Source organism: Kitasatospora sp. Ki12 (assembly GCF_054601375.1).
Genome location: NZ_BAAIHT010000001.1, coordinates 2,454,942 through 2,512,431, shown reverse-complemented (window position 1 = coordinate 2,512,431; position 57,490 = coordinate 2,454,942). Strand labels below are relative to the sequence as shown.

Below are 57,490 nucleotides of genomic sequence, written 5' to 3'. Positions count from 1 at the left end.
CGCCGGTTAACCGGATCGGCCTAATAATGCGACCGGAAAGCGCCCGACGCCGCGCCTCCCGGACTCTTTTCAAGAATCCCCGTAACCTTCCGTGCCGTCATTCTTTGATCTGGACGTCAGTGACTGCAGACCGGGTCTGAGCGTTCTACGCGTTGTACGCACGGAATCCAAGCATTTCAGAGAGGGATCTCCCCATGATCCAGAAGTCCTTCGCCGCTGCCGGCCTGGCCGTCGCCGCGCTGGCCGCCGCAGCCGCGCCCGCCTCGGCCATCGGTGACGCGGACGGCTCCGCCGCCTCCATCGAGGGCAACGGCGGTACCAACTTCACCGGCACGGTCGGGAACAACAGCCCGAACTTCCACTTCCTGGACAACGCGAACGTCTGCCTCCCCGAGATCCACAACATCGCCGTCGGTGTGCTCGGGGTGGCCGTTCCGGTCGAGGTCCCGATCGCCAACAGCGGCGGCAAGCAGTACTGCACCCAGGGCCAGGGCACCCAGAGCCACGGCGACGCGGGCGTGTCCCACCTGATCGGCTGACGCTCCGTTCAGCTCACCCTGCACCACCCTCTGATCCACCTTCGAATCGCTCCCCGATTCACCCTCGAGAGGAAAACCGGAAATGATCAAGAAGTCCCTCGCCGCCGCCGGCCTGGCCGCCGCCGCCATCGCGATGTCCGCCGGCTCGGCCTCCGCCATCGTCGACTCGGACGGCGCCGCCACCTCCGTCCAGGGCAACGGCGGCACCAACCAGACCGGCACCCACGGCAACGGCAGCCCGAACTTCCACACCCTGGACAACGCGAACATCTGCCTGCCGGAGGTCCACAACATCGCCGTCGCCGTGATCGGCGTCGCGGTTCCGGTCGAGGTTCCGGTCCTGAACAGCACCCCGAAGCAGATCTGCAACGTCGGCCAGAACACCCAGTCCTCGGGCGACGCGGGCGTCTCGCACCTGATCGGCTGATCAAGGGGCACGGCACGGACGGAGGGCCCGGGGAGGAAGGTCTCCCCGGGCCCTCCGGGCTTGTGACGGACGAGGTGTCCGGCCGGCCGCCACCGGGCGGACCGGCCGGGTGACCGGTCGTCCGGCCCGGCGCGTGGGGCGCCGGGCCGGACGGCCGGATGTGAACACGTGTCAGAGCGCCCGCGGGGGCGCTCCCAGAGAGAGGGCAGATCCATGAAGAGCACGCTGGCCAAGGCCGCACTGACCGTCACCGCCGCCCTGGCACTCGCGGGTGCCGCCACCCCGGCCTTCGCCCACGTCGGCCTCGCGGGCGGCGGCGGCATCGTCGCCTCGGCCGACGAGCCGTTCGTGGCCGGCGGGGGCTGGGGCATCGCCCACACCACCGACGTCGCCGCCGGCGGCTTCGGCGGCGGCGCGGCCACCTCCACCGACCTGATCGGCGGCGGCGAGGGCTTCGCGCACATCAAGGGCTGGCAGTAACAGCCGGAAGGCCGGGCCGCTCCCCGCGGGGGGAGCGGCCCGGCCTTCCGCTTTGCGGTGCTTGCTACTTGAGCATGGCCGCGGCCTCGACGGCCCAGTAGGTGAGGATCTGCTCGGCGCCGGCCCGGCGGATCGAGGTGAGCGTCTCCAGGATGGTGCGCTCCCGCTCGATCCAGCCGTTGGCGGCGGCCGCCTCCACCATCGAGTACTCGCCGGAGATCTGGTAGGCGGCCACCGGCACCGGGGAGGCGTCGGCGACCTGCCGCAGCACGTCCAGGTACAGCATGGCCGGCTTCACCATCACCAGGTCCGCGCCCTCGGCGAGGTCCAGCTCCAGCTCGCGCAGGGCCTCCCGGGCGTTGGCCGGGTCCTGCTGGTAGGTCTTGCGGTCGCCCTTGAGCGAGGAGTTGACGGCCTCGCGGAACGGGCCGTACAGCGCGGAGGCGTACTTGGCGGTGTAGGCGAGGACGCTGACGTCCTGGTGGCCGGCCTCGTCCAACGCCCGGCGGATCACCGCGATCTGACCGTCCATCATGCCGGACGGGCCGACCATGTGGACGCCCGCCTCGGCCTGGACCACGGCCATCTCGGCGTAGCGCGCCAGGGTCGCGTCGTTGTCCACGCTGCCGTCCTCGGCCAGCACGCCGCAGTGGCCGTGGTCGGTGAACTCGTCCAGGCAGAGGTCCGACATGACCACCAGCTGGTCGCCGACCTCGGCGACCACGTCGCGGATGGCCTGCTGCAGGATCCCGTCCGGGTTGGTCCCCTCGGAGCCGACGGCGTCCTTCACCTCGGGCAGGCCGAACAGCATGATGCCGCCCACGCCGGCCTCGGCCGCCTCCACCGCGGCCTTCCGCAGGGTGTCCCGGGTGTGCTGGACCACGCCGGGCATCGAGGCGATCGGCTTCGCCTCGGTGAGGCCCTCGCTCACGAACGCGGGCAGGATCAGCTCCGCCGGGTGCAGCCGGGTCTCGGCCACCAGTCGGCGCATCGCCGGGCTCTGGCGCAGCCGGCGGGGACGTACGTACGGGAATTCAGCGGACACGGCTTCTCTCTCCGAACGGTCGTGCAGTGCCGGGGGCGAGCAACCGCCGCCCCCGGCCTCATGGTTGAGGATCCTCAGCGGGCCTTGCGGCGCGAACCCGGACGGCGCTCGCTGGGCCGGTAGACCGGCTCACCGGCGGCCGTCGCGGTGTCGCGGCGCTTGGCCCCGAAGTCTGCCAGGGCCTGGGCCAGCGCGGCCGCCGACGGCGCCGGGGCCATCACGTCGACCCGCAGGCCGTGCTCCTCGGCGGTCTTGGCGGTGGCCGGGCCGATGCAGGCGATGACCGTGACGTTGTGCGGCTTGCCCGCGATGCCGACCAGGTTCCGGACGGTCGAGGACGAGGTGAACAGCACCGCGTCGAAACCGCCGCCCTTGATCGCCTCACGGGTCTCGGCGGGCGGCGGCGAGGCGCGCACCGTCCGGTACGCCGTCACGTCGTCGACCTCCCAGCCGAGCTCGACCAGACCGGCCACCAGGGTCTCGGTGGCGATGTCGGCGCGCGGCAGCAGCACCCGGTCGATCGGGTCGAAGACCGGGTCGTACGGCGGCCAGTCCTCCAGCAGGCCGGCGGCGGACTGCTCGCCGGAGGGCACCAGGTCGGGCTTCACGCCGAAGTCCACCAGGGCCTGCGCGGTGGTCTCGCCGACCGCCGCGACCTTGATCCCGGCGAACGCGCGGGCGTCCAGGCCGTACTCCTCGAACTTCTCCCGGACGGCGCGCACCGCGTTCACCGAGGTGAAGGCGATCCACTCGTAGCGGCCGGTGACCAGGCCCTTGATGGCCCGCTCCATCTGCTGCGGGGTGCGCGGCGGCTCGACCGCGATGGTCGGCACCTCCTGCGGCACCGCGCCGTACGAGCGCAGCTGCTCGGACAGGCCGGTGGCCTGCTCCTTGGTGCGCGGCACGAGGACGTTCCAGCCGAACAGCGGCTTGGTCTCGAACCACGAGTGCGAGGCCCGGTGGGCGACCTGCTCGCCCACCACGGCTATCACCGAGGTGGCCGGGTCCACCGGCGCGGAGACCGGCGAGGGCAGCACCCGGGCGGCCTTCAGGTCGGCCGCGATGGCGGACAGCGTGGAGGTGAAGGTCCGCTGCCGGGTGGTGGTGCCGGAGAGCGTCGCACTGAGCGCGGACTCCGGCTTGCGGCCGTTGGAGACCAGCGCGTTGGCGGTGGCCGGCAGCTGGCCCAGGGTGGTGCGGACGACCAGGGTGGTCTCCGGCGCGCCCAGGTCGACCGGCCCCCCGGCCAGCAGCTGGGCGCCGTCCACGAAGCGCACGTCGGTGCCGGCGCCGGCGCGCAGCGGGACGCCCGCGTACGCCGGGACGCCGACCGACTGGGCGACGCCCGGGATGACCTCGAAGGGGATCCCGTCGCCCGCGCAGCGGAGCATCTCCTCGGCGGCGCAGCCGTCCAGGCCCGGGTCGCCGTCGACGGTGCGGACCACGTGCTTGCCGGAGCGGACGGCCTCGGCGACGACCTTGGCCAGGTCGAAGTCGGTGCCCTCGGCGGCCGGGGCGTGCACCTGTACGGCGGCCGGACAGTGGCTGCGCACGGCGGCGGCGGTCAGCGGGTCGGCGACCAGCACGTCGGCCGTGGACAGCACCTCGACCGCGCGCAGGGTCAGCAGGCCCGGGTCCCCGGGGCCCGCGCCCAGGAAGGTGCACCGTCCGGTGGCGGGCTGCCCGGCGGGGAACAGGGCGTCGGTGGCGGCGGTGGGGCTCATCGGGCTCGCTCCCCCATCAGGGCGGCCGCGCCCCCGTCGAGCAGCCGGCCGGCCAGCGCGCGGCCGAGGGCCACCGCCTGCCGCTCGGCGGTCTCGTCGAGGACGATCGGACCATTGGCGGACATCTTCAGCAGGGCGGATCCGTCGGGGTTGCCGACCACACCGTCCAGCCGCAGTTCGTTCTCCCGGCCCCAGGTGGCCAGCGCGGCCACGGGCGCCGAGCAGCCGGCCTCCAGGGTGGCCAGCAGGGCGCGCTCGGCGGCCACGGCGACCCGGGTGGGGGCGTGGTCCAGGGCGGCGAGCGCGGCGGCCAGGTCCGGGTCGGCGGCGGTGCACTCGATCGCGAGCGCGCCCTGGCCGGGGGCCGGGACCATCAGCTCGGGGTCGAGGTGCTGGGAGATCTCGGCGGCGCGGCCGAGCCGGTTCAGGCCGGCCGTGGCCAGGACCACCGCGTCCAGCTCGCCGCCGGCCACGTAGCCGATCCGGGTGTCCACGTTGCCGCGGATCGCGACGGTCTCCAGCTGGGCGCCGCGGGCGGTGGCCCAGGCGTTCAGCTGCGCCATCCGGCGGGGCGAGCCGGTGCCGATCCGGGCCGGGCGGCCGGCTCCGGCCAGCTTCTCCACCAGCTCGTCCAGGTTCAGGCCCTCGGCCGCGACCAGGGCGTCCCGGACGTCCTCCCGCTCGGGGACGGCGGCCAGCACCAGGCCCTCGGGGGCGGCGGTGGGCAGGTCCTTGAGCGAGTGCACGGCGAAGTCAATCCGGCCCTCCAGCAGCGCGTCCCGCAGCGCGGAGACGAACACGCCGGTGCCGCCGATCTGCGCCAGCGCCTCGCGGGAGGTGTCGCCGTACGTGGTGATCTCGACCAGCTCGACGGGGCGCCCGGTGACCCTGGTCACCTCGCGGGCCACCATGCCCGACTGGGCCATGGCGAGGGCGCTGCGCCGGGTGCCGAGCCGCAGTGCCGCGGTGGCCGAGGGCTGCTCGGTGATCGGTTGACCATTCATGGGGTGATCGTCCCGGTGGTACTCGTGGGATGGCTGACGGTTCATCTGGTGCCCCCGGCGGAGGGCTGGGGCGCGCCGCCGACGGGCGTGCCGGACACCGCGTGCACGGCGGCCGGGTCGAGGTCGAACAGTTCGCGCAGGGCCTCCGCGTAGGAGGCGCCGCCGGGCTCGGCGGCCAGCTGCTTCACCCGGACGGTCGGGGCGTGCAGCAGCTTGTCGACGACGCGGCGGACGGTCTGGCCGATCTCCGCGCGGGACCGCTCGTCCAGGTCGGGCAGCCGGGACTCCAGCCGGCCCAGCTCGGCGGCGACCACGTCGGAGGCCATCGAGCGCAGCGCGACGACGGTCGGCGCGATCCGGGCGGCCCGCTGGGCGGCGCCGAAGGCGGTGACCTCGTCGGCGACGATCCGGGTGACCTGGTCGACGTCGCCGGCACCGGGGGTGGCGGCGTGCGCGTGGGAGAGGCTCTCCAGGTCGACCAGCAGGGCGCCGTCCAGCTCGTGCACGGCGTGGTCGACGTCGCGCGGCATGGCCAGGTCGAGCAGGGCGAGCGGGCCCCGGCCGGCCGGGCGCAGGGCGACGGCGGCGGCCACGTCCTCGGCCTTGACCACCACACCGGCCGCGCCGGTGCAGGAGATCACCAGGTCGACGTCGGCGAGCGCCTCCGGCACCTTGGCCAGGTCCAGGGTGCGGGCCACGTCCGGGCCGAGGATCTCCACCAGCCGCTCGGCGCGGGCCGCGGTGCGGTTGGCGATCAGCAGGTCGGTGACGCCGGAGCGGACCAGGGTGGCGGCGGCCAGCGAGCTCATCGAGCCGGCGCCGACCACCAGCGCGCGCTTGCCGGCGATCTCGCCCGCGCCCGCCGCGACCTGCTCCAGGCCGAAGGTGACCAGCGACTGGCCGGCCTTGTCGATGCCGGTCTCGCTGTGCGCCCGCTTGCCGACCCGCAGCGCCTGCTGGAACAGCTCGTTCAGGCCGCGTCCGGCGGTGTGCTCCTCCTGGGCCTTGGCCAGGGCGTCGCGCAGCTGGCCGAGGATCTGGCCCTCGCCGACCACCATCGAGTCCAGCCCGCAGGCCACCGAGAACAGGTGGTGGACGGCGCGGTCCTCGTAGTGGACGTACAGGTGGGAGGTCAGCTCCTCCAGGTCCACCCCGCTGTGGTGGGCCAGCAGCAGCGACAGCTCGGCGACGCCGGCGTGGAACTTGTCCACGTCGGCGTACAGCTCGATCCGGTTGCAGGTGTTCAGCAGCGCGGCCTCGGCGACCGTCGCGGTGGCGGCCGCGTCGTGCAGCAGCCGGGTCGGCACCCCGCCGGTCAGCGCGGCGCGCTCGAGCACCCCGACCGGGGCCGTGCGATGGCTCAGCCCTACGACGAGAAGGCTCATGCCCGCCCCCCACAGCTCTCGGTGTTCATGCGGGCATCACCGCGGAGAGATCCCCGTCGCCGCCCTTGGCGGACTTTCCCTTGGCCGGCTCGGCCTGGTCCTTGGGCGCCGGCTCGGCGGCGCCCCGGCCCTTGCCGCTGCCGCCGGCCGCGCGGCGCAGCTTGGCGGCGGCCGCGCGGACCGGGCCGGGGGCGCGGTCGAGCACGGACTCGGCGCGGTCGTCGGGCTCCTCGCCGGCCTTGCGCTGCTCGTGGAACGCCAGGATCTGGAGCTCGATGGAGAGGTCCACCTTGCGCACGTCCACGCCGTCCGGGACGGTCAGCACGGTCGGGGCGAAGTTCAGGATGCTGGTGACGCCGGCCTCGACCAGCCGGTCGCAGACCTGCTGGGCCGCGCCGGGCGGGGTGGTGATCACGCCGATGGAGACGTGCTGGCTCTCGACGATCGACTCCAGCTCGTCCATGTGGCGCACCGGCAGGCCGGCCGCGCTGGTGCCGACCACGTTCGCGTCGGCGTCGAGCAGGGCGGCCACCCGGAAACCGCGGGAGGCGAAGCCGCCGTAGTTGGCGAGGGCGTGGCCGAGGTTCCCGATGCCGACGATGACCACGGGCCAGTCCTGGGTCAGGCCGAGCTCGCGGGAGATCTGGTAGACGAGGTACTCGACGTCGTAGCCGACGCCGCGGGTGCCGTAGGAGCCGAGGTAGGAGAAGTCCTTGCGGAGCTTGGCCGAGTTCACGCCGGCCGCGGCGGCCAGCTCCTCGGAGGAGACGGTCGGCACCGAGCGCTCGGAGAGCGCGGTGAGGGCCCGCAGGTAGAGGGGAAGGCGGGCGACGGTCGCCTCCGGGATGCCCCGGGCACGCGAGGGTCGGCGCGCGGCGCCCTGGTCGGGCGTCTGCGAACTGCTCTGTGGTGATCGGCCGATTGCCACGGTGCTCCTGTGGGTGAAGCTGGGCTTTGGCAGCCAGGCTATGCGTTTGTGAACGTGTGCACAAAGATGGTGTCCGTTTTGTCCGGGCACAGTGATGCGCATCACGCCGTCGAACCCATAGCAGCGGCCTGGGTCAGCACGACCTCCGGGGCCTGGGAACCGGGCAGCCAGGGGCCGTACGGAGCCTCCCGCCGCAGCAGCGGGACGCCCCCTCCGGACGGGCGGGACCGCGCCCGGCCCAGCCGCGGCCAGGGCACCCCGGCCGCCTCGCGCAGCGGGCCCGCCCAGTCGTCCCGCGGGCAGGACGGGGCGCCCAGGCAGTGCCGCAGCAGGTCGGCCGTCACCCGGGCGTCGCCCAGCGCGGTGTGCGCCGGGTACCAGCCCAGGCCCGCCGCATCCGCGCAGGCCGCCAGGCCGTGACTCGGGGCCTCCGGCAGGTGGACCCGGGCCAGCTCCATCGTGCACAGCAGCGGGACGGGCGGCAGCGGCACCCCGATCCGGGCGAACTCGCGATCCAGGAAGGCCTGGTCACAGGTGACGTGGTGGCCGACCAGCACCCGCCCGGCCAGCAGCTCCAGCAGCAGCGGGGCGATCTCGCGGAAGCGCGGGGCGCCCTCGACGTCGCCCTGGTGTATCCGGTGCACATGGGTCGGGCCGACCGGGCCCAGCGGGTCCAGCAGGGTGGCGAACTCCCCCTCGGGGCACAGCCGCTCGTCGAGCAGCACCACGGCGACCTCGACCACCCGGTGCCGCCACGGGCTGCGGCCGGTCGCCTCCACGTCCACCACGGCGAAGCCCCGGGCCCCGGACGGGCCTTCGGGCGTGCCAGGTGTCGGACCGGGAAGCATGGCGACACTCCTCGTGTGCTCAGCCCCCCACGGGCGCAAACGCGTTCGATCGTAAGCCGACCAACCCGCCCCGCCCCAAGCCGAAACGGCGTGCGTTTGGCAACGATTCGGCGAAGCGCCCCCGCCGATCGGCGGGGGCGCGGACACCGGCGCGAGGGGCCGTTCAGCCGCCCAGGGCCGCGCGCAGCCGCCGCTCGTCGACCCGCCAGAAGTCGTGCTGCCGGCCGTCGATCAGGGTGACCGGGATCTGCTCCCAGTAGCGGCGGAACAGCTCCTCGTCCTGGGTGATGTCCTTCTCCTCGAAGGACGCCCCCAGCTCGCCCGCCACCCGGACGATCACCTCGCGGGCCTCGTCGCAGAGGTGGCAGCCGGGCTTGCCGACCAGGGTCACGGTACGGTCCGCGGGCTTGGGGGTCTTGCGTCGCAGCAGTGGGCTCACCAGCCCATTGTGGGCGCTGTCATTCGCCCGCACTGCCACTCGCCCGCACTGCCACTCGCCCGCTCGCCTCCGGGCCGCTCGGACCCGGTGCCGACGGTCGGCGCTCCCTCGCTCGTGCCTCGCTCCCTCGCTTCTCCCTTTCGGCACCGGCACGGCCCTTCGGCTCGGGGCGGGGCGCCCGGCCTGTCCTTGGCCCGCCCAGGGCGTGCCCGGGGCCCGCCCGGCGCGTCGGGTGTCCGCCCGGCGCCCGGTGGAGCTGTTCACCTCGTGGGCACGGCTCCGTCACGGCCTCCGCGTGCCCGGCTGGCTATGCTCGATGCCATGGCCGTGCTCCGAAGGCTCACCCAGTCGAGACGTTCCACCAGCGAGCGGAGCGCCCTGGCCGGCGAGGCCGCCGCCGAGGCCGCACTGGCCGCCGAGCCCGGGCCCGCGCCGACCGCCCCCGCGACGGACGCGCCGACCCCGCGGGAGGCCGACGGGGCTCCGGCCGCGGCCAGGCCCGGGAAGACCCCCAAGGCCCCGGCCGAGAACCACACCCCGGACCCGGACGACCCCCGCGCCGCGGCCTTCTTCGACTGCGACAACACCATCCTGCGCGGCGCCGCGATCTTCTACCTCGGCGTCGGCCTCTACCGCCGCGGCTTCCTCACCCGCCGCGACATCGCCCGCTTCGCCTGGCAGCAGGCCTGGTTCCGGCTGCACGGCGCCGAGGACCCGGACCACATCTCGGACGCCCGGAACACCGCCCTCGGCATCGTCGCCGGCAAGCCCACCGCCGACCTGGAGGCGATCTGCGAGGAGATCTTCGAGGAGGTCGTCGCCGACAAGATCTGGCCGGGCACCCGCGCCCTGGTCCAGATGCACCTGGACGCCGGCCAGCGGGTCTGGCTGGTGACCGCCGCCCCTCTGGAGGTGGCCCGGATCATCGCCCGGCGGCTCGGCATGACCGGCGCGCTCGGCACCGTCGCCGAGGCCCGGGACGGCCGGTACACCGGCGGTCTGGTCGGCGACCTGCTGCACGGCCCGGCCAAGGCCGCCGCCGTCCGCGCGCTGGCCCGCCGCGAGCGCCTCGACCTCGACCGCTGCGCCGCGTACAGCGACTCGGCCAACGACATCCCGATGCTCTCGCTGGTCGGCCACCCGTACGTGGTGAACCCGGACGGCGCGCTGCGCCGCCACGCCCGGGCCCAGGGGTGGCGGGTGCGGGACTTCCGGACCGGGCGGAAGGCGGCCCGGGTGGGTCTGCCGGCCGCGGCCGCGGTCGGCGTGCTGGCCGGCGGCGCGGCCGCCGCGGTGGCACTGCACCGCCGTCGCCGGCGCGCCTGATCCCACCCTCCCGCGGCCGTCACCGGCGCTCGCGCGGGCTCACCCGGCCCGTTCCCCCGGGCGGGTGAGCGGGCGTCAACCAGGGCCCTGAGCTGGCCGCTCTTACGGGCGAACTCCCTTGCACCACAGGCGAGTCCGGGGCGGTTGAGCGAACCTGTCAGCCGGTGACCGGTTCTGATCGTTCGCCAGACCGGGAAAGTCGGGGGTTGCCGAGCCTCAAGGCTGGGAAACCGCCCGTCAGACCGCCGAATTGGTCACCCTGGGCGCCCGTTCGATCACGTTGAGCCGGATGAACGATGACAGCTCCGGTCAGTGTCAGCCGAATATGCACAACAACTGGATCCCAAACGACCACTTCGACCACACGGTGTAGCTGTCATTGCACAAAGCGTTATTCTCTCCTGGATGCACGTCACCACGCGTCCCGCTCGAACGGACGCTTCGGGGAGTGCTCTCCGCGCAGGCGGAGGTGATCCGTCCACAGTTCTGCCTCTGGGAGTCCCGTGTACCCACCCGTCCGGAACGACGCGCCTGCACCCTCCCGCCCGTCGTCCGCGCCCCTGCGCCCCCGCTCCGGCCACCGCGTCCGCCCGGCCGCCGAGCGGCAGATCTCCACCGGCCTGGACCTGCTGCGCACGCTGCTCCGCAGCCAGCTCGCCGCCTCGCCCCAACTCGCGACCGCCGGCGGACCGTTCGGCCACCCGCACGGCACCGGCCTGGCGCTGCGCACCACCGCCGCCGGCTCGACCGGCACCGGGGCGCGCGGCCGCACCGGCACCACCGGCGTCGGCCGCGGCCGCGCCCGGACGACGACCGGCCCCGGGTACGAGACCGAGCACAACCCGATCATGGAGCTGGTCGAGCGGGCCCAGGCCGGCGAGAGCGACGCCTTCGGCCGGCTCTACGACCACTACGCGGACACCGTCTACCGGTACATCTACTACCGGGTCGGCAGCCGGGCCACGGCCGAGGACCTCACCAGCGAGACCTTCCTGCGCGCGCTGCGCCGGATCGGCACCTTCACCTGGCAGGGCCGGGACTTCGGCGCCTGGCTGGTCACCATCGCCCGCAACCTGGTCGCCGACCACTTCAAGTCCAGCCGCTTCCGGCTGGAGGTCACCACCGGCGAGATGCTCGACTCCAACGAGTGCGAGCGCAGCCCGGAGGAGTCGGTGCTGGAGTCGCTCTCCAACGCCGCCCTGCTGGACGCGGTGCGCCGGCTCAACCCGCAGCAGCAGGAGTGCGTCACCCTGCGGTTCCTGCAAGGGCTTTCGGTCGCCGAGACGGCCCGGATCATGGGCAAGAACGAGGGTGCCATCAAGACCCTGCAGTACCGCGCCGTGCGCACCCTGGCCCGGCTGCTCCCGCCCGACGCGCGGTGAGCCGGCCGTGACCGAGGGGGACATAGCCGGAGGGCCGCCCGGCCGGCCGTCACCGTCCGCGCCCGACCGACACGTCAGAGTGAACGGTCGATCCGATGATCAGCCGTGCGTAACCGACCGCCCGCACCGCTCGTTGGCCACGGTGCAAGCCTCCACCAGGCGTACGGTCAAGCCGAATTGCGACCCGTCACCCGATGGAGTGGCTTTGGCCAGCCGGGGCAACCGTCCGGCGGGCCGGGGTGTCGACAACGACGAAGGGAGGTGTGGCCCGTGACGGCAAACGTGCTGGAGCACCGGCGGGCGAAGGCCTTCGCCGAGGCGCTGGAGGCCCACCGGACGGAGCAACGCGGCACGGCCGACGCGGAGTCGGCCGACGCCGCCGGCACCGGCGCCGGTTCGGCCGCGATGGTCGAACTGGTCGGCCTGACCGACGCGCTGGGAGCGCTACCCGGACCGGTGCTGGACCAGGAGGTCCGGACGGTCCAACGCGCCCAGCTGATGGCCGCGTTCGAGCAGGCCTTCGCCGGCGGACCGGGGGCCGCGGTGCCCCGCCAGCGCCGCCACCGGGCGATCCGGACGGCGCCACGCGGCCGCTGGAGCCGCCGGTTCGCAATCGGCGGACTCGTCGCCGGGCTCGCCGTCGGCAGCCTGGCCGGTGCCGCCGCCGCGAGCACCGGCGCCGTCCCCGGGGACACGCTGTACGGGCTGAAGCGCGGACTCGAAGGCCTGCGGCTCGACTTCGCCGGCTCCGATTCCGAGCGCGGCGAACTGCTGCTGGACAACGCCGCCAACCGGCTCGGCGAGGCCAAGACCCTGGTCGGCCGCACCGGTCCGGCCGGCGGGCTCAGCCCGGGCACGGTCGAGCAGGTCCGGCGGGCCCTGGACGACATGCACGCCGACGCGCTCAAGGGCCGCGAGCTGCTGCGCTCGGTCTACCGCAGCAACGGCTCGCTCGACCCGATGCGCGCGCTGGCCGGCTTCGCCCACGACGAGGACGGCCGCTGGAGCGAGCTCCAGGGCAAGCTGCCCGTCCAGCTCACCCAGCAGGCCGACCTGGTGAACCAGCTCTTCGACGACATAAGCGAGGACGTCGCGCCCCTGCGGCTGGCCCAGCCCCCCGCCAGGAGCGGTGGCACGGGCGGCTCCGGGGCGGGCGACGGCTCGGCCGAGTCGACCGGCGGATCCCCCGCGGGTACCCCGGCCGACGGCTCCGGAGCGGGCCGGGGCAGCGGACCGGCCCCGGGCAGCGGCGCCACCGGCGGCAACCGCCCCGGTGCCACCGACCACGCCCCGGTCCTCCCCGGCACCGGCGCGACCGGCGGCAGCGGCGGCAAGGGCGGCGGCCTGCCGAGCACCCTGCCCACCAGCGCGCCGGACGCCGTCAACGGGCTGGTCGGCGACCTCACCAGCGGGCTCACCGGCACCAAGCCCTCGCCCAGCGCCGACGCGGCCCCGTCGCAGGCGCCGCAGCCGTCCGGCACGCCCGGCGTCCCGGAGGCGGACCGGCAGCAGGGCGTCGAGGTGCCCCCACTGGTCCCGGGCCTGCTGCCCGGGCTGCGGATCCTCGGCGGCTGACCGGGGTGTGCGCGGGGCCCGGCGGAGTGCGATATCCGCCGGGCCCTTCGCCTGCCCTGGGGCCCTGAGGCCCGAAGGCCCGAAGGTCAGAAGAACACCGAGCGCCGCTGCACCAGCAGCTGGTACAGCGAGTGCTGGATGGTCTCCCGCACCTCGTCGGCCAGGTCGAAGACCAGCATCGGGTCCTCCGCGGCCTCCGCCGGGTACGTGTCGGTGGCGATCGGCTCGCCGAAGCGGATCGTCCACTTGGTCGGCAGCGGCAGCATCCCGACCGGGCCCAGCCAGGGGAAGGTCGGCGTGATCGGCACGTACGGCAGGCCCAGCAGCCGGGCCAGCGTCTTCACGTTGCCGATCATCGGGTACGTCTCCTCCGCCCCGACGATCGAGCACGGCACGATCGGCACCCGCGCCCGCAGCGCCGAGGACACGAACCCGCCGCGGCCGAACCGCTGGAGCTTGTAGCGCTCGGAGAACGGCTTGCCGATGCCCTTGAAGCCCTCCGGCCAGACCCCGACCACCTCGCCGCGCTCCAGCAGCGCCTGCGCGTCCTCGTTGCAGGCCAGCGTGTGGCCGGCCTTGCGGGCCAGCTCGTTGATCCCGGGGAGCACGAAGACCAGGTCGGCGGCGAGCATCCGCAGGTGCCGCCGGTTCGGGTGGTGGTCGTGGATGACCACCTGGGTCATCAGCGCGTCCAGCGGGATCGTCCCGGAGTGGTTCGCGACGATCAGCGCACCGCCCTCGGCCGGGATGTTCTCCACGCCCTGCACGTCGATCCGGAAGTACTTCTCGGCCAGCGGGCGCAGCAGCGAGAGCAGCACCTCCTCGGTGAGCTCCCGGTCGAAGCCGAACTCGTCCACCTCGTAGTCACCGGTGACCCGGCGGCGCAGGAAGGCCAGTCCCTCGGCGGCGCGGCCCTCCCAGCCCTTGCCGAACAGCCGGGTCGCGGCCGGGCCGAGCGGTCCGGACAGCGCCCCGCCGACGGCCCCGGCGAGCCGGTCGGCCAGGCCGGCGCCCTCGGGCGAGGTCCAGCTGGGGGCGGACTCGATCGGGATGACCTTGGCCCGGCCCGGCGCGTTCTCGGCTGCGGCACTCATCGCGGGTTCAGCTCCTCGGTCGGCGGGGGCGGTTCGGTACGGCGGCGGACCCTTCCGGGCCGAGCAGCGCGGCCAGCCGGTCGGTGACGGCGGCCAGCCGCTCGGGCGGCAGCAGGCCCGGCCCGCGGGCGGCGGCGAAGTCGGCGAAGGCCCCGGGGGTGGTGAAGGCCGGACGGTAGCCGAAGGTCTCGCGCAGCCGCGTGGTGTCCACCACCCGGCCGTGGGTGAGCAGCCGCAGCTGCTCCGGCGAGACGTCGACCAGCCGGGTCTGCCGGGCCAGCACGGCCATCCAGCTGACCGCGGGCAGCAGCAGCGGCAGGGTGGGCCGGCCGAGCCGTCGGGCGCACTGGGACAGCAGCAGGACGCCCTCGCCCGCCACGTTGAAGGTGCCGGTGTTGACGGTGCCCGGCTCGGGCTCGCCGGAGGCCCGGCAGAGCACGGCGACGGCGTCGTCCTCGTGGACGAACTGCAGCCGCGGGTCGTAGCCGAGGACGGTCGGCAGCACGGGCAGCGCGAAGTACTCGCTGAGCGGGGTGTCCGCGTCCGGGCCGACGATGTTGGCGAAGCGCAGCACCGTCACCGCGACGTCCGGGCGGCGCCGGGCGAAGCCGCGGACGTACCCCTCGACCTCCGACGCGTCCTTGGCGAAGCCGCCGCCGGGCGGGTCCTTGGGCTGGATCCGCTCGCTGAACACGGCCGGGTCGCGGGGCGCGGAACCGTAGACGCCGGTGGTGGACTTCACCACCAGCCGGCTCACCCCGGGCGCCTTCTGGCAGGCGCCGAGCAGCTGCATGGTGCCGATCACGTTGGACTCCTTCACCGCGGAGCGGTTGGTGGAGCCCAGGCCGGTGGCGCTGACGCTGAGGTGCACCACGGTGTCCACCCGGTGCTCGGCGAGCACCCGGGACAGCGCCGGGCGGCGCAGGTCGAGCTGGTGGAAGCGGTACGGGGCGGCCGGGCCGGCCGGTTCCTCGACCGGCAGCCGGGGCGGCTGCACGTCCACGCCGACGACCAGGTCCACCCCCGGACGGCGGCGGACCTCGGCGACGAAGCGGGCACCGAGATGGCGTGCCACGCCGGTGACGAGCACGACCACGCCCACGGTGCTGCACCCCATTCCCTCGGCCCGAGCGGCTTGCGTGCACCGTACCGCGCCGCCCTGCCGGGCCGTGAAACGACACCGCCCGCCCGGCCACGGGGGCCGGACGGGCGGTGGAAGCGCTGGGCGCGCTGGGCGCGGCCGGGGGCGCTTACTTCTTGTTGCGACGCTGAACGCGGGTCCGCTTCAGAAGCTTGCGGTGCTTCTTCTTGGCCATACGCTTGCGACGCTTCTTGATGACAGAGCCCACGGAACAACCCTCGCTCACTGAGACTCTCGTCCGTGAGAGACGGAGTCCATACGACTGACGTGAGGGCCTAGCCTACCGTCCGCGTGGCCGGGGCCGTAATCGTGCCCCTCGCAACCGGGAAACTCAGGGGAAATCTCCGGCGAACCGGGGCGGATCCACGGCTGTGGACCGCCCCGGCCGACGGGGTGCTACGCGCTCTCGAGCCGCACGTAGGACTCCTTGAGGTACTCGTGCACCGCCTGCTGGGGCACCCGGAAGGACCGTCCGACCCGGATGGCCGGCAGTTCTCCGCTGTGCACCAGTCGGTACACCGTCATCTTGGACACCCGCATGACCGCGGCGACCTCCGCCACGGTCAGGAAGACGACTTCCTGCAGGGGACGCTCCACGGAACTCATGACCATCACCCGACCCTTACCCGTGTGCAAGGCACCGGCTTCCCCTCCGGTGACTCCACCGGCACACGTGTATCCCCAGAGTAGTTATGGGTGGTACCAGTGGGAAGAGGGGAAGTGCAGTCCTCGTACGGTGAGAGATAGGACTGTTGCAGTACGTAGCCGATCGGCGGATCGCACCGCCCCGCGTACGCACCGCCGTGCCGGACCCGGCCGTGGCGGGGCCGGAGCGGCCGGTCAGGCCAGCAGGCCGTGGTGGGGGAAGACCGCGCGGCGGCTGGCGAGGATGGCCTGATCGAGCCGGTCGGCCGGATCGTAACCCGCCTCGAAGTCGCGCCAGGCCGGGCGGGCGCCGTCGGTCATCCGCAGCGGGGCCGGGCGGCGGGTGCGGCGGTGGACCTCGGCGCGCCAGGACTCCGGGGTCTCGGTGGCCGGGTCGACCGGCCGGCCGGCGGCGGTGGCGACCAGGTGGGTCCAGGAGCGCGGGACGACGTCCACCACCGCGTAGCCGCCCCCGCCGGTGGCCACCCAGCGGCCGCCGGTGTGCCGGTGGGCCAGGTCGTGCAGTTCCTCGGCGATCAGCCGCTGGGCGTCCACGGTGACGGCGAGGTGCGCGAGCGGGTCCTCCAGGTGGGTGTCGGCGCCGTGCTGGGTGACCAGGACCTGCGGCCGGAAGGCCGCCAGCAGGTCGGGCACCAGGGCGTGGAAGGCGCGCAGCCAGCCGGCGTCGCCGGTCCCCGCGGGCAGCGGCAGGTTGGCGGCGGAGCCGGGGGCGTCCGGGCCGCCGGTCTCCATCGGCCAGCCGGTCTGCGGGAAGAGCGTGGCGGGGTGCTCGTGCAGGGAGACCGTGAGCACCCGCGGGTCGTTCCAGAAGGCCTCCTGGACCCCGTCGCCGTGGTGGACGTCCACGTCGACGTAGGCGACCCGCTCGGCGCCGAGTTCGAGCAGCCGGGCGATGGCGAGCGCCGGGTCGTTGTAGATGCAGAAGCCGGAGGCCTTGCCGGGCATCGCGTGGTGCAGTCCGCCTGCGAAGTTGACCGCGTGCGGGGTCTCGCCGCGCCAGACCGCCTCGGCGGCGGCCACCGACTGGCCGGCGATCAGCGCGGAGGCCGAATGGACGGCGGGGAAGGCCCAGTTGTCGTCGGTGCCGAGGCCGTGCCGGGCGTCGGTCTGCTCGGGGTGGGCACCGGCGTGCTTCACCGCCTCGACGTACTCCCGGGTGTGCACCAGCCGGAGCGTGGAGTCACCGGCCGGCGGCGCGGACCGCACGGTGACCCCGGGGCCGGCGTCCAGCCCGAGCGCCTCGACCAGGCGCATGGTGAGGGCGAGGCGGGTCGGGTCCATCGGGTGGCCGGGGCCGAAGTCGTAGGCGGTGACGGCCTCGTCCCAGAAGAGGTGCAGGCCGCAGGGGGTGTCACGCTCGGCTTCGGGCATGGCCTCCACCGTAGCGGGTGGGGGCGGACGGGCCGCCGCCAGGGCGCGCCCGGGGTCAACGGCGAGGCGCTATTGAGGCGGTACAGACAAAACCTTCACGACTCCCTATCGTCTCCGCCATGAAGCCATTCAGCGTGCAACGCCTTGGGGTAATTCTCGCTGCGATACTGGGACTTGGCCTGTTCTTCGCCGCCCAGCCGGCCTCCGCCGCGGGCAGCGGACCCGCCTTCGCCGTCGACAAGCCGACCGCGAGGGCCGGTGACCAGCTGACCCTGACGCTTTCCCTCACCAACACCGAGACCAGCGACATCTACTTCGCCTACGAGACCGTCTCGCCGACCTGGCCGGCCAATACCAGCGGGGCCTTCACCGTCACGGGCTGCACCGGGGACACGGTCGACTGCGTGATCAGCGGGAACAGCGCCAACTTCCACTTCAACGCGCCGATCGCGCCGGGCGCGACCAAGACCGTCACGCTCACCGTGAAGATCGCCGACACCCCGTCCTGGGGCGCCGGGCCCTACACGGTGAACTGGGCGACGTACGTCTACTACGAGTTCGGCCAGGTGGGCGGTCCGAGCGACGTCCGGGAGGGCGGCTCGCTCACCGGCCTGCCCGAGCTGCAGACCGTGATCAGCTGACCCCCGCCCCGCCTTCGGCCCCCGTCGTCACGTGACGGCGGGGGCCGACACCGGCGCCGGGGCGAAGCGGTCGGCCAGCGGCAGGACGGCCAGCACCAGCAGCATCGGGGCGAGCAGCGCCCAGCGGTACGAGCTCGCGTCGGCGATCGCGCCGACCAGCGGCGAACCGATCAGGAAGCCCACGTAGTTGAAGAGGTTCAGCCGGGCCACCGCGGCGTCCGAGTCGGCCGGGAAGAGCCGGCCGCCGGCCGCGAACACCTGCGGGATGATCGCGCAGATGCCGAAGCCGAGCACGGTGAACGCGGCGATGCCGGCCCAGGCGGCGGGCGCGACCGCGGCCAGCCCGAAGCCGAGCGCGGCCAGCGCGGCGCCGGCCCGGACCACCGGGACCGCGCCGAAGCGCTGCACCGCGCGGTCGCCCAGGGCGCGGCCGAGCAGCATCGCGCACATGTAGCCGAGGTAGGAGAGCTTGGCGAGGTCCTCCCGGCTGCCCAGGCCGTCGGTGAGGTACTTGACGCTGTAGTTGGAGACCGAGGCGTCCGCGATGTACGCGAAGGCCATCGCCAGGCAGAGCGGCAGCAGCGGCCGCCAGGGGACGGACCGGGCGGCGGCCTCGGCGGCCTCCCGGACGGCGTCGCCGAGTTCGGCGGGGCCGGCGAACCTGGTGCCGGTGAGCACCGCGAGCGGGGCGACCACCGCGGCGGCGGTGCCGAACAGCACCGGCAGCCCGAGGTCGTAGTGCGAGCCGAGACCCGCCAGGGCCGCGCCGACGATGCCGCCGAGGCTGAACGCGGCATGGAAGCCGATCATGATCGAGCGGCCGTAGCGGTGCTGCAGGCCCACCCCGAGCATGTTCATGCTGGCGTCCAGCGCCCCCACCAGCAGCCCGAACGCGCCCAGCGCCAGCGCGAGTTGCCAGAGCTCGTCGCCGAGCCCGACGGCCGCCAGGCTGAGGCAGACGGCGGGCTGGACCACCCGCAGCACGGCCCGCGCGCCGGTGCGCTTCACCAGCCGCTCCGAGGCGATCGAGCCGGCCCCGGCCAGGACCGGCACAGCGGCCAGGAAGACCGGCAGCAGCCCGTCGCTCAGCCCGTACCGGTGCTGGATCTCCGGGATGCAGGTGACCAGCAGCGCGAAGGTGGTGCCCTGGAGCAGGAAGCTGACGGCGAGCGCGGCCCGCCCGACCCGAAGGCCGGGCGCCACCGGGGACGGGACGGGCTGCACGGACGGCGGGGCACTCACACGGACCTCCACACGGGTCTCCTGGCGACCTCGCTACCGGCCGGTAGGACGATGTTGGCGAGAGCGTAGGCGGTGCGCCGCGATTGCGGGAGGGGTCGCGCAGGGTCCGTCCGGTCCGGTCCCGGACGCCTCCCGGGCGAATTCCGGGCGTTCCGGGGTGTCCCGGGCGCGCCGGGGGGTGGCCGGGGCGTGCTGGGGGGTGGCCGGGGCGTGCCGGGGTGTGCCGGGGTGTGGCCGGGGCTACTTGCCGCCGGAGGCCAGCTCCCGGGAGCGGTCCCGGGCCGCCTCCAGGGCGCCCAGCAGCGCGGCCCGCACCCCGTGGTTCTCCAGCTCGCGGATGGCCGCGATGGTGGTGCCCGCCGGGGAGGTGACCGCCTCGCGCAGCTTCACCGGGTGCTCCCCGGAGTCCCGCAGCATCACCGAGGCGCCGATCGCCGACTGCACGATCAGGTCGTGCGCCACCTGGCGGGGCAGGCCCAGCAGGATGCCCGCGTCGGTCATCGCCTCGACCAGGAAGTAGAAGTACGCCGGGCCGGAGCCGGACAGCGCGGTGGCCGCGTCCTGCTGGGACTCCGGCAGCCGCAGCGCCTTGCCGACCGAGCTGAAGATCTCCTCGGCCCGCACCAGGTGCTCCTCGGTGGCGTGCGAGCCGCCGGAGATGACGCTCATCCCCTCGTCCACCAGGACCGGCGTGTTGGGCATCACCCGGACCACCGGGGTGCCCGCCGCCAGCCGCTCCTCGAACCAGGCGGTCGGGACACCGGCCGCGGCCGAGATCACCAGGCGGTCCGCGCCGACGTGCGGCGCCAGCTCCTCCAGCAGGGTGCCCATGTCCTGCGGCTTGACCGCCAGGATCAGGGTGTCGGCGAGCTTGGCCGCCTCGGCGTTGGAGGCCGCCACCACGCCGTACCGGGCCGCGAGTTCGGCCGCGCGCTCGGGACGGCGGGCGGTCACCAGGACGTCCGCCGGGTCCTTGCCGGCCCGCAGCAGACCGGAGAGCAGGGCCTCCCCGATCTTGCCGGTGCCCAGGAAGGCGATCTTCTGTCCGTGTGCCGCGCTGCTGCCCATGGTCCGCTCCTTGCCTCGGTACTGCGGCCATCCTCGCACCGCGCGGCGGCGCCCGGCGGGACCGTCCGGTCCGTGGTCGCGCGGCCCGGGGCGGCGCGGGGCGGCCGGTCGCCCCGGCGTTCGACCGGTCGCCCCGGCGCTCGACCCGAGGCCGCCCCGGGTCCGCCCCTAGGGAGAAAACCAGGGGGTTCCCCTATGGCCTCCGGGCCCTGGCGGGCGCACCGTTGAGCCATGGCACACGACGAAATGTCCCGACGTGAGAACCGGCAACTCGCCGTCGCCTCGGCGACCGTGGGACCGTGGCGAACCGCCGCGGGGGTCGGTGCGGTGGTGGGGGCGACATCCCTGGGGATCGAGGCGATCTCCGGGAGCTGGTCGCTGAGCATGCTGGCCGGTCCGGCCGGCTGGGCCCTGTTCTTCTTCTTCCTGGTCGGCACCGTCGGCGGGCAACTGCGCCGCGACACCGCCGACCGACGGCTGCGCCGGTGGGCGAACGACCACCCGTGGCAGTCGGCGCTGCCGGCGGCCGGCGGGCTGCTGGCCCTGAACACCCTGGCGCAGCTGTTCCTCGGCGACTCCAGTCTGTTCGGCGCCTTCTTCATCTCGCTGCTGCCCGCCGGTCTGCTGCTGGCGATCGCCGGGGTGGTGGGGTCGGTCAAGCAGGCGCGCGGCAAGTCCTGAGCCCGGCGCGGTTCCGGGACGAAGCGGGGCGAAGCGCCGCCCGACGGACACGAGTTCACCACGTGGTGTGCCCCTGATCGGCGCATCGTCACACCCCGTCGTCATACTGGCGCGATGCCGATAGCCGAAGATCCAGAACCGCGCCCCGACCGGGGCGGTGAACCGGGCGGGTCCGACCCGTCCGGGACGGGCGCGAAGGACCCGTTCGCCGACCTCGTCCTGGACGAGGAATTCGTCCGGGGCGCCGCCGTCAAGGAACAGAGCGGGCGCACCCGCATGCTGAGCGCCCGGTGGAAGCACACCCCGCCGGTCGACCCGGGCGGCCGCCGCTCGGTCAACGACGGCCCCGCGCCCAAGCGCCGCTTCGGCCGCAAGCCGAAGCCCCCGGTGTTCGACGCCTGGGGGAACGTGCGACCGCGCGCCTCGCGCTGGCGCACACCGCTCTACGTGGCGCTGACCGTCGCCGTGCTGCTCGCGGCGCTCAACATCGACGGGCTGCGCAGCTGGTACACGAGCCGCTTCGGCGGCTCCTCCGCCGCCCACACCCCCGTGCCGACCGTCGCCCCCGAGACGGCCAGGCCGACCACCGCGCCGCCGAAGGCCGACGAACAGCAGCCGACCGTCGCCCACCCCTGGGCCGGCTCCCCCGCCGAGGGCTGGCCGAACGGCGCCGAGGCCTTCGTCCTCCCCGAGGCACAGGCCACCGGCGTCTTCACGACCGCCCAGGTGGCCTCGCAACTGCAGTCCGTCAAGGACTACCTGATCGCCGCCAACCTGGACCCGGCCGTGGTCGCGGGCGGCCGGCCGGACGCCGCCCTGGCGCTGCTGGAGCGGCAGGACCAGGACGAGGCGAGGGCCGCACTGGAGCACCCGTCCAAGGAGAACGACCCGACCAACTTGTTCAGCCGGTTCGACCCGCGCGACGCGATCCCGGTGGTCGACACGGTCAAGGTCCAGGGCCGGATGACCTACGAGGGCGACGGGGACAAGGGCGTCCTGATCCACACCGACTTCAGCTTCGTGTACGCGCTGCGCCCCGGCCCGGAGGCCGCCAAGCGCGCCGCTGCGCCCCAGCCGACGACCCGTGCCCCGCAGCCGACGAAGCCGGCCGCGCCGCAGGGCGGCGGCACTCCCCGGCCGGCCGGCCTGGTCGAGCGGACGGACGACGTGGCCGGGGACACCTGGACCACCCGGACGATCGTGCGGCGGGTCGACACGTTCCGCTTCTACGACCCGGGGCGCTACCAGGTCCAGCCGAAGAAGGTCGTCTACGCCAAGAGCCAGACGGACCCTGCCAACTCGGCCTGCGACGTCTACGACGGCTTCTTCCACCCGCAGTTCGACCAGTTCGCGCCGGTGCGGCAGGACACCCCCGGCTCCCGGCCGACCGGACCCGCCATCGACCCGTACGACCGCAGCAAGGACGTCGAGCAGACCGAGGGCTGCGGCACGATCAGCCGCAACTGACCGGTCAGCGCTTGCGCTTGGGCCGGCTCGGCGACTTTCCGTCGGGCCGGCCGCCGCGGCCCGCCTGGCGCTTCTCGTGCTGGGCGACGGCCCGCTCGTACGAGGCTCGCCGCACCGCCTCGCCCGGGGCCTCGACCAGGCTGCGGGCGAAGTAGGCGGCCAGTGCGCCGGCGCTGCCGATGAGCCAGACCGCGCCGAGCGACTTGTCCTCGGCCATCCAGCCGGTCAGCTGGTCCCTGCCCTCGGTGAGCAGCTTCCAGGTGCGCCGGACGGACATCATCGAGCAGACCGCGATGGCGGCCGTCAGCAGCCCGTTGACGAAGGTGCCGTTCTCGGAGAGGGCGATGCCCTCCACGCCGAAGCGCAGCAGCAGCACCACGGCGGCGGTCGCCGCCAGGGAGCCGACCGCGACGGCGACCCGGCGCGGCCAGTAGCCGCCGTCCCGGTTCAGCCAGCTGGTGCCGAACCAGCGGATCGGCTGCGGCTCGGGGGCGCCGACGGGCCTGGGGGCGACGGGCCTGGGGGCGGGGGTGGGGGGCTGCTCGCTCACGCCGTCGATTATCACCCGGCCGGGCCGGGCGGCGGGGAGGAGCTGTCGGGGCGGGACGGCGGAGGAGCCGGTCGGGCGGGACGGCGGGGAGCCCGACCGCCCCGTACGGCGAGGAGCCGTCCCGGCCTGCGGGACGGCTCCTCGGTTTCCGGTCGCGGGGACCGGCTCGGTCTGGACAGGGGCGGACCGCTCTCAGCCGAGCTTGGTCACGTCCCGGACGGCGCCCTTGTCGGCCGAGGTCGCCATCGCCGCGTAGGCGCGCAGGGCCTGGCTGACCTGACGGACGCGGTTCTTCGGCCGGTAGCCGCCCGAGGCCTCCAGGGCGCGGCGGCGCTCGGCGAGGACCTCGTCCGGGACCTCCAGGGAGATCGTCCGGCCGGGGATGTCGATGGCGATGGTGTCGCCGTCCTCGACCAGGGCGATGGTGCCCCCGGAGGCCGCCTCCGGGGAGGCGTGGCCGATGGACAGGCCCGAGGTGCCGCCCGAGAAGCGGCCGTCGGTGACCAGCGCGCAGGCCTTGCCGAGGCCGCGGCCCTTGAGGAAGGAGGTCGGGTAGAGCATCTCCTGCATGCCCGGGCCGCCCTTGGGGCCCTCGTAGCGGATGACGACGACGTCGCCCTCCTTGATCCGCTTGGCCAGGATCGCCTCGACCGCGTCGTCCTGGGACTCGACCACGACGGCCGGTCCGCTGAAGGTCCAGATCGACTCGTCCACGCCGGCCGTCTTCACGATGCAGCCGTCCTCGGCGAGGTTGCCGTACAGCACGGCCAGGCCGCCCTCGACGGAGTACGCGTGCTCGACGCTGCGGATGCAGCCCCTGGCGGCGTCGGTGTCCAGCGACTCCCAGCGCTCGGACTGGGAGAACGCCTCGGCGGAGCGGACGCAGCCGGGGGCGGCGTGCCACAGTTCGAGGGCCTCGGCGGACGGCGAGCCGCCGCGCACGTCCCAGGTCTTGAGCCACTCGGCGAGCGAGTCGGAGTGCACGGTGTGCACGTCCTCGTTGAGCAGCCCGCCGCGGTAGAGCTCACCGAGGATGGCCGGGATGCCGCCGGCCCGGTGGACGTCCTCCATGTAGTACGAGCCGTTCGGCGCGACCTTGGACAGACAGGGCACCTTGCGGGAGATCGCGTCGATGGCCCTCTGGTCGAAGTCCAGCTCGGCCTCCTGGGCGGCGGCGAGCAGGTGCAGGATGGTGTTGGTCGAGCCGCCCATGGCGATGTCCAGGGCCATGGCGTTCTCGAAGGCCGCGCGGGTGGCGATCACGCGCGGCAGCACGGAGGCGTCGTCCTGGCCGTAATGGCGGTTCGCGATCTCGACGACCGTCCGGCCGGCGTTCTCGTACAGCGCCCGGCGGGCGGTGTGGGTGGCGAGGACGGAGCCGTTGCCGGGCAGCGAGAGGCCGATGGCCTCGGTGAGGCAGTTCATCGAGTTGGCGGTGAACATGCCGGAGCACGAGCCGCAGGTCGGGCAGGCGTTCTCCTCGATGATCGCGATGTCCTCGTCGGAGACGTTCTCGTTGACGGCCTGCGAGATCGCGTCGACCAGGTCGAGCTTGCGCACGGTGCCGTCGACCAGGGTCGCCTTGCCGGCCTCCATCGGGCCGCCGGAGACGAAGACCGTCGGGATGTTGAGGCGCAGCGCGGCCATCAGCATGCCCGGGGTGATCTTGTCGCAGTTGGAGATGCAGATCAGGGCGTCCGCGCAGTGCGCGTTGACCATGTACTCGACCGAGTCGGCGATCAGGTCGCGCGAGGGCAGCGAGTAGAGCATGCCGGCGTGGCCCATCGCGATGCCGTCGTCCACCGCGATGGTGTTGAACTCGCGCGGGATGCCGCCCGCCTGCTTGATCGCCTCGGAGACGATCCGGCCGACCGGCTGCAGGTGGGTGTGGCCGGGGACGAACTCGGTGAAGGAGTTGGCGACCGCGATGATCGGCTTGCCGAAGTCCTCGCGGGCTACGCCTGCCGCCCGGAGAAGCGCCCGGGCGCCTGCCATGTTGCGACCGTGGGTGACCGTACGGGACCTCAGCTCGGGCACTGTGCTCCACTCCTTCGGGCTCTCGCCGGCGCCCCGACGGTGGGAGGGTGCGGGGGCCGCTGTGGCTACCGAGCCTACGCCCGCCGTCCGGCCGGCGGACAGCACGTCCGCGATGCGGTCAGCGGGGCCGGGCCCGTCATCGCGGTCGTTCTGGTCGGTTCGGTTCCTCCGGTCGGTTCGGTTGCTCCGGTCAGTTCGGTTGCTCCGGTCAGTTCGGTTGCTCCGGGTGTTCCGGGTGCTCGGGGTGTTCCGGGACGACCGCCACCGTGAGGTCCACCTTGAACGGCTCGACCACGACGCCGTCCGGGAACTCGGCGAGCATGGCCTCCCGCTCGGCGGCCAGCACCGGCGCCCGCTCCTCGGGGCTCAGCGAGGCCACGTACGAGCGCGAGGTGAGGTCGGTCAGCACGTGGTCGACGGTGACCCGCCGCTCCCAGTGCAGCACCGTCCGCCCCACCGCGAGACCGGCCGACGCGAAGTGGCCGACGTGACCGTCGATCCCGCGGTACCCGTGGTAGCGGTCGGGCAGGACGGCGGCCATCCGCCGGTCGCGGGCCCGCACCCACGGCACGCTGTCGTCGTGCACGTTCCACCAGGCGGCGATCGCGCCGCCCGGCCGCAGCACCCGGAGCGCCTCGGGGACGGACCGCTCGGGACGGGTCCAGTGGAAGGCCTGGGCGTAGGCGACCAGGTCGACGGAACGGTCGTGGAAGGGCAGGTCGTCGCCGGTGCCGCGGACCAGCGGCACCGTGGGCGAGGAGGCCAGGAAGCGGGCGGCCATGCCCGCGCTGGGCTCGACCCCGACGACCTCCGCGCCCCGGCCGGCCAGCAGCCGGGTGGCGATCCCGGTGCCCGCGCCGACGTCCAGGACCCGGGCGCCCCCGAGGCCGCGGCCCCACAGCCGCTCCAGCGCGTCGAACAGCTCGTCGGGGTAGCCGGGGCGGCCCCGCTCGTACTCGTCGGCCACCGCGCCGAAGCTGGCGGCGGCCTCCCGGTAGTCCCGCTCCTCCGTCATGTCCCCACCTCCGCGCGGCGGTTCGCACCCGAGGGGCTGGCGCCGACGGGTGGCCCGTGCGGCTCAGCGTACGCGCGAGGGAGTGGCCAGGTGCAAGCGCGTGAAGGCCAGCGCCTCGGCCAGGTCGGCCTCGCGTTCGGCGGGCGACGCGGACCGGCGGGTGTTGACCTCCAGCACGACGTGCCCGTCGAAGCCGGTACGGGCCAGGTGCTCCAGCAGCTCGGCGCAGGGCTGCTTGCCGCGCCCCGGGATCAGGTGCTCGTCCTTGCCCGAACCGCTGCCGTCGGCCAGGTGGACGTGGGCCAGCCGGTCCCCCATCCGCTCGACCATCTCAAAGGCGTCGATCCGGGAGGTGGCGACGTGCGAGAGGTCGATGGTGAAGTGCCGGTACTCCTCGTCGGTCACGTCCCAGCCTGGCGCGTACGCCAGCACCTCCCGGTCGCGGTAGCGCCACGGGTACATGTTCTCGACGGCGAAGCGGACCGCCGTCTCGCCCGCCATCCGGTTGATGCCCTCGACGAAGTCCCGGGCGTACTGGCGCTGCCAGCGGAACGGCGGATGGACGACGACCGCGCTCGCACCCAGCTTCTCCGCCGCCGCCCGGGCCCGGACCAACTTCGTCCACGGGTCGGTCGTCCACACCCGCTGGGTGATCAGCAGACAGGGCGCGTGCACGGCCAGGATCGGCAGCTGGTGCGCGTCCGAGAGCCGGCGCAGGGCATCGACGTCCTGGCTGACCGGGTCGTTCCAGACCATCACCTCGACCCCGTCGTACCCCAGCTTGGCGGCCAGCTCGAAGGCGACGGCGGTGCTCGCCGGGTACACCGAGGCGGTCGACAGCACCACCTTGGTGTCGGGGATGTGCAGCGCCGGGTGCTGCGGCAGCACCAGCCGGTCGGTGGTGCGCAGCAGCGGCGGACGGGCCGCGTCCCGGCGGGCGGCCTTGACCGAGCGCACCGACTGGACGGCTGCCTTGGCGGCGCCGGCGGCCCGGGCGGTGCGGGTCTCCTTCGGCGCGGCCTTGGCGGCGGCCCGGCGGGGGGCGGGCTGCTGCTCGGCGGCTTCGGTGGTCTTGGGGGTCTTGGTCGCCTTGGTGGTCTTCGGGGTCCTGGAGGGCTTGGTGGTCTTCGGGGTCTTGGCGGTCTTGGGGGCCGCCTTGGCGGCATTGGCGTTCCTGCCGGACCCGTCGGCCTGCGCGGCGGCGGTGCCCTCGGCCGCCTTGCCCGGCCGACGGCGCGGGCCGTCCGGCCGCGGCTGCCCGTCCCCGGGAGCGCGGCCCTCCCGCGTACCGTCCTCGCCCGCTGGATGCACCACGGGAGACAGCGTAAGCGGAGCGCGCTCCGAACGGGACGCCGTCTCGACGGCGCCCCGACGTTGTCCCGGCGCCGCCCCGGCCCGTCCTGACCTCGTCGTCCTACGGGGTGAGCGCCGGTCGGCGCCGGTCGGCGGGGCTGTCCATGGCGTCCAGCCGGCGCAGGATGATGCCCTCGCGCAGCGCCCACGGGCAGACGTCCAGCTCTTCGAGGCCGAACAGGTCCATCGCGGCGTCGGCGACCAGCGCGCCGGCCAGCAGCTGCTTGGCGCGGCCTTCGGAGACCCCGGGGATCTGCGCCCGCTCGGCGACGGTCATCGTCGACAGCCGCGGCACCCACGCGGCCAGCCCGCTGCGGGTCAGCCGGCGGTCCGCGTACGGGCCCGCGTCGGCGGGGGCGGCGCCGGTCATCCGGGCCAGCTGCTTGAAGGTCTTGGAGGTGGCGACCGCGTGCTGCGGCGGACCGAGCCGGGCGATCTCGCCGACCACGGCGGCCATCTCGGCCCGGATGTGGCGTCTCAACCCGCGCAGCTCGTCCGGATCGGCGACGTCCCCGGCCAGCCAGCCGGCGGTCAGCCGCCCGGCGCCCAGCGGCAGCGAGCAGGCGACGTCCGGCTGCTCGTCCAGGCCGCAGGCGATCTCCAGGGAGCCGCCGCCGATGTCCAGGTTGAGCAGCCGGCCCGAGGACCAGCCGAACCAGCGGCGGACCGCCAGGAAGGTGAGCCGGGCCTCGTCCTGCCCGGACAGCACCCGCAGCTCGACGCCGGTCTCGGCCGCCACCCGGCGCAGCACCTCCTCGCCATTGGCGGCCTCGCGCACGGCCGAGGTGGCGAACGGCAGGATGTCGACGACGCCCTTGTCCTCGGCGACCCGCAGTGAGGAGGCGATGTGGCCGACCAGCCGCTCGACGCCGGCCTCGCTTATCGCCCCGTTCTCGTCCAGCAGCTCGGCCAGACGCAGTTCGGCCTTGTGGGAGTACGCGGGCAGCGGGGCGGCGCCCGGATGGGCGTCCACCACGAGGAAGTGGACCGTGTTGGAACCTACGTCGAGAACACCGAGTCGCATAATCCTCCACGCTACGCGATCCGGGCCCGGGCGAGGGGGGTTGCGGCCCTGTTCGCGCTGGTCCGGGGGGCCGGGGGCGGGGCAGGTGGGGGTCGGTCCGGGACCGGTCCGGGAGGCCGATCCGGGGGCCGGTCCGGTGCCGGTCCGGTGCCGGTCGGACGGCGCCGGGGCAGTCGGTGACCGGGTCGTCAGTGCCCGCGCGACCGGGCGCTCCGGCTCCTGATCTTGTTCCTACTCCGAGTGCTCCGCGGGCGTCCGGTCACAGCAGGCCGTCCCACAGCTGCTCCACGATGACGGCCCACCAGTTCTCGGGATCGGCGAAGACCGTACCGTCCAGCTCCACCAAGGCGCGCTGCAGGCCGTCCACCGCCCCGCCCGCGGCCACCGGGTCGAGCCCGCGCAGGGCGGGCCACCAGCCCGCGAAGACCTCCAGGCAGCGGACGAAAGCGCGCAGGTCGGCGTTGCAGTGGCGGGCGGTCGCGTAGTCCGGGTCCACCGCCCGGACGGTGCCGTCCAGCCGGTCGAGGACCACCAGCGCCCAGCCGTCCGTCCCCAGCACCAGCTGCTCGGCGAGGGCCAGGCGCTCGCGCTCGGCCACCCGGGCGCCCCGGCCGAGCGCGGCCAGGTGCGCGACCGCCGACGGCAGCACGGTGCCGGGGCGGGTGCCGTCCGCGACGGCCTCCGTACCGGGGTGGTGCAGTGCGAAGAACCCGGGCACGGCCGTCGGCACGCCGACCGTCAGCAGCAATGCTGCCTCGTCCCCAGACAGTTCGGCCCGCACCACGTCCGCCGGGTCGAAACGCCGCACGCCCGCCGGACCGAACCTCGCCGCGAGCCGCCCGGCCAACACGGCGTCCGGCGCGTCCGGCTCTCCGCGTACCGGGCGCGGGAAAGGCACCCGGTTGCGGACCGGACCGTCCGGCGGAGCGGGCAACGCCCGTACGGCGGCGGCCCGGTGGTCGAATCGCGGGCCGTACGGCAACTCGAAGTCGATCCGGGCGTCCGGCAGTTCGGCGTCCAGGGCGTGGGCCCAGTAGCCGCCGGGCAGGGCGCTCATCCGCAGGTCGGTCCGCACGGCCGACACGTCCTCGGCCGCCACCCCCTGCTCACGCAGCCACCACCAGCCGCGCAACGCCGGATGCGGCAGACCCGCCGCCGAACGCAGCGCCAGCGAACGCTCCTCGCCGGCGCCGTCCCGGTACGTCAGCTCGGCCCGGACGCCGCGACCGGTCGCGGGCGGCCGGGTCGGGTCGTACCCGCCCGCGCCGACGAAGTCCCGGTACAGCCCGACCACTTCGTCGACGGGCACCGAGGGCCACACCGTGAACCGGCCGCTCTCCCGGTCCACCACGGCACACGCCGCCCCGACCTCCTCGGGCGCCCGGCGCTCCCCGGTCCGCGGATCCACCTCCACCCGCGCGGGCTCCGCCCACACCACCCACCCGAGCTCGAACTCGTGCGCACACACCCGCCGCACCACTCCGGAGCCCTGCGGCAGATCCCCGTTGATCCACCGATGCCCCGCCTCCACCGCCTGCGCCCGCGAAACCACCCGGCAACCCCCGCCCCCGACGACACCCAACCCCACCGCGCCGCGACCCTACGCCCCCACCCGCCCGGCGCACGAAAAGTCGGCGCTGCCGACTTCCTGCGCCACCCAGGCCAACCGCGGGCAAAAATATGCAGACCGGTCTACAGATTCACCCTGCCCATCCACCCGCGCACCGACACAGCCACCCCAGCGACTTCCAAAATTATGACGCCCGGTCTACATATCAACCCTCCCCGCGACCTCCCCAAAAAGAGCGCACAGAAAGTCGACCTGGCCGACTTTTCACGCAGCCGCCCGCGCCGACACCACTCGAATATGAAGACCGGTCTACATACCCATCCGCGCCCAACCACAGCGAGCACAGGGAAGTCGGCGCCACCGACTTCTCGCGCATCCGCCGCGCGCCGACGCAAGTCGAATATGAAGACCGGTCTAGATATTCGTCCCGAGCGGGCCTGGCCGGGGGCTAGCTGGTTGGGGTAAGGTCGAGGGGGCGGCCTTCGGGGGTGAGGGCGATGGCCCAGAGGCCGTGGGTGGCGGGGTGGAGGGGGGTGGGGCCCTGGCGGGCGAGTTGGTGGTCGAGGTAGGTGACGGCGTCCCGGTGGTTGACGGCGTTCCAGGCGTGGGGACGGCCGAAGGCGTCCAGGGTGAGGAGGACGGCCTGGGAGCCGTGGCCGGCGCGGCGGAGGTCCTCGGCGAGGCGGTCGAAGGCCCGGCCGCCGTCGCCCAGGTCGCGGAAGGGGGCGCCGAGTTCGCGTTCGGCGCGGTCGCGGCCGCCGCGTTCGCCGGCGTCGCCCTCGGTGGGGATGCGCGGGGCGGCGCAGGTGGGGCGGCCGGTGTAGCACTCGACCGCGGATAGGGCGATCTCGATGCTGTTGTTGGACCGGCCCGGTTGGCGGTAGCCGCCGGCGTTGACGGCTTCCGTCCAGCCGCCTGCGGCCGGGTCGGGGTGGCGGACGGGCAGGCCGTCCTCGTCGCGGGGTGTACGGCGTTCGAGTTCGGCCTGGTGTTCCGGGTCGACCGGGGCGAGCCCGCCCGGCGGTCCGTACGGACGGCTGTCGGCGATGCTGCGCGGTCGGGTGTCCGGGTCGTCGGGCCCGGTGCCGCGCCGTGCACGCAGGGCGAGTTGGAGGGCCATTGCGTGGGCGGTCGCGACCGGGACGGCGCCCCAGGCGAGGGTGGGGTCGGCGACGGTCGCGGCGGTGTCCCGGCGGCGGGTGTCCGCCTGGTGGGGTTCGGGCCGCCCGAGCACCGGGGTGGTGCCGACGACGGGCGGCGCCGCCGGGCTCGGCGGTGCGGTGTGGACCGGCGGCGCCCCGACGACGGGGAGTGGCGCGGCACCGACCGGGGTACGGGCCGTCGGCGCTCCCGGCCGGGCTTCGCCGGCCACCGGCTGCGGCCCCGCGGCACCGGCAGCACCACCACCGGCACCGCCGCCCGCCCCGACGCCGCTGCCGAACGGAGCCGCCACCTGGGCGGCGGGCCCTCCGGCGACGCCCGCGAGCGGTCCGGGCCCGACGGTGCCGACCGCACCGACCACCGGGTACCCGCCGCCGTACGCCGGCGTCCCGAACGGCCCGCCGCCACCAACCGGCCGGACCGCCGGTGGGGCGTCCGGCCCCGGACCACGCGAGGAACCGGGGGTACCGGAGTCGGGGGACGACACGGCACCGGGCGCGGCGGGCGCGCTCACCGAGTCGGTCCGTACGGACACGGGCCCGCCCCCACCTCCGCCCCCGCCGTGCGCCGGGACCGACGGCGCCTGGAGCGGGTAGTCCCCGTCCGACCCGCCCGCCGTCCCGCCGCCCTGGCGGATCGGCGCGGCAACGATCCGCCCGGTGGCCCCGTCGTCCCGGGCCGGTGGCGTCCAGTCGCCACCGCCGGTCACCGCCCGGTGCTGTCCCTGCCCGCCCCCGCCCCCGCCCCCGGTCGCGTACGAGGCACCCGACGCCACCGCGCCGACCGGCGTACTCGCGGCGACGGCGGTGTCCGCCCCTCCGACGACCGCCACCGGGTCGGCCACGACGGCCGAGGCCACGGTCAGCAGGCCGGGCGGCCTCAGGTCCGTCCTCCCGGCGGCGGGACCGTCGGCCGCCTTCCCGTCGACCGCCTTCCCGTCGGCCGCCCCGTCCCGCGCGTCCGTCAGCCCGGTGAGCGGCAGCCCGCGGACCTCCTCGCCGTGCGCGTCGGTGAGCACCGCCCGCCCGTGTTCGTCCAGCCGGACGGCCAGGTCGGCCACCCCGACGACCGGCTTGCCGTCCGGCCCCGGGACGACCAGCAGCCCGGAGGCGTCGCCGACGGGGGTGCCGTCCGCCCGGAGGATCACCGGCTGCCCGTCGCGGCCGAGGACGGGCTGTCCGTGTTCGTCGACCTTGACGGTGAGCCCGTCGACGCCGACCAGCGGCTTTCCGTCCCTGCCCGCGAGCAGGACCAGTCCGGAGCCGTCCGCGCGGAGCACACCCGGTTCGCCGAGGGCGACGGGCAGGCCGGCGACGGGCAGGCCGGCGGTGAGCGGGTCGAAGGTGCCGGTGCGGTACCCGGCGGCGGTGATCCCCGGGCCGCGCGCGGTGCCGAGCCGGAGCAGGGCGAGGGCGGCAGGTTCCTTGAGGGCGGTGGCGAGGCCGTCCTTCATGGCGCGGCCGAGTTCGGCGAGCAGTCCGCCGATCTTCAGCGCGGCGGCCTCGACCGCGACGGTCGCCAGGCCCGCCGCGACCTGTTCGGTGGCGGCGTTCCTCACGTCGGTGGCGAGGCCGCCGACGGCCTTCCGCAGCCCTCCGACGACCCCGCCCGCGTCCACCCGCGAACCCGGCCCCGGCCCGGACACCGACCCCGGACCCGCCCCGGACCCGCCGTCGGCCGCCGCGGCGACCCTGCCCGCCGCCGCCTTCGCCTTGGCGGCCGCCTCCTCCGCCTGCGCGAGGTCGGCGGCGAGCTGCCGCAGGGTCGTGATGATCTCGGCCTTGCAGGTGTCCACGGCCTGCGCGGCCGTGTCGAAGGCGCCGGCGACGAGCCCCACGGCGGCGTGCGCGTCGTCCAGGTGGCCCTTGCCGCCGCCGCTGAAGGCCTGCCAGTACGCGCCGAAGGCCTCGACCGCGTGGCCGGAGTTGTCGGCGGTGACGCGCTGGACGGACTCGCCGCAGCGCCGGGTGAGGCGGTCGGCCTCCGTGCCGAACTCCCGCCAGACCCCGGCCGCCTTGCGCAGGCCCTCCTCGTCGGCCTGCGGCCACGGGTGGCCGGTCCGGGCCAGTACCGGCACCAGTTCCTCGGGCAGTTTCCGGGACACGCGCTTCCCCCTCCGGCCGGGTCCGTCAGACCGACATGTCCTTGGGGACGGCGGGTGCCGCCCCCGGGGTTGCCCCCGTCGTCGTACGGGCCGGGGCGACCGCGGGAACCACCACCGCTCCACCCCCGCCCTCGACCCCGGTCCCGGCGCCGAACCCGCTCGCCGCCGAGGTGTCCGCGTCGGCCGTCCGCTCGGCCATCGTGTGCAGCCCGGCCCCGACCTTCCCGACCCGTCCGGCCAGTCCGCGCAGCCCGCCGACGAGTTCGCCGTGCGCCGGACCGTACACGGCGGCGAAGCCGCTGCCCGGCAGGTCCGTGCCCCAGGGGGCGCCGAGCGCGGCGAGGTCCCGTTCGAGGGCGGCGACGGCCTTCGTCAGCTGTCCCCCGAGCTTCTCGAACTCCCGCCCCTCGCCGTGCAGTTCCCACGGCTTGAGGACGAACTCCCCACCGCCGCGGTCGGACGCCCCGGTGCTGCCGCCTGCCATCCCCGTACCTCCCCGTAGCGGACCGGCCGCCATCCTAGGCATCTTCCCCGGCCCGCCCGCGGCGCCCGGCGGAGCTCTTCACCCCGCCTTCACCCCGGACCGAGCACGAACCCGAGCACGAGCCCGAACCGAGCCCGAGCGCGAACCCGAACCGGGCCCGCACCGACCCCGAACCCGACCCCGAGCCCGATCCCGGCCCCGCACCGCCAGCCCGCCGCCCGTCACCACCCCCGCGAAAGCTCTACCCTTGCCGGGTGGCACCAGCAGAAACGTCCAAGAAGAAGGCCAAGGCGAAGCCCAAGGCCTCCCCCGCCCCCGTCGACCTCGCGATGCCGACCCTGCGCCGCGAGATCCCGCGCGACGAGGTCCCGCTCGACTTCCCGCGCGCCTGGGTCGAGTTCGCCGACCCCGCCGACGAGGAGCAGGTCTTCCGCTGCGACCTCACCTGGCTGACCTCCCGCTGGTCCTGCGTCTTCGGCCAGGGCTGCCACGGCATCCGCGAGGGCCGCGGCGAGTCGGACGGCTGCTGCACGCTGGGCGCGCACTACTCGGACGAGGACGACGAGAAGCGCGTCCTGGGGCACGCGGCGCGGCTGACGCCCGAGCTGTGGGAGAACTTCGCCGAGGGCACCGACGCCAAGGGCCGGCTGGTCTCCGACGGCGGGATCACCATGCTCGACGAGGACGGCGACCGCCAGACCCGCCGGGTCGGCGGCGCCTGCATCTTCGTGAACAGCCCGGGTTTCGCGGGCGGCGCCGGCTGCGCCCTGCACGCGCTCGCGCTCCAGGAGGGCCGCGAGCCGCTGGAGACCAAGCCGGACGTCTGCTGGCAGCTGCCGATCCGCCGCACCTACGACTGGATCGACCGCCCCGACGACTCCCGCTACCTCCAGGTCTCGATCGGCGAGTACGACCGCCGCGGCTGGGGCCCGGGCGGGCACGACCTGCACTGGTGGTGCACCGGTGCGCCGGCGGCCCACCAGGGCGCGGAGCCGGTGTACGTCAGCTACCGCCCGGAGCTCACCGAGCTGATGGGCAAGGCCGGGTACGAGGTGCTGGCCCGCCTGTGCGAGGAGCGGATCGCCACCAAGGGCGACCGCAGGATCGCCCCGCACCCGGCCGACCCGGGCAAGAAGTCGGACCCGGACAAGAAGTCGGCCTCGGACAAGAAGCCCAAGAAGGCCTGAGCCGGTGCCGGGCCCCCGCGCGGCCCGGCATCCCCGGCCAGCTCCCCGGCCAGCTCGTCACCCCCGCCCGACCCGGCACCCCCGTTCGGCACCGCCCCTACGCGCCGATCACTTGTCGATGTCCCCGACCACGAAGAACATCGACCCCAGGATCGCCACCATGTCCGCGACCAGCGTCCCCGGCAGCAGTTCGATGAGCGCCTGGATGTTGTTGAAGGACGCCGAGCGCAGCTTGAGCCGCCACGGCGTCTTGTCGCCGCGCGAGACCAGGTAGTAGCCGTTGATCCCGAGCGGGTTCTCGGTCCACGTGTAGGTGCTGCCCTCGGGTGCCTTGAGCACCTTGGGCAGCCGCTGGTTGACCGGGCCGGGCGGCAGGGTGGCGAGCTTGTCGAGGCAGGCCTCGGCAAGGTCGAGCGAGTTGAGGGTCTGCTCCAGCAGGCATTCGAAGCGGGCCAGGCAGTCGCCCTCCTCGCGGGTGACGACGGTGAGCACCTGCCGCAGTTCCTCGGTGCCGTACGCGAGGTAGGGCTCGTCGCGGCGCAGGTCGAGGTCGAGGCCGCTGGCGCGGGCGATCGGGCCGCTGACGCCGTACGCCTGGGCCTGGGCCTTGGTGAGGACGCCGACGCCGGCGGTGCGGGCGCGGAAGATCTCGTTGCCGAGGACGAGTTCCTCGAAGACGGGCGTCTCGGAGCGCACCTTGGCGACGGCGGCGCGGACCCGGACGAGCCAGCCGGCCGGGAGGTCCTCCTTGAGGCCGCCGACCCGGTTGAACATGTAGTGCATCCGGCCGCCGGAGGCTTCCTCCAGCACGTACTGGAGTTCCTCGCGGCTGTGGAAGGCGTGGAAGATCGGGGTGATCCCGCCGAGTTCCAGCGGGTAGGAGCCGAGGAACATCAGGTGGTTGAGGACCCGGTTGAGTTCGGCGAGCAGGGTGCGGATCCACACCGCCCGCTCGGGGACCTCCATGCCGAGCATCCGCTCGACGCCGAGGACGACGCCGAGTTCGTTGGAGAAGGCGGAGAGCCAGTCGTGCCGGTTGGCCAGCATGATGATCTGCCGGTAGTCCCGGGCCTCGAACAGTTTCTCCGCGCCCCGGTGCATGTAGCCGATCACCGGCTCGGCGGTGACGATGCGCTCGCCGTCGAGCAGCAGGCGCAGTCGCAGCACGCCGTGCGTGGCCGGGTGCTGCGGGCCGATGTTGAGCACCATGTCGGTGGTGCCCGCCGCGCCGCTGAAGTTCTCGGCTCCCGCCCCGATGCCGACCGTGGTCTCCCTCATGCCCCCAGAGTCTGCCATCCCGGCAGCACACCCAAGCTCTCCGGTACCGGCATGCGGACGGTCTGCAGCAGCCACCCGAACCCGCCGAGCCCGCCCGGGTCGGTCAGCTCGGCGCCCTCCCCGGCCCCGCTCAGCGCCCGCAGGTAGCCCGCCGGGTCGGTGGAGGCGAGGGCGAGCGGGGGGCGTCCGCCGCTCACGCCGAGGGCGCGCAGGGCCTCGCGCTGCGTCGTCCACAGGCTGTGGAGACCGGGTACGGCGACGGCGTCCAGGGCCACGTGCGCGGTGACGTCGCAGGAGCCGTCCGGCACCGGTGCCACTTCCCGGCCGTCCCGGAAGCCGCTGAGGGTGCCGAAGGGCGGCCGGCGCCCCGCCGTGTGGGCGTAGTCGACGGCGACGGCCAGTCCGCGCTCCAGCCCGGCGACGGCCCGCGCCCAGGCGGCGTCCCGGGGGCCGCCGAACTCCACCACCTCGCCGGGCTCGGCGACCGGCCACCACCGCTCGGCCCAGGCCGCGTCGGCCGAGGCGGCCGGCACCTCCGCCCCGGGGCGCACCGCGCCGGTCGCGGTGTCCACCTCGACGTAGCGCAGCACCCCGTCGCCGTCCACCTCCCCGGCGTCCAGCGGCACGTTGTCCAGCCACTCGTTGGCGAAGAGCAGCCCGGTCACGCCGCGCGGCGGCTCGTCCGTCCACAGGACCGTGGACGGGAGTCCGGCCGGGCGCCCGGCGATCTCCACGCCGTACGGGCGCAGCCGGGCGAGCACGTCCCCGGGCAGCGCGGCCAGGACGCCGGTGAGCAGTTCGCCGCGCCCGGCCCCGACGTCGACGAGGGCCAGCTCCTCCGGACGGCCGAGGGCCGCGTCAACCTCGAGGAGCAGCCGGGCCACCGCACGGGCGAACCTGGGCGAGGCGTGCACGGAGGTGCGGAAGTGGCCTGCGGGGCCTTCCGGTCTGCGGTAGAAGCCCCGGTCGGGGTCGTACAGGGCCTGTTCCATGGCGGGCGCCCACCGCATCCAAGTCATGGGGCCGGACGCTACCCGCCGGTCGCCGGCCCCTCCCAATCGGCGCCGGTGCGCCCCGGTGCCCCCTCCCGATCGGTGCCGGCGCGTCTCCGACCTACGGAGTAGGACGGATCGCCCTACCGGCGGACCTGGACACGTGGAGCGACTGCCTACGCTGGACACGTGCATCGACTCAACGCCTGGCTCCGCCGTCACCCCATGGTGGTCGACTCCGCCTGGGCGGCGATCGTGCTCTTCCTCGGCCTGCTGCCGAACGACAACTTCCCCGACGACGGCTGGCGCTTCGACGCGGACATCCTGGTCGCGCTGGTGCTGCCCGCGCTGATGGTCGTCCGCCGGCGCTACCCGGACGTCACGGTGGCCGCCGCCACCGGCCTCGGGGTCAGCCAGGTGCTGGCGGACGTCGAGCCGGCCGGTTCCTCGATCGCCTACCTGGTCTTCGCGTACACCGGTGCCGCCTTCGGGCAGAAGTGGACGTCCCGGCTGGCGCTGGTGGCCGGCCTGTCCGCCGGGCCGCTGGTGTTCTGGCAGATGCACCCGATGAAGACGGTCCGCGAGAGCGCCGGCCACTACGTGTCCCGCTCGTACAACATCGGCGAAGCAGCGCTGATCATGCTGCTGATGAGCACGCCGTTCATCCTGTGCTGGGCCTGGGGGCGGCTGACCCGGGTGCGCCGCGCCTACCTGACGGAGCTGGAGGACCGCGCCGCCCGGCTGGAGCGCGAGCGGGACGCCCAGGCCAAGGTGGCGGTCGCCGCCGAGCGGGCCCGGATCGCCCGTGAGCTGCACGACGTGGTCGCGCACAACGTCTCGGTGATGATCGTCCAGGCGGACGGCGCCGCGTACGTCCTCGACAACTCCCCGCAGCAGGCGAAGGAGGCGCTCGGCACGATCGCCTCCACCGGCCGTCAGGCGCTGGTCGAGATGCGCCGGCTGCTGGGCGTGCTGCGCACCTCCGACACCACCGCCGAGGAGTACGTGCCGCAGCCGGGCGTGGAGGAGCTGCCGGAGCTGCTGGAGCAGGTCCGCACGGCCGGGCTGCAGGTGGACTACGCGACGTCCGGGCATCCGCGGGAGCTGCCGCGCGGCGTCGAGCTGACCGTCTACCGGATCGTCCAGGAGGCGCTGACCAACGTCCGCAAGCACGGCGGCCCCGACGTGCACGCCCGGGTCGCGGTCGACTTCGGCGAGCGCGAGCTGGCCGTCCTGGTGGAGGACGACGGCCGGGGCAGCACCGACGAACAGCTGGCCTCCGGCGGCACGGACGGTCTCGGGCACGGCCTGATCGGCATGCGCGAGCGGGTCGGCATGGTCAGCGGCCGCCTCGACGTGGGCCCCCGCCCCGGCGGCGGCTTCCGGATCCGTGCCGTCCTCCCGCTCAAGGCCGCACACTGACCCTCCGCGCACCTCCGCCCCCTTAGGAGCCACCTTGACCATCCGCGTGATGCTCGTCGACGACCAGGAACTGCTGCGCACGGGTTTCCGGATGATCCTGCAGTCGCAGGGCGACATCGAGATCGCCGCCGAGGCGGGCGACGGCGCGCAGGCGCTGGAGCGGCTGCGGCACACCGAGGTGGACGTGATCCTGATGGACGTCCGGATGCCCCGCCTGGACGGGGTGCAGGCGACCCGCCGGATCTGCCTGGCCGAGGACGGCAGCCCGCTGCCGGACGCCCCGCACGTGCTGATCCTCACCACCTTCGACCTGGACGAGTACGCCTTCGCCGCGCTCAAGGCCGGCGCCAGCGGCTTCCTGCTCAAGGACGTCCCGCCGACCGAGCTGGTGGCCGCGATCCGCGCGGTGCACGGCGGGGACGCGGTGGTCGCCCCGACCACCACCCGCCGGATGATCGACCGCTTCGCCGAGGTGCTGCCGACCCCGCAGAGCGCGCCCGGCTCGGACGTCCTCGGCCCGCTGACCGAGCGCGAGCGGGAGGTGTTCCTGCTGGTCGCCCAGGGCCTGTCGAACGGTGAGATCGCGGCCCGGCTGGTGCTCTCCGAGGCCACCGTGAAGACCCATGTCGGCCGGATCCTGGCCAAGCTGGGCCTGCGCGACCGGGTCCAGGCCGTGGTGCTGGCGTACGAGGCCGGGCTGATCCGGGCCGGTGCCACCGACTGACGCGCCCGTACACTGGGGCGGTACGTCCGGTACCCGCAGGTGGACTGGAACGGATGATCAGGGACAAAGGTTGAGTCCTTCCGATTTCGCGGACTTCGGCGACCTCGCCCCGCTCGCCGACGGCCTCGGCGCCCCGGGCGATCCCGGCAACCGCCCGGCCCGGCTCGCCGTGGGCGTGGTCGGCACCGGCCGGGTCGGTCCCGCGCTGGGCGCCGCGCTGCAGCTCGCCGGGCACACCGTGGTCGCCGCCTCCGGGGTGTCCGCCACCTCCCGCCGCCGCGCCGAGGCGCTGCTGCCGGGGGTGCGGATCGTCACCCCGCCGCAGGTGCTCGCCGCCGCCGACCTGGTCCTGCTGACCGTCCCGGACGACGCGCTGGCCGACCTGGTGGCCGGGCTGGCCGCCACCGGCGCCGTCCGCCCCGGGCAGCTCGTGGTGCACACCTCCGGCGCGCACGGCGTCGCCGTCCTGGAGCCCGCCACCCGGGCCGGGGCGCTGCCGCTGGCCCTGCACCCGGCGATGACCTTCGCCGGCACCTCCGTCGACCTGGACCGGCTGGCCGGCTGCCCGTTCGGCGTGACCGCCCCCGAGGAGCTGCGGCCGGTCGCCGAGGCGCTGGTGGTGGAGATGGGCGGCGAGCCCGAGTGGGTGCCCGAGGAGGTCCGCCCGCTCTACCACACGGCCCTCGCGCACGGCGCGAACCACCTGGTCACCCTGGTCGCGCAGGCCATGGAGCTGCTGCGCGCGGCCGGGGTGGCCGAGCCCGGCCGGATGCTCGGCCCGCTGCTGGGCGCCGCGCTGGACAACAGCCTGCGCTCCGGCGACGCGGCCCTCACCGGCCCGGTCGCCCGGGGCGACGCGGGCACCGTACGGCGCCACCTGGCGCAGCTCAGTACGGTGTCCCCCGACATCCCGGCGGCCTACCGGGCGATGGCCCGCGCCACCGCGCAGCGGGCGCTCGCCAACGGCACGATCGACGACACGGCGGCGGCGGCGCTGCTGGACGTACTGAACGAGGAGAAGCGCTAATGGCACGCGGCAAGCAGCCGAACAAGCCCCAGCGGACGCCGAAGGTCCACCGGGCCGTGGTCACCCGCACCGTGGACGACTTCGAGGCCGCGTTCTGGCCGGACGAGCAGCCCGTGGACAACGCCGTCGTGATGACGATGGGCGCGCTGCACGAGGGGCACGCCGCCCTGGTCCGGGCCGCCCGCAAGCAGGTCGGCCGGGACGGCCGGGTCGCGGTGACGGTCTTCGTCAACCCGCTGCAGTTCGGCGCGGGCGAGGACCTGGAGCGCTACCCGCGCACCCTCGACGAGGACGTGAAGCTGGCCGAGGAGAACGGCGCCGACGTGGTCTTCGCGCCGTCCGTCGAGGAGGTCTACCCGAACGGCGAGCCGCAGGTGCGCCTGGTGGCCGGCCCGATGGGCGAGCGCTTCGAGGGCGCCACCCGGCCCGGCCACTTCGACGGCGTGCTGACCGTGGTCGCCAAGCTGCTGCACATCACCGACCCGGACTTCGCCTTCTTCGGCGAGAAGGACGCCCAGCAGCTGGCGCTCGTCCAGCGGATGGTCGCCGACCTGGACTTCGACGTCGAGATCGTCGGCGTGCCGACCGCCCGCGAGGAGGACGGCCTGGCGCTGTCCTCGCGCAACCGCTACCTCTCGGCGGAGGAGCGCACCCGCGCCCTGGCCCTGTCCGGCGCCCTGTTCGCCGGCCGGGACGTCGCCGCGCAGGGCCCGAAGGCCGTCCGCGAGGCCGCCTCGGCCGTCCTGGACGCCGCCGAGGGCGTCACCCTCGACTACCTCGCCCTGATCGACCCGCACGACTTCTCCGAGGCGGCGGACGACTTCCAGGGCGAGGCGGTGCTGGCCGTCGCCGCGCAGGTGGGCTCGACCCGCCTGATCGACAACGTCCGCGTCATCGTCCGCTAGGCACCGCCGCCCGACCGGCACCACCGTTCGGCGGGCACCACCGCTCCACCGGCACCACCGGCACCACCGCTCGGCAAGCAACCCCCTCAGGCATGCACTCACAGGAGGCGTGACCCGCAATGCTCCGCACCATGCTCAAGTCCAAGATCCACCGGGCCACCGTGACCCAGGCCGACCTGCACTACGTCGGCTCGGTCACGGTGGACGAGGACCTGCTCGACGCCGCCGACCTGCTCCCCGGCGAGCTGGTCCACATCGTCGACATCAACAACGGCGCCCGGCTGGAGACGTACACCATCGCCGGCCCGCGCGGCTCCGGCGTGATCGGCATCAACGGCGCCGCCGCCCGCCTGGTCCACCCGGGCGACCTGGTCATACTCATCGCCTACGGGCAGATGGACACGGCCGAGGCCAAGGGCTACGAGCCGAAGGTCGTCTTCGTGGACGAGCACAACCGGATCACCGGCATGGGCGGGGACCCGGCCGAAGCCCAGGAGGGCACCGGACTGCTCCGCGGCGACGCGGCGTACCGTGGCGGCAACGGCGCGGCCGTCGCCGCCTCGCGCTGAAGGAGCCACAGAGCCATGTCCGTTACGCACCGCCTGACCGCCCCGAACCCCGGGTGGACCACCACCACCGACGTGGTCGTGGTCGGCTCCGGGGTGGCCGGCCTCACCGTCGCCCTCAACGTCCGCAAGGCCGGCCTGCGGGTCCTCGTGGTCACCAAGGCCATGCTGGACGAGGGCTCGACCCGCTGGGCCCAGGGCGGCGTCGCGGCCGCACTGGGCGAGGGGGACACCCCCGAACAGCACCTGGCCGACACCCTGGTGGCCGGCGCCGGCGTCTGTGACGAGGAGGCCGTCCGCACCCTGGTCACCGAGGGCCCGGACGCCGTCCGCCGGCTGATCGCCACCGGCGCCCTGTTCGACCGGGGCGAGGACGGCGAGATCCTGCTGACCCGCGAGGGCGGCCACCACCGCCGCCGGATCGTCCACGCGGGCGGCGACGCCACCGGGGCCGAGATATCGCGCGCCCTGGTCGCCGCCGTCCGCACCGACCCGGACATCGAGCTGATCGAGCACGCGCTCGTACTCGACCTGCTCACCGACGCCGACGGCCACACCGCCGGACTGACCCTGCACGTGATGGGCGAGGGCCAGCGCGACGGCGTCGGCGCCGTCCGGGCCCGCGCGGTGGTGCTCGCCACCGGCGGCATGGGCCAGGTCTTCTCCGCCACCACCAACCCGGCGGTCTCCACCGGCGACGGCGTGGCACTGGCCCTGCGGGCCGGCGCCGCCGCCACCGACCTGGAGTTCGTCCAGTTCCACCCCACCGTGCTCTGGCTCGGCCCGGAGGCCGAGGGCCAGCAGCCGCTGGTCTCCGAGGCGGTCCGCGGCGAGGGCGCCCACCTGGTGGACGCGGACGGCGTCCGCTTCATGGTCGGGCAGCACGAACTGGCCGAGCTGGCCCCGCGCGACATCGTCGCCAAGGCGATCACCCGGCGCATGCAGGAGCAGGGCGCCCAGCACATGTTCCTGGACGGGCGGCACTTCGGCGCCGAGATGTGGGAGCACCGCTTCCCGACCATCCTCGCCTCCTGCCGCGCGCACGGGATCGACCCGGTCACCGAGCCGATCCCGATCGCCCCGGCCGCGCACCACGCCTCCGGCGGCGTGCGCACCGACCGGTCGGGCCGCACCAGCGTCCCGGGCCTGTACGCCTGCGGCGAGGTCGCCTGCACCGGGGTGCACGGCGCCAACCGGCTCGCCTCCAACTCGCTGCTGGAGGGCCTGGTCTTCGCCGAGCGGATCGCCGCCGACCTGGCCGGCCTGCACGCGGCCGGCGAGCTGCCCGAGCGCACGGTGGACGTCGCCGCCGCGCGGGCCGCGCACCCGGTGCCGCTGCCCGCCTCAGAGGCCCGGGCCGAGATCCAGCGGCTGATGTCGCGCGGCGCGGGCGTGCTGCGCTCGGCCGCCTCGATGGCCGACGCGGCGGCCGGACTGGCCCTGATCGCCGAGCAGGCCCGCTTCCACGTGGCCGAGGAGAAGCCGGCCGACCCCCGGGTGGAGACCTGGGAGGCCGCCAACCTGCTGCTGGTCGCCACCGCCCTGGTCGCGGCCGCCCAGCAGCGCGAGGAGACCCGCGGCTGCCACTGGCGCGAGGACTTCCCCGAGCGCGACGACGCCCACTGGCGGCGCCACCTGATCACCACCCTCGCCGCCACCGGCGGTCCCGTCAGCACCCCTGAGGAGCAGTAGAACGATGACCCACTCCCACGAGGAACTCCCCCTGGCCGACCAGGGCGGCTGCGGCGACGGCTGCGCCTGTGGCGACGGCGAGGGCTACGAGACCGGTCTGGACCCGCAGCTGGCCGAGCTCCTGGAGCAGGCCGGGCTGGACCCGGTCGAGGTCGAGGACATCGCCACCCTGGCGCTGGCCGAGGACCTGGCCGGCGGCGAGGACGTCACCTCGGTGGCGACCGTGCCCGCCGACGCCGTCGCCACCGCCGACTTCACCGCCCGTCAGGCCGGCGTGGTGGCCGGCCTGCGGGTCGCCGAGGCGGTCGTCTCGCTGGTCTGCGAGGAGGAGTTCGAGGTCGAGCGGCACGTCGAGGACGGCGACAGGGTCGAGGCCGGCCAGGTGCTGCTCTCGGTCCGCTCCCGCACCCGCGACCTGCTGACGGCCGAGCGCAGCGCGCTCAACCTGCTCTGCCACCTGTCCGGCATCGCCACCGCGACCAGCGCCTGGACGGACGCCCTGGAGGGCACCGGCGCGGTGGTCCGGGACACCCGCAAGACCACCCCGGGCCTGCGCGCGCTGGAGAAGTTCGCGGTGCGCTGCGGCGGCGGCGCCAACCACCGGATGGCGCTGTCCGACGCCGCCCTGGTGAAGGACAACCACGTGGTCGCGGCCGGCGGCGTGGCGGAGGCCTTCCGGGCCGTCCGGGCCGCGTACCCGGAGCTCCCGGTCGAGGTCGAGGTCGACACCGTGGAGCAGATCGCGCCGGTGCTGGAGGCCGGGGCCGACCTGATCCTGCTGGACAACTTCACCGTCGGGCAGCTGAAGGAGGCCGTCGCGCTGGTGGCCGGCCGGGCGAAGCTGGAGGCCTCCGGCGGACTGACCCTGGCCACCGCGCGCGAGGTCGCCCAGACTGGGGTGGACTACCTGGCCGTGGGCGCGCTCACGCACTCCTCGCCGATCCTGGACATCGGCCTGGACCTGCGCGCCTGACCGTCCGGACCCGCGCAGCCCCGTCCCGACTCGCAGAAAGCGGCCCATGCTCCTCACCATCGACGTCGGCAACACCCAGACCACGCTCGGCCTGTTCGACGGCGAGGAAGTGGTGGAACACTGGCGGATCTCCACCGATCCGCGCCGCACGGCCGATGAACTGGCGGTGCTGCTCCAGGGGTTGATGGGCAACCACACCGCGGCCAAGGAGGCCGCGGTGGAGGGCCTGGCGATCTGCTCGTCCGTTCCCGCCGTGCTCCACGAGCTCCGCGAGGTGACCCGCCGCTACTACGGCGACGTCCCCGCGGTGATCGTGGAGCCCGGCGTGAAGACCGGGGTGCACGTCCTGATGGACAACCCCAAGGAGGTCGGCGCCGACCGGATCGTCAACGCGCTGGCCGCCAACCACCTGTACGGCGGCCCGTGCATCGTGGTCGACTTCGGCACCGCGACCACCTTCGACGCGGTCAACGCCCGCGGCGACTACGTCGGCGGCGCGATCGCCCCCGGCATCGAGATCTCCGTCGAGGCCCTCGGCGTCCGCGGCGCCCAGCTGCGCAAGATCGAGCTGGCCCGCCCGCGCAACGTGATCGGCAAGAACACCGTCGAGGGCATGCAGTCCGGCATCCTGTACGGCTTCGCGGGCCAGGTCGACGGTCTGGTCGAGCGGATGGCCCGCGAGCTCGCCAAGGACCCGGACGACGTCCAGGTGATCGCCACCGGCGGCCTCGCCACCCTCGTCCTCGGCGAGGCCAGCACCATCGACGTCCACGAGCCCTGGCTCACCCTCATCGGCCTGCGGCTGGTCTACGAACGCAACCGCCCGAGCTGACCGGCTCCCCCGTCGGGCCGAACGTGGGTGGTTCGGCGCGACGTTACCGACAAATCGGATATTCCTCACGTAGTGTCAGCCCATGCCTACGCCACACGGATCGCGCGGCGGCATGGCCTTCAGCGCCGACGAAGTCCGCGTGCTGCGCCGAGCCCTCGCCCAAGCCCTGCACCCCGCCGTCCCCGTCCACCTCCAGGGGCCCGACCGGACGGCCTTCGCCGGGCCGGGCGCCGAACTCTGGGCGGAGGACGTCCAGGACGCGCTGTACCTGACCGAGGCGATCGACGAGGCCGTCCAGGAAGGCGGCCGGTTGCGCGCCTTCCTGCTCGCCGACCTCGGCCGCTACCGCTCCGCCCTGCCTGGCAGCGCGCCCGGCTACCTGCAGCGGCTGGAGGAGGCCGTGTCCGACGGGTACCTGCCCGGGCCCGAGGACCTCACCGCGCTGCGCGGCCTGACCCGCCAGCCCTGCGGACAGGGCGAACGGTCGCGCCGCTCGCGGCTGGCCGGGCGCTGCCACGCGCTGGCCGAGGCGGCCGTCCGCGAACGCCTCGCCCTCACCACCGGCCAGCCGCGCCACCTGGTGGCCGTGCCGAGCCCCGCCGCACCCCCGAGCTGTCACCCCACCCCTGTAGGAGGACGGACCATGAGCAGCACCGAGTCCCGCCCGGAGTCCCGCCCCGAGCAGTCCGCCGAGCCCGCCGCCGCGGGGGCCCCGCCCCGCCCGCACCGGATGCCCACCCCCGCGGAGCTCTTCGGCCGCCGTCCCAAGCCCCCGGCCCGGCCCGCCCCGTCGGCCGCGGAGGCCCCCGAGGAGATCGAGCTCGCCACCGGGACCGGCTGAGCGACCCGGGCCCGCCGGAGGGGAGACCGCCGCCGCGGTCTCCCCTCCGGCGCGTTCCGGCCGCCTCGGGCGCGTTCCGGTGCCCTCGCACGCAATCCGGTCACGGAGCACGGTGTGTGGCTGGCTACCCTTGTGGGGTGAGCGATCAGAGCCTTGTTCCCGCGACCGACGACCTTCCCGAGCAGATGCGCGTCCGGCGCGAGAAGCTGGACCGGCTCCGGGCGGCCGGCGTCGACCCGTACCCGGTCGGATTCCCCCGCACCAGCACCATCGCGGACCTGCGTGCCAAGCACCCGGACCTGGAGCCGGACACCGCGACCGGAGAGCGGGCCGGCATCACCGGCCGCGTGATCCTCTCCCGCACCGGCGGCAAGCTCTGCTTCGCCACCCTGCGCGACGGCACCGGCGACCTGCAGGTCATGTTCTCCCTGGACAAGCTGGGCCCCGAGCGCCTGGCGGCCTGGAAGTCCGACATCGACCTCGGCGACCAGGTCGGCGTCGAGGGCGAGGTGATCACCTCCAAGCGCGGCGAACTGTCGGTCATGGTGGACCGCTGGGAGCTCACCGCCAAGTGCCTGCGTCCGCTGCCGGACAAGCACAAGGGCCTGACCGACCCGGAGGCCCGGGTCCGCCAGCGCTACGTGGACCTGATCGTCAACCCCGAGGCCCGCGAGATCCTGCACCTGCGCAGCAAGGTCGTCCGCTCGATCCGCCGTACCTACGAGGACCGCGGCTACATCGAGGTCGAGACCCCGATGCTGCAGCCGGTGCACGGCGGCGCCAACGCCCGTCCGTTCAAGACGCACATCAACGCGTACGACATCGACCTCTACATGCGCATCGCCCCCGAGCTGTACCTCAAGCGGCTGGTGGTCGGCGGCGCCGAGAAGGTCTTCGAGATCAACCGCAACTTCCGCAACGAGGGCGCGGACTCCACCCACAACCCGGAGTTCACCTCGCTGGAGTCGTACGAGGCCTACGGCGACTACGACACCCAGGCCGAGCTGATCCGCGAGACGATCGTCAACGCGGCCCGGGACGCGCTGGGCACCACGGTGATCAAGGGCGTCGACGCGCACGGCGTCGAGCACGAGATCGACCTGGCCGAGCCGTGGGCGGAGGTCAGCGTCTACCCGGGCATCTCCGCGCACCTGGGCGTCGAGGTCACCCCGGAGACCACCGTCGAGGAGCTGCGCAAGCTGGCCGCCGAGCACGGCATCCCGTTCGAGAAGGACTGGGGCCACGGTCAGATCGTGCTGGAGATGGTCGAGCGCCTGCTGGAGGAGAACGCCGTCCGGCCGACCTTCATCAAGGACTACCCGACCGAGGTCTCCCCGCTGACCCGCCAGCACCGCTCGGTGCCGGGCGTGGCCGAGAAGTGGGACCTGGTGATCTTCGGCACGGAGATCGGCACCGCCTACTCCGAGCTGGTCGACCCGGTCGAGCAGCGCGCCCGCCTCACCGCCCAGTCGCTGCTGGCGGCCGGCGGCGACGTCGAGGCGATGCAGGTGGACGAGGACTTCCTGCGCGCCCTGGAGTACGCGATGCCCCCGACCGGTGGCCTCGGCCTCGGCGTGGACCGCCTGATCATGCTGCTGACCGGCAAGAACATCCGGGAGACGGTGCTCTTCCCGCTGGTGAAGCCGGAGCCGAAGGCTGCCGCCGCGACGGCGGAGAAGACCGAGGAGGAGTGACCTGATGGACTACGTCAGCGCGATCGTGCCGCCGCTGGTCATGGCGATCGGCTTCGGGTTCCTGGTGCGGGCCATCGTCCGCAGCCAGGGCGGGAGCCGGAAGGCGAAGGAAGACTTCGACTGATCCGCCGGGGCCGGACGCCCCGGCCCGGACGACCCGCGAGCGGACCCGCGACTGACGCCGTCAGCCGCCCCGAACGACCGGAGCGCCGCCATTCCCGATTCCCGGGGGTGGCGGCGCGCCGGTTTGGCGCACTTCACAAGATTTGCCCCATTCACTCCCTATCCTGGCCGCACTATGGTCCGGCAACTCGGCGAACTTGAGAACGCCATCATGACCCGGGTGTGGCAGTGGAACCGACCGGTGACGGTTCGCGAGGTTCTCCTCGATCTGCGGTCGGAACGCGAAATCGCGTACACCACGGTGATGACCGTCCTGGACAAGCTCCACAGAAAGGGCTGGCTGCGCCGCGAGCGGGCCGGCCGGGCCTATCGATATGAACCGGTCTCCTCGCGTGAGGCGTACACGGCGGCTCTGATGAACGACGCGTGGGCCACCAGTGACAATCCGGCGGCGGCCCTGGTGCACTTCTTCGGCCTGATGTCGCCCGAGCAACGCGAGGCGCTCCGGGACGCGTTGCGGGTGGCGGCTCTGTTCCCGCCCGATCCGGCCGGCCCGGATTCCGCCGCGGAGGGACCGGATACCGGGGCACCCGATACCGGGGAGACCCCGCCGGGGACGACGCGATAACGTCCCGCCATGGAGGTCACCATCCGCCGCGCACGGACCACGGACGTGCGGGCAGTACGCAGGCTCATCGACGCCTACTCGCGCGACGGCATTCTGCTGGACAAGCCCACTGTCACACTGTTCGAATCCGTCCAGGAGTTCTGGGTCGCGGAACGCGACGACAACGGCGCGGTGGTGGCCTGTGGCGCACTGCACGTCATGTGGGAGGACCTGGCCGAGGTCCGGACCCTCGCGGTGGATCCGGTCTGCCGGGGCTTCGGGATCGGACACCTGCTGCTGGAGAAGCTGGTGCAGACCGCGCGCTGGCTCGGCGTCCGTCGGATTTTCTGCTTGACGTTCGAGGTCCCGTTCTTCGCGAAACACGGTTTCGTCGAGATCGGCGAGCTCCAGGAAACCGATGATGGTACGACAGACCCGGCGGCGATCGCTACGGATGTCTATGAAGAACTCCTCCGCTCGTACGACGAAGGCGTCGCCGAGTTCCTTGACCTGGAGCGGGTGAAGCCCAACACACTGGGCAACTCGCGCATGCTGCTGCACCTCTGAGCGGCGCCCGCCGGGGTCAAGGGTTTGTGTTTTCCGGAGAAAGGCGCTTTCCTTTCCTTAGGCAATGGGTCGTTTAGCGGAAAGGGAAGCCCGTGGCACAGAGGGTGCAGGTCATTCTTGAAGACGATCTCGACGGTGGTTCGGCGGACGAGACGGTGACGTTCGCTCTCGACGGCGTTGCCTACGAGATCGACCTGAAGAGCGCCAACGCGGACAAGCTCCGCGGCCTGCTGGCGCCGTACGTGGAGAAGGGCCGCAAGCAGAGCGGCCGGCTGGCCGGCGCCCGCCGCCCGGGCCGCGGCCCGGCGCAGCGCACCGCGGGCAGCGCTCCGGACACCGCGAAGATCCGCGCGTGGGCCAAGGAGCAGGGCATGGACGTCAACGACCGCGGCCGGGTGCCGAGCGGTGTCCGCGAGGCCTACGAGGCGGCCAACGCGTCCTGACCCCGGCGCCGCCGGCACGCCGGAGCGGATGCGGGGCCCCGGCGGCCGCACACGGCGCCGACGACACACGCGCGGGGCGCGGAGGAGTCTCCTCCGCGCCCCGCGGCGCTCGCCCGGACCGCCACGGCACCACCGGGACCGGGGGGTGTCCGGGGTGCGGGCTCGGGCGGCGGAACAATCACGAGCTGTGCAACGCTGTAGGGGCGAAGCGGTAACGCGGACACCACCGGGTGGCGTACCGACCACCCCGGGCGCCGTCGAACCACCGTCACCGCGGCCGGACTTCTCGCCAGGCGAACACCGCCACCGCGGAAACTGCGCGAGAACCGCCCCGATACCGGGTATGAATGCAGGTGGACGGGTTCTCGGACCCGTCCAGGGGCAGTATGCGCGACCGGTCGGAGAGGGTCCGACCGCGCCTCGGCGGCGCTTGTTCGCCGATGGCGTAGCGGATTCCGGTGCATCCGGCCCACCAGTGGGAACACCGTTTCCCAGCATCAGGTTGGGATTGGTGTCGGCTGGTCGCGCAGCATCTCGCTCCTCTACCGGGGAGTGAATCCGTGGGCCGCGCCGCTGAGCGGGACTAGCATGCGGAAGGACAGGGCGGGGACGGACCCCGAACTGCCCGACCGCTCTGAGGAGCGATAAACGATGTTCGAGAGGTTCACCGACCGCGCGCGGCGGGTTGTCGTCCTGGCTCAGGAAGAAGCCCGGATGCTCAACCACAACTACATCGGCACCGAGCACATCCTCCTGGGTCTGATCCACGAGGGCGAGGGCGTCGCCGCCAAGGCCCTGGAGAGCCTCGGGATTTCTCTTGAGGCCGTTCGCCAGCAGGTCGAGGAGATCATCGGCCAGGGGCAGCAGGCCCCGTCCGGCCACATCCCCTTCACCCCCCGGGCGAAGAAGGTCCTGGAGCTGTCGCTCCGGGAGGCCCTGCAGCTCGGCCACAACTACATCGGCACCGAGCACATCCTGCTCGGCCTGATCCGCGAGGGCGAGGGCGTCGCCGCCCAGGTCCTGGTGAAGCTGGGCGCCGACCTCAACCGGGTGCGCCAGCAGGTCATCCAGCTGCTCTCCGGCTACCAGACCGGCGGCGGCAAGGAGTCGGCCACGGCCGGCGGGCCCGCCGAGGGCACCCCGTCGACCTCGCTGGTCCTGGACCAGTTCGGCCGCAACCTCACCCAGGCCGCCCGCGAGGCCAAGCTCGACCCGGTCATCGGGCGCGAGAAGGAGATCGAGCGGGTCATGCAGGTGCTGTCCCGCCGCACCAAGAACAACCCGGTCCTGATCGGTGAGCCCGGCGTCGGCAAGACCGCCGTGGTCGAGGGCCTGGCGCAGGCGATCGTCAAGGGCGAGGTCCCGGAGACGCTCAAGGACAAGCAGCTCTACACGCTGGACCTGGGCGCCCTGGTGGCCGGCTCGCGCTACCGCGGTGACTTCGAGGAGCGCCTGAAGAAGGTCCTCAAGGAGATCCGCACCCGCGGCGACATCATCCTGTTCATCGACGAGCTGCACACCCTGGTCGGCGCGGGCGCCGCCGAGGGCGCCATCGACGCCGCCAGCATCCTCAAGCCGATGCTGGCCCGCGGCGAGCTGCAGACCATCGGTGCCACCACCCTGGACGAGTACCGCAAGCACCTGGAGAAGGACGCCGCGCTGGAGCGCCGCTTCCAGCCGATCCAGGTCGCGGAGCCCTCGCTGCCGCACACCATCGAGATCCTCAAGGGTCTGCGCGACCGCTACGAGGCCCACCACCGGGTCTCCATCACGGACGCCGCCCTGGTCGCCGCCGCCACCCTGGCCGACCGGTACATCTCGGACCGCTTCCTGCCGGACAAGGCGATCGACCTGATCGACGAGGCCGGCTCGCGAATGCGCATCCGCCGGATGACCGCGCCGCCGGACCTGCGCGAGTTCGACGAGAAGATCGCCGACGTGCGCCGCGAGAAGGAGAGCGCGATCGACGCGCAGGACTTCGAGAAGGCCGCGTCCCTGCGCGACGACGAGAAGCAGCTCCTGCAGGCCAAGGCCAAGCGCGAGAAGGAGTGGAAGGCCGGCGACATGGACGTCGTCGCGGAGGTGAACGAGGAGCTCATCGCCGAGGTCCTGGCCACCGCCACCGGCATCCCGGTCTTCAAGCTGACCGAGGAGGAGACCTCGCGCCTGCTGCGCATGGAGGACGAGCTGCACAAGCGCGTCATCGGCCAGAAGGACGCCATCAAGGCGCTCTCCCAGGCCATCCGGCGCACCCGTGCGGGCCTCAAGGACCCGAAGCGCCCCGGCGGTTCGTTCATCTTCGCCGGCCCGTCCGGTGTCGGTAAGACCGAGCTGTCCAAGACGCTGGCGGAGTTCCTCTTCGGCGACGAGGACGCGCTGATCGCGCTCGACATGTCCGAGTTCTCCGAGAAGCACACCGTCTCCCGGCTGTTCGGCTCCCCGCCCGGGTACGTGGGCTACGAGGAGGGCGGCCAGCTGACCGAGAAGGTCCGCCGCAAGCCGTTCTCGGTCGTCCTCTTCGACGAGGTCGAGAAGGCCCACCCGGACATCTTCAACTCGCTGCTGCAGATCCTGGAGGACGGTCGCCTGACCGACTCCCAGGGCCGCGTGGTCGACTTCAAGAACACCGTCATCATCATGACGACCAACCTCGGCACCCGGGACATCTCCAAGGGCTTCAACCTGGGCTTCGCGGCCACGGGTGACACCCAGACCGGGTACGAGCGGATGAAGGCGAAGGTCGGCGAGGAGCTCAAGCAGCACTTCCGCCCCGAGTTCCTGAACCGCGTCGACGACATCGTGGTGTTCCACCAGCTGTCCGAGGACGACATCATCCAGATCGTCGACCTCATGATCGACAAGGTGGACGAGCGGCTCAAGGACAAGGACATGGGCCTGGAGCTCAGCGTCGAGGCCAAGAAGCTGCTGGCCAAGCGCGGCTACGACCCGATCCTGGGTGCCCGTCCGCTGCGCCGCACCATCCAGCGCGAGATCGAGGACCACCTCTCCGAGAAGATCCTCTTCGGCGAGCTGCGGGCCGGTCACATCGTCGTCGTCGACGTCGAGGGCGAGGGCAAGGAAGCCAAGTTCACCTTCCGCGGCGAGGAGAAGTCCGCCGTCGCGGACACCCCCGCCGAGGTCGCCTCGTCCGGCCCGGACCTGACGAAGTAGCCCAACTTTTAACAGACAACTTCACAGCAACCGAGCCCCCGGCGTCCGCGCCGGGGGCTCGGTGCGTTCCACCCCGCCTAAGCAGGTCCCCGTACGGGCTCGGACGGCGGGCTTCCGCGCTGGTTGGTACGGACACGCTCAATTTCTCAGACAGCTTTAACGAACATACGGTTGACAGATGGTCAGCTGATGGGAAGTCGCGGAGCATAGCGCCGTGACCATGTCATGGTCAAGGTCTATCTTTTTTATGCACGCTTGTATCAAATGACGTCCACCTGTCTTTCATTTTGGTTTGCCGGGCTTTGGCCATGAGCTGGCCCCGGTCGGGGAGGACGTCACAACGTTGAAGAACACCAGGAGAACCGCTGCGGCCGCCACCGCCGCAGCGGTCATAGTCACGCTCGGCGCGGGCCTGTTCCCGGGCACCGCCGTCGCGGCCGGCTCGGCCCCCGCGCCGAAGGACCCGGCCGAGGCCGTCCAGAACACTGAGCACAACCTCCCGGGCCCGTTCACGGCGAAGGTGGAGGCCGAGCAGAAGGCCGCCACCGAGAAGCTGCTGAACGGCACCGCCGAGGTCGAGCAGCACAACGGCAGCACCAGCGTGAAGCTCGGCAAGGACAAGTACGTGGAGCTCGCCCGCGAGCGCACGGACAAGATCTTCACCATCCTCGTCGACTTCGGCGACCAGGTGGACAACACCACCAAGACGCCGGACGGCAAGGTCAAGTACGGCGGCGAGGCCGGTCCGAAGCACAACGAGATCGCGCAGCCGGACCCGGCCACCAACAACTCGACCGCCTGGCAGGCTGACTACAACCAGCAGCACTACCAGGACCTGTACTTCAGCAAGGACAAGCCCTCGCTGAAGACCTACTACGAGAAGCAGTCCTCGGGCCGCTACTCGGTCGACGGTGTGGTCCAGGACTGGGTCCGCGTCCCGTGGAACGAGGCCCGGTACGGCTCCGACTACTGCGGCTCCAACGTCTGCGCCAGCGCCCAGGACCTGATCCGCGACGCCGTGGACATCTGGTACAAGGACCAGCTGGCCAAGGGTCAGACCGACGCCCAGATCAAGGCGACGCTGGCCCAGTACGACAAGTGGGACCGCTACGGTTCGCACCATGACGGGAACTTCAACCAGCCCGACGGGTACATCGACCACTTCCAGATCGTGCACGCCGGTGAGGACAAGTCGGCCGGTGGCGGCAAGCAGGGCACCAAGGCCCTGTGGGCGCACCGCTCGTACGTCTACGGCAACCTGAACGGCACCGCCGGCCCCGAGGGCAACAAGCTCGGTGGCGTCCAGGTCGGCAACTCCGGCCTCTGGATCGGCGACTACACGATGCAGCCGGAGAACGGCGGCCTCGGCGTCTTCGCGCACGAGTACGGCCACGACCTCGGTCTGCCGGACCTCTACGACACCGCCGGCAAGGGCGTCGACAACTCGGTCGGCTTCTGGTCGATCATGTCGTCCGGCTCCTGGCTCGGCGAGGGCAAGAACTCGATCGGCGACATGCCGAACGACTTCGACGCCTGGAGCAAGTTCAAGCTGGGCTGGCTGAAGGCCGACCACGCCAAGGCGGGCACCGAGTCGACGCACCACATCGGCCCGGCGGAGTACAACTCCAACCTGCCGCAGGCCCTGATCGTCGACCTGCCGAAGAAGAGCATCACCACCGAGATCAACAAGCCCTTCGCGGGCACCGGTGAGTGGTGGAGCGGCAGCGCCGACAACCTCAACGTCACGCTGACCCGCGAGATCGACCTGACCGGCAAGGCCAAGGCCAGCATCAACGCCAAGGCCTGGTACGAGCTGGAGCAGGACTTCGACTACGCGTTCGGCGAGGTCTCCACCGACGGTGGCAAGACCTGGACCGTCGTGGACGGCACCTGGAACGGCGCCCCGCTGCCCAAGGAGAACGGCCGCCCGGCCGTGAACGGCCAGCTCGCCGCCTGGGGCGACCTGTCGTTCAACCTGGACGCCTTCGCGGGCCAGAAGATCCAGTTCCGCTACCACAACACCACCGACGGCGGCCTGCACTTCCGCGGCCTGGCGCTGGACAACATCGCGGTGGTCGCCGACGGCGCCACCCTGTTCAGCGACGACGTGGAGAAGGGTGACAACGGCTGGGCCTCCAGCGGCTTCACCCGCTTCGGCGGCTCGTACACCAAGGACTACGCGCAGTACTACATCGCGGAGAACCGGCAGTACGTGTCCTTCGACCAGACCCTGAAGACCGGCCCGTACAACTTCGGCTTCGCCGACAAGCCGGGCTGGGTCGAGCACTACTCCTACCAGCCCGGTCTGCTGATCTGGTACTGGGACGAGTCGCAGACCGACAACAACGTCAGCGCCCACCCGGGCCAGGGTCTGATCCTTCCGATCGACTCGCACCCGGCCCCGCTGAAGTGGTCCGACGGCACCCTGATGCGTCCGCGCATCAACGGCGCCGACTCGACCTTCGGCTCGCGCCGCGTCCCCGCGCTGACCCTGCACAAGGCCGGCGTCGAGACCGTCATCCCTAAGTCCAAGGGCGTCGACGAGTTCTCGGACCTGAAGGACTACTGGACCAAGGACAACCCGTACAGCAGCGTCCAGGTCCCGAAGACCGGCACCAGCATCGAGGTCGAGAACGAGTCCTCGAACTACCTGGAGACCTGGATCCGGGTCCGTCCGGTCGACAACTGATCGAGCCCGTAGCGATCAGCCTGTGACCAGGCGAATCTGAACCACTCCACGTCCGGCCCGTCCCCGCACCGCGGGGGCGGGCCGGACGCTTTGTCAGGCCCGTTCGGCGGAGGGCCCGAGCCGGTCCAGGAAGGCGGCGGCGGCCGCCTCCACGTCGGCAGCGGTCCAGTCGAGGGCGGGCGAGGCGACGGTGACCTCGGTCATCGCCAGGCCCGGCAGCTCGCGCTCGCGCCAGGCGCCGAACAGCCCGGTCCCGGTCTCCTCGGCCAGCGCCAGCGAGGCCTCCTCCAGCACCTCGGCCGGGTAGGGCAGCCAGAGCCGGAACTGGTGGGTGTGCGGCGGGGCCGGGTGCACCCGGGCGCCGGGGACGGCGGCGACGGCCCGGCCGAGCGCCTCGGCGACCGTCCGGGCGTGCGCCACGTACCGTTCCAGCAGCGGCAGTTCGCGCTCCAGCCCGGACCACGCCGCCAGCGCGAACGGCCACTGCTGGAAGAGCTGTCCGCCGTAGCGGTGCCGCCAGGCCCTGGCGGTGCGGACGAAGCCCGCCGGACCGGCCAGCGCGGCGCCGCTGATCCCGCCGAGCGTCTTGTAGAAGGAGACGTACACCGAGTCGGCCAGCGCGGCGACCTCCGGCAGCGGGCGGCCGAGGGCGACGGCGGACTCCCAGATCCGGGCGCCGTCCAGGTGCAGGGCCGCACCGTGCTCCGCCCGCACCACCGAGGCCAGGGCCCGCAGCTCCGCCCACTCGGGCAGCACGAAGCCGGCGTCCCGCAGCGGCAGTTCGAGGCTCAGGGCGGCGTACGGCTCGCCCAGGGCGCGCAGCTCCCCGACGGTCGGGTGACGCGGCGCCTGGGTCGGCCAGAGGGTGCGCAGGCCGGTCAGGACGCCGAGTGCCTGCCGCTCGTGCCGGTCGGTGTGGGCCAGCGGGTGGGTGGCGACGGTGCGCAGCCCGGCGGCCTCGGCGTGGATCCGCAGGGCGACCTGCTGGGCCATCGTGCCGGTCGGGAAGAAGGCCGCCTCCTCGGTGCCCAGCAGCTCGGCGACCCGCAGCTCCAGGGCGTGGACCACGCCGTCGCCGTACTGGTCCGGACGGGCGTCCAGGTCGGGGACCGGCCCCTTCCCCTCCGTCGGCGGGTCGGCCAGCGCGGCGAGGCGTTCCCGGAGGCTCTGCGGCCGGACGCCGGACAGGATGCGTTCGCAGCCGCGGAGGGCGGCGAATCGGCGGTCCGCCGGGCTCGGGCGGGCAGCGGCGTCGGGGTCTTGGCTCCTGTTGCCATACATGCGTCGATGGTCCCGCAGCGGGCCGGGCCGGTCAGCGGTGCGGACGGAAGCCGTTCGAGCCCGTCAAACCCCGGCCGCGCGTGGTGCTGGTCACAGGCCCGCGGCGCGGTACGACGGGCGGTAGTAGCCGGGCCCGGACGACCCGCGGACGGCCCGCGGACCGCCCCCGGAGCGGGCACGGACGATCGGATCTCATGATCGTTACTCCATCGGCTTGAATCTCCGGCGCGGCACTGACTACACGCCGTAGTACGTCACACCGTTTGGGAGTCCGCTCGGTGACGGTTACACCTGAGTGGTCCCCCGCTCAGCAGACGCCCGAACGGGCCCTTCGTGCTGCTCCGACCCGACCCGTGAGGTATGGCCACCGATGTCCACCGTTCCGCCCGTGCCGCCCGCCCTGCGCCGGCTCGCCGCCCGCGCGGCGGCCCAGGCGGCGGCCTGGCAGCCCCGGCTCGGCCACGCCGTCCGCACCCAGGCCGCGCCGCTGCGCACCCTCGGCACGCCCAGGCACACCACGCTGCCGGGCAGCCGTCAGCGGGCCGAGCACGACCACGCGCTGGGCTCGATCGGGGCGGCCGCGGCGCTGCTCGCCGGCGTGCTGCTGGTGGTCGCCCCCGGCACCGCCTCGGCGCAGACCGTGCTGCCCACTACGCCCGGCAGCTCGGCCTTCACCGCGCCGCGGGCGGAGGTGCCCGCGGCGGG

General features: G+C 73.5%; 51 protein-coding genes (1 of these 51 running past the window's edge). 26 read left to right on the top strand and 25 right to left on the bottom strand.

Annotated features, from left to right (window positions below; genetic code table 11):
* Positions 1-194: 194 nt before the first annotated feature.
* From ACYP53_RS10990 to ACYP53_RS10980, 3 genes are all read left to right on the top strand, one after another.
* Complete coding sequence (locus tag ACYP53_RS10990) at positions 195-539, top strand: rodlet layer protein (RefSeq protein ID WP_189915960.1); 345 nt, start codon at positions 195-197, stop codon at positions 537-539.
* An 82-nt stretch (positions 540-621) separates the two neighbouring features.
* Positions 622-966 carry a rodlet layer protein gene (locus ACYP53_RS10985; RefSeq protein ID WP_121174808.1) on the top strand — a complete coding sequence of 115 codons (345 nt, stop codon included), beginning with the start codon at positions 622-624 and terminating at the stop codon, positions 964-966.
* Positions 967-1,179: 213 nt separating this feature from the next.
* Positions 1,180-1,446, top strand: a complete 267-nt coding sequence (locus ACYP53_RS10980) for a hypothetical protein (RefSeq protein ID WP_189915959.1) — start codon at positions 1,180-1,182, stop codon at positions 1,444-1,446.
* Positions 1,447-1,510: 64 nt separating this feature from the next.
* Here the strand turns inward: ACYP53_RS10980 and hemB are convergent, their stop codons facing one another.
* The 7 genes from hemB to ACYP53_RS10945 all read right to left on the bottom strand — a co-directional run bounded on the left by hemB (position 1,511) and on the right by ACYP53_RS10945 (position 8,819).
* Positions 1,511-2,491 (bottom strand): porphobilinogen synthase, encoded by a 981-nt coding sequence (hemB, locus tag ACYP53_RS10975; RefSeq protein WP_459647290.1) that lies wholly within the window; start codon positions 2,489-2,491, stop codon positions 1,511-1,513.
* A gap of 74 nt (positions 2,492-2,565) precedes the next feature.
* Entirely contained in the window at positions 2,566-4,215 is a 1,650-nt protein-coding gene (locus tag ACYP53_RS10970; RefSeq protein WP_189915957.1) for a bifunctional uroporphyrinogen-III C-methyltransferase/uroporphyrinogen-III synthase, read from the bottom strand.
* On the bottom strand, positions 4,212-5,219 hold the full coding sequence (gene hemC, locus ACYP53_RS10965; protein ID WP_189915956.1) for a hydroxymethylbilane synthase: 1,008 nt from the start codon (positions 5,217-5,219) through the stop codon (positions 4,212-4,214). The genes ACYP53_RS10970 and hemC overlap by 4 nt, the downstream gene beginning before the upstream one ends.
* A 41-nt stretch (positions 5,220-5,260) precedes the next feature.
* A complete protein-coding gene (locus ACYP53_RS10960) occupies positions 5,261-6,604 on the bottom strand; it encodes a glutamyl-tRNA reductase (RefSeq protein WP_189915955.1) in 1,344 nt (447 codons plus the stop codon).
* 25 nt (positions 6,605-6,629) lie between these two features.
* Positions 6,630-7,526: a redox-sensing transcriptional repressor Rex gene (locus ACYP53_RS10955; RefSeq protein WP_189916223.1), complete on the bottom strand. Its 897-nt coding sequence runs from the start codon at positions 7,524-7,526 to the stop codon at positions 6,630-6,632.
* Positions 7,527-7,633: 107 nt separating this feature from the next.
* Complete coding sequence (locus ACYP53_RS10950; RefSeq protein ID WP_459647289.1) at positions 7,634-8,380, bottom strand: 3'-5' exonuclease; 747 nt, start codon at positions 8,378-8,380, stop codon at positions 7,634-7,636.
* Positions 8,381-8,543: 163 nt separating this feature from the next.
* On the bottom strand, positions 8,544-8,819 hold the full coding sequence (locus tag ACYP53_RS10945) for a glutaredoxin family protein (RefSeq protein ID WP_189915953.1): 276 nt from the start codon (positions 8,817-8,819) through the stop codon (positions 8,544-8,546).
* A gap of 321 nt (positions 8,820-9,140) precedes the next feature.
* Here ACYP53_RS10945 and ACYP53_RS10940 point away from each other — a divergent pair, with 321 nt between their 5' ends.
* From ACYP53_RS10940 to ACYP53_RS10930, 3 genes are all read left to right on the top strand, one after another.
* Positions 9,141-10,145: an HAD family hydrolase gene (locus tag ACYP53_RS10940; protein ID WP_459647288.1), complete on the top strand. Its 1,005-nt coding sequence runs from the start codon at positions 9,141-9,143 to the stop codon at positions 10,143-10,145.
* Between the two features lie 608 nt (positions 10,146-10,753).
* Complete coding sequence (locus ACYP53_RS10935) at positions 10,754-11,527, top strand: ECF subfamily RNA polymerase sigma factor, BldN family (protein ID WP_373313727.1); 774 nt, start codon at positions 10,754-10,756, stop codon at positions 11,525-11,527.
* A gap of 270 nt (positions 11,528-11,797) precedes the next feature.
* The gene (locus ACYP53_RS10930) at positions 11,798-13,102 is read left to right on the top strand and encodes a DUF5667 domain-containing protein (RefSeq protein WP_459647287.1); all 1,305 of its coding nucleotides are present in this window, start codon (positions 11,798-11,800) and stop codon (positions 13,100-13,102) included.
* 86 nt (positions 13,103-13,188) lie between these two features.
* Here ACYP53_RS10930 and ACYP53_RS10925 read toward each other — a convergent pair whose 3' ends face one another.
* From ACYP53_RS10925 to ACYP53_RS10905, 5 genes are all read right to left on the bottom strand, one after another.
* Complete coding sequence (locus ACYP53_RS10925; protein WP_459647286.1) at positions 13,189-14,196, bottom strand: lysophospholipid acyltransferase family protein; 1,008 nt, start codon at positions 14,194-14,196, stop codon at positions 13,189-13,191.
* Positions 14,197-14,203: 7 nt separating this feature from the next.
* Positions 14,204-15,298 (bottom strand): NAD-dependent epimerase/dehydratase family protein, encoded by a 1,095-nt coding sequence (locus tag ACYP53_RS10920; protein WP_459647285.1) that lies wholly within the window; start codon positions 15,296-15,298, stop codon positions 14,204-14,206.
* A gap of 148 nt (positions 15,299-15,446) precedes the next feature.
* A complete protein-coding gene (locus ACYP53_RS10915) occupies positions 15,447-15,545 on the bottom strand; it encodes a 30S ribosomal protein bS22 (protein WP_003948845.1) in 99 nt (32 codons plus the stop codon).
* A gap of 188 nt (positions 15,546-15,733) precedes the next feature.
* Complete coding sequence (locus tag ACYP53_RS10910; RefSeq protein ID WP_045699258.1) at positions 15,734-15,943, bottom strand: helix-turn-helix domain-containing protein; 210 nt, start codon at positions 15,941-15,943, stop codon at positions 15,734-15,736.
* Positions 15,944-16,177: 234 nt separating this feature from the next.
* Complete coding sequence (locus ACYP53_RS10905; RefSeq protein ID WP_459647284.1) at positions 16,178-17,374, bottom strand: acetoin utilization protein AcuC; 1,197 nt, start codon at positions 17,372-17,374, stop codon at positions 16,178-16,180.
* A 119-nt stretch (positions 17,375-17,493) separates the two neighbouring features.
* Here ACYP53_RS10905 and ACYP53_RS10900 point away from each other — a divergent pair, with 119 nt between their 5' ends.
* Positions 17,494-18,015, top strand: coding sequence for a hypothetical protein (locus ACYP53_RS10900; protein WP_189915947.1), 522 nt, complete (start codon positions 17,494-17,496; stop codon positions 18,013-18,015).
* A gap of 27 nt (positions 18,016-18,042) precedes the next feature.
* Here the strand turns inward: ACYP53_RS10900 and ACYP53_RS10895 are convergent, their stop codons facing one another.
* On the bottom strand, positions 18,043-19,257 hold the full coding sequence (locus ACYP53_RS10895; RefSeq protein ID WP_459647283.1) for an MFS transporter: 1,215 nt from the start codon (positions 19,255-19,257) through the stop codon (positions 18,043-18,045).
* 240 nt (positions 19,258-19,497) lie between these two features.
* On the bottom strand, positions 19,498-20,325 hold the full coding sequence (proC, locus tag ACYP53_RS10890) for a pyrroline-5-carboxylate reductase (protein WP_459647282.1): 828 nt from the start codon (positions 20,323-20,325) through the stop codon (positions 19,498-19,500).
* Between the two features lie 231 nt (positions 20,326-20,556).
* On the opposite strand from proC, the gene ACYP53_RS10885 reads away from it, so the two are divergent.
* Positions 20,557-21,006 (top strand): hypothetical protein, encoded by a 450-nt coding sequence (locus tag ACYP53_RS10885; RefSeq protein WP_459647281.1) that lies wholly within the window; start codon positions 20,557-20,559, stop codon positions 21,004-21,006.
* Positions 21,007-21,120: 114 nt separating this feature from the next.
* The gene (locus ACYP53_RS10880) at positions 21,121-22,473 is read left to right on the top strand and encodes an SCO2583/SCO2584 N-terminal domain-containing protein (RefSeq protein WP_459647280.1); all 1,353 of its coding nucleotides are present in this window, start codon (positions 21,121-21,123) and stop codon (positions 22,471-22,473) included.
* Positions 22,474-22,477: 4 nt separating this feature from the next.
* Here the strand turns inward: ACYP53_RS10880 and ACYP53_RS10875 are convergent, their stop codons facing one another.
* The 8 genes from ACYP53_RS10875 to ACYP53_RS10840 form a co-directional block, all read right to left on the bottom strand.
* A complete protein-coding gene (locus tag ACYP53_RS10875; protein WP_459647279.1) occupies positions 22,478-23,023 on the bottom strand; it encodes a hypothetical protein in 546 nt (181 codons plus the stop codon).
* Positions 23,024-23,215: 192 nt separating this feature from the next.
* Positions 23,216-25,060, bottom strand: coding sequence for a dihydroxy-acid dehydratase (gene ilvD, locus ACYP53_RS10870; RefSeq protein WP_459647278.1), 1,845 nt, complete (start codon positions 25,058-25,060; stop codon positions 23,216-23,218).
* 208 nt (positions 25,061-25,268) lie between these two features.
* Positions 25,269-26,075: a class I SAM-dependent methyltransferase gene (locus ACYP53_RS10865; protein WP_459647277.1), complete on the bottom strand. Its 807-nt coding sequence runs from the start codon at positions 26,073-26,075 to the stop codon at positions 25,269-25,271.
* A gap of 63 nt (positions 26,076-26,138) precedes the next feature.
* Positions 26,139-26,942, bottom strand: coding sequence for a sugar phosphate isomerase/epimerase family protein (locus tag ACYP53_RS10860; RefSeq protein ID WP_189916220.1), 804 nt, complete (start codon positions 26,940-26,942; stop codon positions 26,139-26,141).
* Between the two features lie 547 nt (positions 26,943-27,489).
* Positions 27,490-28,452 carry a Ppx/GppA family phosphatase gene (locus ACYP53_RS10855; RefSeq protein WP_189915940.1) on the bottom strand — a complete coding sequence of 321 codons (963 nt, stop codon included), beginning with the start codon at positions 28,450-28,452 and terminating at the stop codon, positions 27,490-27,492.
* 259 nt (positions 28,453-28,711) lie between these two features.
* Positions 28,712-29,920: an SUKH-4 family immunity protein gene (locus tag ACYP53_RS10850; protein ID WP_459647276.1), complete on the bottom strand. Its 1,209-nt coding sequence runs from the start codon at positions 29,918-29,920 to the stop codon at positions 28,712-28,714.
* Positions 29,921-30,470: 550 nt separating this feature from the next.
* Entirely contained in the window at positions 30,471-33,287 is a 2,817-nt protein-coding gene (locus tag ACYP53_RS10845; RefSeq protein ID WP_459647275.1) for a toxin glutamine deamidase domain-containing protein, read from the bottom strand.
* 25 nt (positions 33,288-33,312) lie between these two features.
* On the bottom strand, positions 33,313-33,771 hold the full coding sequence (locus ACYP53_RS10840) for a hypothetical protein (RefSeq protein WP_189915937.1): 459 nt from the start codon (positions 33,769-33,771) through the stop codon (positions 33,313-33,315).
* A 329-nt stretch (positions 33,772-34,100) separates the two neighbouring features.
* On the opposite strand from ACYP53_RS10840, the gene ACYP53_RS10835 reads away from it, so the two are divergent.
* The gene (locus ACYP53_RS10835; protein WP_189916219.1) at positions 34,101-34,958 is read left to right on the top strand and encodes a hypothetical protein; all 858 of its coding nucleotides are present in this window, start codon (positions 34,101-34,103) and stop codon (positions 34,956-34,958) included.
* 108 nt (positions 34,959-35,066) lie between these two features.
* Here the strand turns inward: ACYP53_RS10835 and ACYP53_RS10830 are convergent, their stop codons facing one another.
* Positions 35,067-36,236: an NADH-quinone oxidoreductase subunit D gene (locus tag ACYP53_RS10830; protein ID WP_459647274.1), complete on the bottom strand. Its 1,170-nt coding sequence runs from the start codon at positions 36,234-36,236 to the stop codon at positions 35,067-35,069.
* The gene (locus ACYP53_RS10825; RefSeq protein ID WP_459647273.1) at positions 36,233-37,255 is read right to left on the bottom strand and encodes an SAM-dependent methyltransferase; all 1,023 of its coding nucleotides are present in this window, start codon (positions 37,253-37,255) and stop codon (positions 36,233-36,235) included. Before ACYP53_RS10825 ends, ACYP53_RS10830 begins: the two co-directional genes overlap by 4 nt.
* 162 nt (positions 37,256-37,417) lie before the next feature.
* Here ACYP53_RS10825 and ACYP53_RS10820 point away from each other — a divergent pair, with 162 nt between their 5' ends.
* The 15 genes from ACYP53_RS10820 to ACYP53_RS10750 all read left to right on the top strand — a co-directional run bounded on the left by ACYP53_RS10820 (position 37,418) and on the right by ACYP53_RS10750 (position 55,504).
* Complete coding sequence (locus tag ACYP53_RS10820; protein WP_459647272.1) at positions 37,418-38,650, top strand: sensor histidine kinase; 1,233 nt, start codon at positions 37,418-37,420, stop codon at positions 38,648-38,650.
* A gap of 34 nt (positions 38,651-38,684) precedes the next feature.
* Positions 38,685-39,374: a response regulator gene (locus ACYP53_RS10815; RefSeq protein WP_189915933.1), complete on the top strand. Its 690-nt coding sequence runs from the start codon at positions 38,685-38,687 to the stop codon at positions 39,372-39,374.
* Between the two features lie 169 nt (positions 39,375-39,543).
* Positions 39,544-40,401, top strand: a complete 858-nt coding sequence (locus tag ACYP53_RS10810) for a Rossmann-like and DUF2520 domain-containing protein (RefSeq protein WP_229928588.1) — start codon at positions 39,544-39,546, stop codon at positions 40,399-40,401.
* A complete protein-coding gene (gene panC / locus ACYP53_RS10805) occupies positions 40,401-41,306 on the top strand; it encodes a pantoate--beta-alanine ligase (protein WP_189915931.1) in 906 nt (301 codons plus the stop codon). The genes ACYP53_RS10810 and panC overlap by 1 nt, the downstream gene beginning before the upstream one ends.
* Before the next feature lie 119 nt (positions 41,307-41,425).
* Positions 41,426-41,875, top strand: coding sequence for an aspartate 1-decarboxylase (panD, locus tag ACYP53_RS10800; protein ID WP_189915930.1), 450 nt, complete (start codon positions 41,426-41,428; stop codon positions 41,873-41,875).
* A 15-nt stretch (positions 41,876-41,890) separates the two neighbouring features.
* On the top strand, positions 41,891-43,564 hold the full coding sequence (locus tag ACYP53_RS10795) for an L-aspartate oxidase (RefSeq protein ID WP_189915929.1): 1,674 nt from the start codon (positions 41,891-41,893) through the stop codon (positions 43,562-43,564).
* A gap of 4 nt (positions 43,565-43,568) precedes the next feature.
* Positions 43,569-44,537 carry a carboxylating nicotinate-nucleotide diphosphorylase gene (nadC, locus tag ACYP53_RS10790; RefSeq protein WP_189915928.1) on the top strand — a complete coding sequence of 323 codons (969 nt, stop codon included), beginning with the start codon at positions 43,569-43,571 and terminating at the stop codon, positions 44,535-44,537.
* A gap of 46 nt (positions 44,538-44,583) precedes the next feature.
* Positions 44,584-45,369, top strand: a complete 786-nt coding sequence (locus ACYP53_RS10785; protein ID WP_189915927.1) for a type III pantothenate kinase — start codon at positions 44,584-44,586, stop codon at positions 45,367-45,369.
* 82 nt (positions 45,370-45,451) lie between these two features.
* Positions 45,452-46,210, top strand: a complete 759-nt coding sequence (locus ACYP53_RS10780) for a hypothetical protein (RefSeq protein WP_459647271.1) — start codon at positions 45,452-45,454, stop codon at positions 46,208-46,210.
* A 137-nt stretch (positions 46,211-46,347) separates the two neighbouring features.
* Positions 46,348-47,904: a bifunctional lysylphosphatidylglycerol synthetase/lysine--tRNA ligase LysX gene (lysX, locus tag ACYP53_RS10775; RefSeq protein ID WP_189915925.1), complete on the top strand. Its 1,557-nt coding sequence runs from the start codon at positions 46,348-46,350 to the stop codon at positions 47,902-47,904.
* 298 nt (positions 47,905-48,202) lie between these two features.
* Positions 48,203-48,655 carry a BlaI/MecI/CopY family transcriptional regulator gene (locus tag ACYP53_RS10770; RefSeq protein WP_189915924.1) on the top strand — a complete coding sequence of 151 codons (453 nt, stop codon included), beginning with the start codon at positions 48,203-48,205 and terminating at the stop codon, positions 48,653-48,655.
* Positions 48,656-48,664: 9 nt separating this feature from the next.
* Complete coding sequence (locus tag ACYP53_RS10765) at positions 48,665-49,201, top strand: amino-acid N-acetyltransferase (RefSeq protein ID WP_189915923.1); 537 nt, start codon at positions 48,665-48,667, stop codon at positions 49,199-49,201.
* Between the two features lie 92 nt (positions 49,202-49,293).
* On the top strand, positions 49,294-49,644 hold the full coding sequence (locus tag ACYP53_RS10760; RefSeq protein WP_189915922.1) for a histone-like nucleoid-structuring protein Lsr2: 351 nt from the start codon (positions 49,294-49,296) through the stop codon (positions 49,642-49,644).
* Between the two features lie 651 nt (positions 49,645-50,295).
* The gene (locus ACYP53_RS10755) at positions 50,296-52,815 is read left to right on the top strand and encodes an ATP-dependent Clp protease ATP-binding subunit (protein ID WP_189915921.1); all 2,520 of its coding nucleotides are present in this window, start codon (positions 50,296-50,298) and stop codon (positions 52,813-52,815) included.
* A 343-nt stretch (positions 52,816-53,158) separates the two neighbouring features.
* Positions 53,159-55,504 (top strand): immune inhibitor A domain-containing protein, encoded by a 2,346-nt coding sequence (locus ACYP53_RS10750; RefSeq protein WP_459647270.1) that lies wholly within the window; start codon positions 53,159-53,161, stop codon positions 55,502-55,504.
* A 93-nt stretch (positions 55,505-55,597) separates the two neighbouring features.
* On the opposite strand, the gene ACYP53_RS10745 is transcribed toward ACYP53_RS10750, so the two are convergent.
* On the bottom strand, positions 55,598-56,785 hold the full coding sequence (locus ACYP53_RS10745; RefSeq protein ID WP_459647269.1) for a threonine aldolase family protein: 1,188 nt from the start codon (positions 56,783-56,785) through the stop codon (positions 55,598-55,600).
* 370 nt (positions 56,786-57,155) lie between these two features.
* On the opposite strand from ACYP53_RS10745, the gene ACYP53_RS10740 reads away from it, so the two are divergent.
* On the top strand, positions 57,156-57,490 hold the beginning of the coding sequence (locus ACYP53_RS10740) for a M23 family metallopeptidase (RefSeq protein WP_229928559.1). 580 nt of this gene lie beyond the right edge of the window; 335 of the gene's 915 nt are visible here — the first part of the coding sequence; it begins with the start codon at positions 57,156-57,158; the stop codon falls past the right edge of the window.

Excerpts from the sequence above, each read along its gene's own strand:
- ACYP53_RS10765 (WP_189915923.1), top strand. The coding sequence starts at position 48,665 with ATGGAGGTCACCATCCGCCGCGCACGGACCACGGACGTGCGGGCAGTA.
- hemC (WP_189915956.1), bottom strand. The coding sequence starts at position 5,219 with ATGAATGGTCAACCGATCACCGAGCAGCCCTCGGCCACCGCGGCACTG.
- ACYP53_RS10950 (WP_459647289.1), bottom strand. The coding sequence starts at position 8,380 with ATGCTTCCCGGTCCGACACCTGGCACGCCCGAAGGCCCGTCCGGGGCC.
- ACYP53_RS10880 (WP_459647280.1), top strand. The coding sequence starts at position 21,121 with ATGCCGATAGCCGAAGATCCAGAACCGCGCCCCGACCGGGGCGGTGAA.
- ACYP53_RS10910 (WP_045699258.1), bottom strand. The coding sequence starts at position 15,943 with ATGAGTTCCGTGGAGCGTCCCCTGCAGGAAGTCGTCTTCCTGACCGTG.
- panC (WP_189915931.1), top strand. The coding sequence starts at position 40,401 with ATGGCACGCGGCAAGCAGCCGAACAAGCCCCAGCGGACGCCGAAGGTC.
- proC (WP_459647282.1), bottom strand. The coding sequence starts at position 20,325 with ATGGGCAGCAGCGCGGCACACGGACAGAAGATCGCCTTCCTGGGCACC.
- ACYP53_RS10970 (WP_189915957.1), bottom strand. The coding sequence starts at position 4,215 with ATGAGCCCCACCGCCGCCACCGACGCCCTGTTCCCCGCCGGGCAGCCC.
- ACYP53_RS10940 (WP_459647288.1), top strand. The coding sequence starts at position 9,141 with ATGGCCGTGCTCCGAAGGCTCACCCAGTCGAGACGTTCCACCAGCGAG.
- ACYP53_RS10795 (WP_189915929.1), top strand. The coding sequence starts at position 41,891 with ATGTCCGTTACGCACCGCCTGACCGCCCCGAACCCCGGGTGGACCACC.
- ACYP53_RS10865 (WP_459647277.1), bottom strand. The coding sequence starts at position 26,075 with ATGACGGAGGAGCGGGACTACCGGGAGGCCGCCGCCAGCTTCGGCGCG.
- ACYP53_RS10755 (WP_189915921.1), top strand. The coding sequence starts at position 50,296 with ATGTTCGAGAGGTTCACCGACCGCGCGCGGCGGGTTGTCGTCCTGGCT.
- ACYP53_RS10785 (WP_189915927.1), top strand. The coding sequence starts at position 44,584 with ATGCTCCTCACCATCGACGTCGGCAACACCCAGACCACGCTCGGCCTG.
- ACYP53_RS10990 (WP_189915960.1), top strand. The coding sequence starts at position 195 with ATGATCCAGAAGTCCTTCGCCGCTGCCGGCCTGGCCGTCGCCGCGCTG.
- ACYP53_RS10960 (WP_189915955.1), bottom strand. The coding sequence starts at position 6,604 with ATGAGCCTTCTCGTCGTAGGGCTGAGCCATCGCACGGCCCCGGTCGGG.
- ACYP53_RS10830 (WP_459647274.1), bottom strand. The coding sequence starts at position 36,236 with ATGAGGGAGACCACGGTCGGCATCGGGGCGGGAGCCGAGAACTTCAGC.
- ACYP53_RS10835 (WP_189916219.1), top strand. The coding sequence starts at position 34,101 with ATGCCGACCCTGCGCCGCGAGATCCCGCGCGACGAGGTCCCGCTCGAC.
- ACYP53_RS10745 (WP_459647269.1), bottom strand. The coding sequence starts at position 56,785 with ATGTATGGCAACAGGAGCCAAGACCCCGACGCCGCTGCCCGCCCGAGC.
- ACYP53_RS10985 (WP_121174808.1), top strand. The coding sequence starts at position 622 with ATGATCAAGAAGTCCCTCGCCGCCGCCGGCCTGGCCGCCGCCGCCATC.
- ACYP53_RS10980 (WP_189915959.1), top strand. The coding sequence starts at position 1,180 with ATGAAGAGCACGCTGGCCAAGGCCGCACTGACCGTCACCGCCGCCCTG.
- ACYP53_RS10900 (WP_189915947.1), top strand. The coding sequence starts at position 17,494 with ATGAAGCCATTCAGCGTGCAACGCCTTGGGGTAATTCTCGCTGCGATA.
- panD (WP_189915930.1), top strand. The coding sequence starts at position 41,426 with ATGCTCCGCACCATGCTCAAGTCCAAGATCCACCGGGCCACCGTGACC.
- ACYP53_RS10855 (WP_189915940.1), bottom strand. The coding sequence starts at position 28,452 with ATGCGACTCGGTGTTCTCGACGTAGGTTCCAACACGGTCCACTTCCTC.
- ACYP53_RS10780 (WP_459647271.1), top strand. The coding sequence starts at position 45,452 with ATGCCTACGCCACACGGATCGCGCGGCGGCATGGCCTTCAGCGCCGAC.
- ACYP53_RS10885 (WP_459647281.1), top strand. The coding sequence starts at position 20,557 with ATGGCACACGACGAAATGTCCCGACGTGAGAACCGGCAACTCGCCGTC.
- ACYP53_RS10825 (WP_459647273.1), bottom strand. The coding sequence starts at position 37,255 with ATGACTTGGATGCGGTGGGCGCCCGCCATGGAACAGGCCCTGTACGAC.
- ACYP53_RS10925 (WP_459647286.1), bottom strand. The coding sequence starts at position 14,196 with ATGAGTGCCGCAGCCGAGAACGCGCCGGGCCGGGCCAAGGTCATCCCG.
- ACYP53_RS10770 (WP_189915924.1), top strand. The coding sequence starts at position 48,203 with ATGGTCCGGCAACTCGGCGAACTTGAGAACGCCATCATGACCCGGGTG.
- nadC (WP_189915928.1), top strand. The coding sequence starts at position 43,569 with ATGACCCACTCCCACGAGGAACTCCCCCTGGCCGACCAGGGCGGCTGC.
- ACYP53_RS10840 (WP_189915937.1), bottom strand. The coding sequence starts at position 33,771 with ATGGCAGGCGGCAGCACCGGGGCGTCCGACCGCGGCGGTGGGGAGTTC.
- ACYP53_RS10905 (WP_459647284.1), bottom strand. The coding sequence starts at position 17,374 with ATGCCCGAAGCCGAGCGTGACACCCCCTGCGGCCTGCACCTCTTCTGG.